The organism is Rhizobium sp. PDO1-076 (genome assembly GCF_000247475.1).
Taxonomy (GTDB): domain Bacteria; phylum Pseudomonadota; class Alphaproteobacteria; order Rhizobiales; family Rhizobiaceae; genus Allorhizobium.
In genome coordinates this window covers 1-54,604 of sequence record NZ_AHZC01000088.1, presented here as the reverse complement: position 1 = coordinate 54,604, position 54,604 = coordinate 1, and the positions used below count along the sequence as shown (strand labels likewise).

Genomic DNA, 54,604 nt, shown 5'->3' with positions numbered 1-54,604 from the left:
CATATCGGCGAACACTAGCAGAAGCGCACTAGGCTTTCCGCCTATCTTGGAGTAATTTACGCATCATTCTGACTTTTCTTTCTGGAGTGGACGGGCAAAATGGCTGTTGATGCTGGTGATGTTAGCGAAATTGATCATTTTGATCGCAACATCCTCGAGGTGCTGTCGAAGGATGGCAGGATTTCCGTCACGGAACTGGCCGAAAGAGTGGGCCTGTCGCGCACACCATGCCAGATTCGCATGAACCGTCTGATCGCCGACGGCTATATCGAGGGCTTCACCGCCATCATCAACCTGTCGATGCTCCAGCTCGAGCATATCGCCTTCGCCGAAGTGAAATTGACGAACACGCAGGAAGATGCGCTCCTCAAGTTCAACGCGGCTGTGCGAAAAATCAAGGAGGTCGAAGAGTGCCACATGATCGCTGGCAGGTTCGATTATCTGCTGAAGATTAGAACGCGGGATATCCGGCGCTACCGCGAGGTCTTGGGCGAACGTATCTCCAATCTTCCTTATGTAGCGAGCACGTCGACGAACGTGGCGATGGAAACGATCAAGGAAAGCGCCAGCACGGGCATCGTCGCCACGCTCGCTCCCGGCTAGGCGTTTTCACAAGGGTTCCGAAAACGGCGTCGCGCATCACCTGACGCGTTAAGCATCTTCCCGGCTTTTGCTGGATATGATTGCGTTAAGGTATAATTAACTGTGCTCGGAGGACGAAGAGCGAGCACTGGCGATGAATTACAGGTCTATTCACTATCTGCGGGCGGTTGCGGCGCTGATGGTGGTTTTCTGCCACATAGAAATTCCGCTGGCGCGTCTCGGCTATCAGGGAAGCTTGCCTGGTTTCCTCGAAGGTGGCGTCGATATCTTCTTTGTCATCAGCGGCTTCGTCATCTTTCTCTCGATCCAGTCGAAATCGGTCGGCGTCTTCGAATTCTACAAGCGCCGCATCCTGAGAATTGTCCCGCTCTACTGGATGATCACCACCTTCCTGGTGCTGGTGGCCGCTTTCGCGCCGCAGTTCCTCAAGAGCGTCCGCTTCGACACCCTACACATAGCCGCCTCCTATGCCTTCCTGCCTTACCCGTCACCGGCGGATGGATTGCTCTATCCCATCCTCGTGCCCGGCTGGACGCTGAACTACGAGATGCTGTTTTATGCCGCATTCGGCCTCAGCCTGTTGCTTGCGCCGCGTTGGCGCATCGCCGCGATCGGCTGTATGCTCATCTCTCTTCCGCTGCTTGGACTGCTGTTTCGACCCGCGTCGCCGGCCTTGGTATTCCTGACCTCGACCATTCTTCTCGAATTTCTGTTCGGCGTCCTGATTGCCTGGGCGCTCTGCAACAGGTCCGGCTCGCGCATCGGTGGAACAGGGCTTCTGCTTTTCGGCATGCTGCTGTTTGTCGCCGCTCCCGTGATCGCGCAACACGTCCCGCTGCAGCGCTTCGTGCTTCTCGGCATTCCGGCCGCCATGATCGTTTCCGGCGCCCTGCTGCTGGAAAAGGTTGTCGCGCTGCCGGCATGGCGATTGCCCAGTCTGCTCGGTGACTCGTCCTATTCCCTCTATCTCACCCATGGCATCGTGCTCTCCGCCATCGGGCAGCTTTGGCTGCGATTGCCTTTTGGCAATGGCGGGTTTTCCCTTGCCGCCTTCAGTATCCTCGCTCTGCTGGCCTGTGTGCTGGGTGGGGTTTTGGTCTACCGTCTCATCGACGAACCGCTGCAAAAGCGCTTGCGTGCAGGCGCCAAAACCAACCGCCCAATCGAGCAGGCAATCGCCGCCCGATAAGGCGCAACACCTTGCCATCCCGGCGAAAAAAACCGTGTCATACACGGCCGGACAGCATCCTCCAGACCGATTTTTGCATGGTACCGGTTGTAGGTGCCGGTTGCGGCAGAGCATGTTGCAGGCCGCCAAAACGGGTCGATTTATGTGTATATCGCGCTAAGCATTTGCGACGGCTGATATTTTCGGGCACTCTTGGATACACATGATGCGTTCCGGGTATTCGACCTTGCAAAGGCGGATGCAATGTCAGGCTGTGGATTGAGCCGGGTGCGAAGCCTATGAGTTTTGGGACAAGAAGACGGCGCCAGCGCCGCGATAAAGTGACCCTGTCCGATGTCGCCCAGGCCGCTGGGGTCAGCGCTATTACCGTGTCGCGGGCCTTGCGCGATCCCGACAAGGTATCGCCGAGCCTGCGCGACATGATCCTGAAGACCGTCGAGGATATGGGTTATGTGCCCGATCTTGCGGCCCGGGCGCTCGCCAGCAAGAACAGCGGTATTATCGGCGTCATGTCGCCCTCGCTGACCAATTATGCCTTCATCGCCGTCATGCGCGGCATTGAGGACCGCGTCCGGTCCACCGATCTGCGCATCCAGTATGCCAATCCCGATTACGACAAGCAGGATGAGGTCCACCAGCTGCGGCTGTTCCTCACCCAGAACCCCGCCGGTATCATCTACACGGGCCTGTCGGAAAACGACGAGCTGAACAGCATGCTGCGCGCCGCGCAGTGTCCCGTCGTCGAGATCATGGATGTCAGTGGCGATCCGCTGGAAATGGCGATCGGTGTCGACCACCGTGCCGCGGCCGAAGTCGCCACCCGCCATCTGGTGCACAAAGGATATCGTCGCATCGCGCTGCTGGGCGGCCGGTGGGACGTCCGCTCACGGCGCAGGCTGGAGGGCTATCGTGCCGTGTTGGAAGAGGCCGGGATCTATGATGCCGCGCTCACCCTGTCGGTCGATGGCCATACAAGCGTTGCCCTCGGCGCGCATCTGCTCGAGCGCCTGATGACCGAACATGCCGATGTCGACGGCGCGCTGTGCCACAATGATGACGTGGCACTCGGCGTCCTGTTCGAATGCCAGCGACGCGGCATCGCCGTTCCGGACGCCTTCGGTCTCTGTGGTTTCAACGATCTGGACTATGCCGGCGTTGCCTGTCCGTCGATCACCTCGGTGCGCATCCCGCGCTACGAGATCGGCTACCGTGCCGTCGACATGCTGCTGAGAGCCACCGGCGAGGGCGCTCCGCCGCCGAGCTTGGTCGATCTCGGCTTCAACCTAATCGAGCGCCAGTCGACGGCCCGGCGATTGCTGGTCGGTTGACCCGTCGTCTCCACTCGCATGGCCAATACGACCTAAAGTGACAAAGGCCGCAAACATGACCCTGTCGGGTGCATGGTTGCGGCCTTTGTATTGTCGAAATGTTTCAGGCTGAACGTGTCAGCCTGTTTGCCTTGTTATCCGTCGATATCGTCGAACAGGTCGCGCGCTTCGGCGGTCGTCAGCCGGCGGGTTTCCACTTCATCGCGGCGATTGGACAGAAGCTCGGTCGCCAGCAGCTGTTCGGCCAGATCCGCCGGCAGCGACAGGATAACCCGACCTTCATGGGCATGCAGCCCGCCGAGTTCGGTGCGCTTGGCGGTAATCATGCCGCCGGCCACCGTGTTGTTGCTGTCCGGATCGATCAGGATGAAGGCGCCGGTGGCGCGGTTCTGGTCATAGGGGTCGAAGATCGCGGCCTCGTCGAAGGACAGGTGAACCTTGCCGATGGCGTTCATCTGCAGCATTTCGGTCGAGATCCATTTGCCGCTCTTCAGGTCGAGTTGCGACACCGGTTCGACCTGCACGCGCTGGCGGCGTGAACCGGCCTTCAGCCAGTAGCGTTTGCCGGGCACGATGCCGTCCGGCTGCAGCGCCACCATTTGCGCGTCAAACGCAAGGCCGGTCTGCGGCTGGGCGTCGAGCGAGACGATCATGTCGCCGCGCGCCACGTCAACCTGCCGGTCGAGCACCAGCGTGATCGCATCGCCGGCAACGGCCGCGTTACGCACCAGGTCGAAGGTGACGATCTGCTTGACATTGGCAAGCTGGCCCGACGGCAGGATCGCCACGCTGTCGCCCGGCTTCACGGCGCCGCCGGCAACTGTGCCCTGATAGCCGCGGAAGCTTTCACCCGGACGCGAGACGCGCTGCACCGGCAGACGGAAACCGGTCGACTGGCCGGTCCGCAATGTTGCCAGTTCCAGCGTTTCGACCAGTGTCGGACCTTCATACCACGGCATCACCGCGTCAGCGGCATAGACGACGTTTTCGCCCTTCAGCGCCGACATCGGGATCGCGGTCACCTGACGCACGCCGAGCGACAGCGCCAGGGCCTTGAAATCATGGTTGATCTGCTCGAACACCGCCTTGTCATAGCCGACCAGGTCGAACTTGTTGACCGCCAGCACGAACTGCTTGATGCCCATCAGCGAGGCGATGGTCGCGTGGCGGCGGGTCTGCTCCAGCAGGCCGGTGCGCGCATCGACCAGCAGTACTGCAAGATCGGCCGTCGAGGCCCCGGTTGCCATGTTGCGGGTATACTGTTCATGGCCGGGCGTGTCGGCGACGATGAACGAGCGGCGGTCGGTGGCGAAATAACGATAGGCGACATCGATGGTGATGCCCTGTTCGCGCTCCGCCTGCAGACCATCCAGCAACAGCGCGAAGTCGGGCAGGCCGAGGTCGTTCTGCTTGCCGCTGTCGCGGTTAAGCGCTGCTGCCTGGTCTTCCTTGACCGCCTTGGTGTCCCAGAGCAGGCGACCGATCAGCGTCGACTTGCCGTCATCGACGGAGCCGCAGGTGATCAGGCGCAGCGGGCGCGTATCGCGGCTGATGACGGCTGGTTCCACCAGAGGCGCGACGGACGACGAAGCGGCGGCGGCGAGGGCTGTATTGGCTTGAGCAGTCATCTCAGAAATATCCTTCGCGTTTCTTCTTTTCCATCGACCCGGCCTGGTCGCGGTCGATGGCCCGGCCCTGACGCTCGGACACGGTGGCAATCTCGAGCTCGGCGATCACTTCGTCGAGCGTGGTGGCGTCGGACTTGATCGCGCCGGTCAGCGGCCAGCAACCGAGCGTGCGGAAGCGGATCATGCCTTCCTGAACCTCTTCGTCCGGCAGCGCTTCGAAGCGCGGATCCTCGGCCCAGAGCAGCATGCCGTCGCGTTCGACGAACTTGCGGTTCTTCGCATAGTAGAGCGGCGGCAACGGGATGTTCTCCGCCTGGATGTAGCGCCAGATGTCGACTTCGGTCCAGTTCGACAGCGGGAAGGCGCGCACGCTTTCGCCGCGCCGAACCATGCCGTTATAGATGTTCCACAGTTCAGGGCGCTGGTTGCGCGGGTCCCATTTGTGGTCCGGCGTGCGGAACGAATAGATCCGTTCCTTGGCGCGGCTCGCTTCCTCGTCACGCCGCGCACCACCGAAGGCGGCATCATATTTGCCGGCGTCCAGCGCCTGACGCAGCGATTCTGTCTTCATGATGTCGGTATGGTAGGACGAGCCATGGGTAAACGGCGAAATGCTCTCCGCCGCCCCGCGCGGGTTGATATGCACGAGCAGGTCCAGATCGAACTTTTCCGCCATTTCGTCGCGAAACGCGATCATTTCCGGAAACTTCCAGCCGGTATCGACATGCAGCAGCGGAAACGGCACGCGGCCGGGGAAGAAGGCCTTGCGCGCCAGATGCAGCAGCACGGACGAATCCTTGCCGATCGAATAGAGCATCACCGGACGCTCGAATTCGGCTGCCACTTCGCGAAAGATATGGATCGCTTCATTTTCCAGCGCCTTCAGATGCGGATCAAGCGGCGGTTTGCTTGCTGCATCCTTGGAATGCGGATCGAATTCGGATGTGTGTACGTGCATCTGTCTATCTGCCTTGATGGCCATCAGCGATGGCATTTCGTGGACCCCCCTCTGCCCTGCCGGGCATCTCCCCCACAAGGAGGGAGATCACGTCCCGCCACTGTCTCGACCTCGAGACTTGGTGAGGCGGTGTCTGTCTGGCTCTTCGATCTCCCCCCTTGAGGGGGAGATGTCGCGAAGCGACAGAGGGGGGTAAATTCTGGCTCTGCTAGGCCGGCGTCGGTATCGCCGAGGCCGTAGCCTCCGGCACATGCAACCCGCATTCGCGCTTTTCGTCGTTTTCCCACCACCAGCGGCCGGCCCGTTCCGGTTCTCCTGGCTTGATGGCGCGTGTGCAGGGTTCGCAGCCGATCGACGGATAGCCGCGGGCATGCAGCGGGTTGATCGGTACGCTTTCCGTCTCGACGTAAGCGTTGATCGCCTCGATCGACCAGTCGGCCAGCGGGTTGATCTTGATCAGATCGCGCTCGGCATCATATTCGGCAAACGGGGTTGCTGCGCGGTTGCCGGATTGCGAGCGGCGCAAGCCCGTCACCCAGAAGCGGGCGCCGTCAAGCGCCTCGGCCAGGGGAACCAGCTTGCGCACATGACAGCAGGCATGGCGCGCTTCGACGCTCTCGTAAAAGCCGTTCAGGCCGAATTTTGCCGCATAGGCGTCGACATCGTCCTGCTTCGGGGTGAAACGCTGGATGGCGATGCCGAAACGGTCTTCGGTCTCGGCGATCAGGTCCACGGTCTCCTTGAACAACCGCCCGGTCTCGAGCGTCGACACATCGATCGGCAACCGCGCCAAGCCGATCGCCGCCGTGATCACCTGATCCTCGATGCCGAGGCTGGTGGTGAACACGGCGCGTCCTTCATGGGCGGCGACAATGCGAAGACGTTCGGTCAGGTCGGCTTTTTCCAGCGTCGCGTTGAGAGCGCTGGCGAGTTCGGCATTGCTTGGAAGGTTCATCTGATTGTTCCTGCTACAGGCGTGCATTATCCTGTAAACGGGTGGCCACGAACAGGAATTGCCTTTCACGCACATGCACAGAAAGAGCAAATATCTCTCCCCAGCGCTGCAAACACGGGATTTCGTCCCGCGCAACCGACGCGGCCGTTCTGGACGGCGCCACGGTTTTCGGGCTCCGGGTCGGCTTCGTCGTGGCAACAGGACCAGGATTGGTCCCTGAAACACGGGAGAGGCGGAAATGGACATTTGAACCCATGGCGGATTTCGGCTATTGCGACATCGTGCGGACGCCGGTCCGCATAAGCCGGTGTTCTGTGATGATTTCCCAACGAGCCAAATATGCGCTACGGGCGCTCAGTGTTCTGGCACGCGCCGCGCCGGGCGAGCCGGTGCAGATTCCGGACATTGCCGAACAGCAGCGCATCCCGAAGAAGTTTCTCGAGCAGATCCTGCTCGAACTGAAGCGTGCCGGCATCGTCGAAAGCAAGCGTGGCAAGCAGGGCGGTTATCTCCTGCTGCGGGCAGCTAGCGACATTACCTATGGCGAGGTCCTACGTCTGGTTGACGGGCCTGTGGCGCCTTTGCCCTGCTTGTCGCTCTCGGCCTATCGGCGTTGTGAGGATTGCGCCGGCGAACAGGATTGCGAAGTCCGCCACGTCTTTTCCCGTGTTGCCGACGAGACGCGCGCCGTGCTCTTTTCGACCAGTCTTGCCGATGCGGTCTCTACGCGTCATCCGGAACTGGCCTGAGCCCAGCACCGGACACCACAGCCTGTCCCGGAATCTGGTTGGCGCTTTTCCATGTCGTTCAGTCCTGCTGACATTTTGTAGCCAGGCATATTTGCGGATTTTTCCACCCCGATCGGCGTCTCCCAGGGCAAGTCCATTCTGCACCAGCCCCTCGGCTGGGGTACGGTTTTGTTATTTCGTGCCTCTCGTTGACTAACCCTACTTGTCCGGTAGTCTTAACATTATCGAAACATCGAGATGAGGAGGACGACGCATGATAAGCATCCTGAAACGGCTGAGTGCTTTGCTGATTGGCCTGGGGCTGACAGCGGGTTCGATCGCTCCGGCATTTGCCGATACCCAGTTGCTCAATGTCTCCTACGATCCGACGCGGGAATTCTACAAGGAATATAACGAGGCCTTCGCCAAGCATTGGCAGGAGACAGCGGGTGAGGCGGTGACGATCCGCCAGTCGCATGGCGGTTCCGGCAAGCAGGCCCGCGCCGTGATCGACGGCCTCGACGCCGATGTGGTGACGCTCGCCCTTCAGGGCGACATCGATGCCATCGTCGAAAACACCGGCAAGATCGCCAAGGACTGGCGCGGCCGCTTCGAAAACAACTCCTCTCCCTATACCTCGACCATTGTCTTTCTGGTTCGCAAGGGCAATCCGAAGGGCATCAAGGACTGGGGCGACCTGATCAAGGGCGACGTGCAGATCGTCACGCCGAACCCGAAGACCTCCGGCGGCGCCCGCTGGAACTATCTGGCCGCCTGGGCCTGGGCGCACAAGGAATTCGGTGGCGACGAAACGAAGATCCGTGACTACATCACCGAGATCTTCCGCCGCGCGCCGGTCCTCGACACCGGTGCCCGCGGATCGCTGACCACCTTTGCCCAGCGCGAGATCGGTGACGTCCTGTTGTCTTGGGAAAACGAGGCGCATCTGGCCGGACAGGAATTTGGCGCCGATGCCTTCGAGATCGTCACCCCGTCGCAGTCGATCCTGGCTGAGCCGCCGGTTGCCGTGGTCGATGGCAATGTCGATGCCAAGGGCACGCGCAAACAGGCCGAAGCCTATCTTGGCTATCTCTACTCCGAAGAGGGCCAGCGCCTCGCTGCCAAGCATTTCTACCGCCCGTCCAAGCCAGAGCTTGTGCCGGCGGATGCTCTGGCAGCCCTTCCGAAGATCGATCTCGTGACGATCGATGATCCGATCTTCGGCGGATGGGCCAAGGCGCAACCGACCCATTTCGGCGATGGCGGCGTCTTCGACCAGATCTACAAGCCGGCACGCTGACAGCAATTCCTCCCCGGACCAGGCCCCGACCTCGAGATTCGAGGCCGGGGCTTGCGAGTGCGGAGAGATCAGGCATCATCACTTCGGGATATGGAATGACGGGACGGCTCATGAAGAACTGGCGACAGCCAAGCATACTGCCAGGATTTGGCCTGACGCTTGGCTATACGATTACCTATCTCACCTTGATCATCCTGATCCCGCTCGCCGCGCTCGTGGTGCGAACGGCATCGCTCGGCTGGGCTGATTTTTTCGCCGTCGTGATGGACGAGCGTACCCAGCTGGCACTGCGCACATCCTTCGGCGCAGCGCTGATTGCCGCTGCCGTCAACGTCGTCTTCGGCGTCGTCGTCGCCTGGGTCCTAGTGCGTTATGATTTCCCCGGTCGCCGCCTGCTCGATGCGATTGTCGATCTGCCGTTTGCCCTGCCGACGGCGGTCGCCGGTATCGCGCTGGCGGCACTTTACGCCAAGAACGGCTGGATCGGCAGCCTGCTCGATCCGCTCGGCATCAAGGTTGCCTTCACCCCACTCGGCATCGTCATTGCGCTGATCTTCATCGGCCTGCCCTTTGTCGTGCGCACGGTGCAGCCGGTGATGGAAGAGCTCGACCGAGAGGTCGAGGAGGCGGCAGCGACGCTTGGTGCCAGTCGTTTCCAGACGATCCGCCGGGTGGTATTGCCCAGCCTGACGCCCGCCATCCTGACCGGCTTTGCGCTCGCCTTTGCCCGCGCCGTTGGCGAATATGGCTCGGTCATCTTCATCGCCGGCAACATCCCCTATGTGTCGGAGATAGCGCCGCTCCTCATCGTCATCCGGCTGGAAGAGTTCAATTATGCCGGCGCGACGGCCATTGCCTCGATCATGCTGATCATCTCGTTTGCCATGCTGCTGTTCATCAACCTGCTGCAGATGTGGAGCCGCCGGAGATATGCCAATGTCCGCTGAAACAAGCACATCCCGCCGCTTCCGCGATGCGGCGACGGAAACGCCGCTGGCACGTTACATTCTGGTTGCGATTGCCGTCGGCTTCATGGCGTTGATCCTGCTGATGCCGCTGCTTCTGGTCTTCATCGAGGCGTTCCGCCAGGGCATTCCGGCCTTTTTCGAGGCGCTTGGCGACGTCGATGCGCTGGCCGCCATCCGGCTGACCCTGTTGGTGGCCGCGATTGCCGTGCCGCTCAATCTGGTCTTCGGCGTCTCGGCCGCCTGGGCGATCGCCAAGTTCGAATTCAAGGGCAAGACCTTCCTGACCACCCTGATCGACCTGCCGTTCTCGATCTCGCCGGTCATCTCCGGCCTGGTCTATGTCCTGCTCTTCGGCGCCAACAGCTATCTCGGCCCGATCCTCAAAGGCTGGGGCATCGAGATCCTGTTTGCCGTGCCCGGCATCGTGCTCGCCACGGTGTTCGTCACCTTTCCCTTTGTCGCCCGCGAACTGATCCCGCTGATGCAGGAACAGGGCACCGGCGACGAGGAAGCGGCCCTGTCGCTCGGTGCCAATGGCTGGCAGACCTTCTGGTATGTCACGCTTCCCAATATCAAATGGGGCCTGCTCTATGGCGTGCTGCTCTGCAATGCCCGCGCCATGGGCGAGTTCGGCGCCGTCTCGGTCGTCTCCGGCCATATCCGCGGCCTGACCGAAACCATGCCGCTGCATGTCGAGGTCCTCTACAACGAATACAATTTCGTCGCGGCCTTCGCGGTCTCGACGCTGCTCGCTCTCCTTGCCCTGGTCACGCTCGCGCTGAAGACGATCCTCGAGATCCGTTACGGCGAACAGCTGTCGGCAAGCCGTAAACATTGAAAGGTCAGTCCCGATGGATGTCACGATCAACAATATCCGCAAGGATTTCGGCCAGTTTCCGGCACTGCACGATGTCTCGCTCTCGGTCGGCACCGGCGAGCTGATCGCGCTGCTCGGGCCCTCCGGCTCCGGAAAGACCACGCTATTGCGCCTGATCGCCGGCCTCGAACAGCCGACCGAAGGGCGGATCTTCTTCGGCGGCGAGGATGCCTCGCACAAGAGCGTGCAGGAACGCCATGTCGGTTTCGTCTTCCAGCACTATGCGCTGTTTCGCCACATGACCGTCGCCGACAACATTGCCTTCGGCCTTAAGGTGCGGCCGAGGGCAACCCGCCCGCCCGCTAACGAGATCAAGACGCGCGTCGCCGATCTCCTCGACATGGTCCAGCTTACAGGGCTCGAAAAGCGCTATCCGGCCCAGCTCTCCGGCGGCCAGCGCCAGCGCGTGGCACTCGCCCGCGCCATGGCGATCGAACCCTCCGTCCTGCTGCTCGACGAACCCTTCGGCGCGCTCGACGCCAAGGTCCGCAAGGACCTGCGCCGCTGGCTGCGCGAATTCCACGACCGCACCGGCCACACCACCTTCTTCGTCACCCACGACCAGGACGAGGCGCTGGAACTGGCCGATCGCGTCGTCGTCATGAGCCAGGGCAAGGTCGAACAAATCGGCACCGCCGACGATGTCTATGACCGTCCGAACTCGCCCTTCGTCTTTTCCTTCATCGGCGAGAGTTCGCATGTGCCGGTCACGTTGAAAGCCGGCGAGATCCTCTTCCAGGGCGAAAGCATCGGCCTGTCCGAACAGGGGGGCGACTGCGACGGTACATTGTTTTTCCGTCCGCAGGACGTTGTCCTGACCGATCATTCCAATGCGCTCTCCGGCAAGGTGACCGCCAGCCGCCGCCTCGCCGGCACCCGCATTGCCGAGATCGATATTTCCGGCAGCGGCGAGGCCCATCACATCGAGATCGAGGTCCCGCTCGAAGCCACTGTCGTCGTCGGCGGCGACCTCAGCTTCCGCCCGACCAGCTGGAAGATCTTTCGCGATGCTGCGTAAGTATCAAATGATCAGATACTGACGAACGTCAGTTCCTTTTCAGCAAATACACGCGGTGGTATAGTTCTCCTGTTCAAAAGGGGGAACACGCACATGCCTATGCTTTCCATCTGGTTTTTCCGGACTGCAATCCTGTTTCTGATCGCCGGGATCTGTCTGGGTCTCTATATGTCGATCACCCATGAATTCGCGGCGACCGGCGCCCATGCGCATATCAACCTGCTCGGCTGGGTGACGATGGCGATCTTCGGGATCTATTACGCACTCAATCCCGTCCAGGCCGCAAGCCGGATCGCGCGGCTGCAATATTTCATCTACACGCTCGGAATTCTGGTGATGGCGCCGTCGCTGTTTCTGATGTTGAGCGGAAATCCAGCCATGGAGCCGCTGGTGGCGATTTCGTCGCTGGTGACCTTCTCCGGCGTGCTGCTTTTCGCCTTCATCCTGTTTACCCGCAAGGCCTGAAACCGGGATCGGCTCTGTCCGTAGAAATCAGCCGGCGCCTCGTCGAGACGCCGGCTGTTCGTGCTCACACGAGGAAGATCGAGATGATCGGAAAGGCCGTCAGAAGAATGATGCGCAGCAGGTCGGCGGTGACGAAGGGCGTGATGCCCTTGTAGGTCTCGCGCATCGGCACATCCTTCGCCATGGCCGATATGATGAACAGGTTGAGCCCGACGGGTGGCGTTATCATGCCGATCTCGGCCACCATCAGCACCAGGATGCCGAACCAGATGGCGAAGTGCTCGGGGCTCAGGCCGAAATCCATCGCAGTCACGATCGGAAAGAAGATCGGGATGGTCAGGATGATCATCGACAGCGAATCCATGATGCAGCCGAAAATGATGTAGAGGATCAGGATGATGATCAGCACGGTCATCGGGGCGAAGCCCTGCGCCGTGACCCATTCCGCGCCGAGCTGCGGCAGCCGCGAGAAGGCGAGGAACGAGTTGAACACCGAGGCGCCGAGCACGATGAAGAAGATCATGCCGGTCGAGACCGCCGTTTCCTTGAAACAGTCAAACAGCGCGCCTTTGCTCAACCCGCCGGCCTGCCAGGCGACCAGACCTGCGCCCGTGGCGCCGATCGCGGCTGCCTGTGTCGGCGTGAACCAGCCGAGATAGATGCCGCCGACGACGAGGAAGAAGATCGCCACGACCGGCCAGACCGCGATCAGCGCCGGCACGCGCTCGGCCCAGGGAATGCGTTTGGCCTGGCCGGCACTTTCCGGCTTGAGACGCACATAGATGGCGATCACCAGCAGGTAGGAGATTGCCGCAATGATGCCCGGAACGAAGGCGGCGAGGAACAGCTTGGCGATGTTCTGCTCGGCGAGGATCGCATAGATCACCAGCACGACCGAAGGCGGGATCAGGATGCCGAGCGTACCGCCGGCGGCAAGCGTCGCCGTCGCCAGCCCGCCGTCATAGCCGTTGCGCTTCAGTTCCGGCAGGGCGACCTGCGCCATCGTGGCAGCTGTTGCCAGCGACGAGCCGCAGATCGAGCCGAAGCCGGCACAGGCGCCGACGGCGGCCATGGCAACGCCGCCCTTGCGATGGCCGAGAAAGGCGGCGGCTGCGTTGAACAGCGCCTGGCTCATGCCGCCCCGCGCCGCAAACTGGCCCATCAGCAGGAATAGCGGAATGATCGACAGCGAATAATTAGCATTGGTCGACCAGGGCAGGGCTTTCAGCTGCGACAGGATCGGCGTCCACTTGCCGAGCACCAGAAAGGTACCGATCACGCCGGTGCCGAGCATGGCGGCGGCAATCGGGACGCGCAGGAAAATCAGAAGAATGAGGACGGGAAAGGACCAGAGCCCGATTTCAACACTGCTCATCAATGGGCTCCAAGCGATGCGACGATGGTCCGGCCGCTTTTGATCTCGCGGATATCGGACAGGATGATGTAGAGGCAGACGAGGAGATTGGCGATCATCAGGACAAGCGCCATGGCAAAGCCCCACCAGACGGGCAGCAGCAGCAGCGCCGTCGTCTCGCCGTTTTCGAATTTGTCGAATGTTCCGACGGCATGACGCCAAGTCAAGAGGCCGATCAGGACCGCGATGATGATGTCGCCAATTAGCTGGGTCCAGTTCATCGCCTTCGAGCCGAAGGCGGAAATCAGGATGTCGACGCCGACATGGCCACGCTTCAGCTGGCAGAACGGCATGAAGGCAAAGACGGCGAGGCCGCACAGCGCCTCGACAAGCTCGATCTCGCCGGGCAGCGGCTTGAACGCTAGACTGCCCAGGATCGACAGGCCGGTCAGGATGCAGGCCGCGACGAGGCAGAAACCGCCGAAGGCAACGAGAACGCTGGCAAGCCGCTCGCAGGCATGTTTCAGGCGTTCAAAGCTGGTTTGGGAGAAGGTGGCCATCAGGCATCCTCGACTTGATGTGAAAATCCGGGCGCCGCAGGCGGCGCCCGGAGACAGGGTTGTGGGATTATTTGCTGTATTGCTCGATCAGCGCAACGGCATCCTTGTGCAGCGTCGTTCCGTCGAGACCTTTGTCGTCCATGTCGGCGATCCAGGCCTTGGTCACGGCTTCTCCGGCCGCTTTCCAGCGGGCGGTTTCCGTTTCGTCGAGCGTGAACGTCGTATTGCCGGCCTTGTCGGCAATGTCCTTGCCGCGCACGTCGCCTTCGTCCATCGCCACGCCGAATTGCTGGGCTAGCGCCTTGCCGGAATTGGCGTCGATGACCTTCTTCAGGTCGTCGGGCAGGGCGTCATAGCTGTCCTTGTTCATCGCAAACAGGAAGGTGCCGGTGTAAAGGCCGTTCTTGCCGGAAAACGCGGTGTGGTTCGGCGCAAGCTCGGCGATCTTGATCGCCGGCGTCACTTCCCAAGGCACCACGGTGCCGTCGATGACGCTCTTCGACAGGCTTTCCGGCACCGCCGTTACCGGCATGCCGACCGGGGCCGCACCCATCGCTTCCAGCATCTGGTTGACCACTTTCGACGTGCCGCGCAGTTTCAGCCCGTTCATGTCTTCCAGCGATTTCACCGGCTTGGCCGCGATCGTGTGGATCAGCCCCGGACCATGGGTATGCACCGCCAGAACGTGGAAGTCCTTCAGCTCATCGGTCAGGTGCTTTTCATAGTAGTCGTAGAACGCCTGCGACGTCGCTGCGCCGGTGGTCATCACGAAGGGCAGTTCGAAGGCTTCCGACTTCGGGAAGCGCCCCGGCGTATAACCGAAAAGCGTCCAGGTGATATCGACGACGCCGTCCTTGACCTGGTCGACCAGATCGGCCGGCTTTCCGCCGAGCTGCATGGCCGGATAAAGCTCGACCTCGATGCGTCCGCCGGAATCGGCCTTGATCTTCTCGGCCCATGGCGCGAGCACCTTGGCGGGGATCGTCGCTTGCGGCGGCAGGAACTGGTGCAGTTTCAGCGTCACCTCGGCCGCGAAGGCCGACGTGGACATTGCCGCCAATGCGGCTCCGGACAATCCGGCAAAAAGGAATTTACGCAACATGATCTCCTCCAGACGTGCGCGTGACGTATATCGGGGAGGTCTGTTGCTCAGCCATGCCGCAACGCCGGATGAAAGGACAGGTGCAATCCCGGTCATTTCGCCTCCGGAGTGACGATCCTCCGTGATCGCAGCTCCTCCCCCAATATGGTTATGTTTGCAGAAGTGCCGGACGCCCGCAAATAATAATCTCGGCATAATCCATAACGATACGGATATGTGTGAGGCAAATGATACGAAGATGACAGGCACCTGCATTGCATTCTTTCGGCCGTGTGGCCTGTGTGCGACTTGGCGAATGACAAGCCGCACAGTATAGGTTCCGCCGGCCCGACCATGATGGTTCGAACAGGGCGGCGAAGGTCAAGGACAGGTCTGGCATGAGTGTTTCCCGCGTGACGAGCCGCAATCTGCGGCCAGGCATGGTTCTTGCCGTCTGTATGGCCATCGGATTGTCGGCCTGCGCCGGTCGACCCGGACCGGAAACACTGGCTCCGATCAGCGATGCGAAGTTCAAGCCGGTCAAGGTCGAAACGCTCTATGCCGTCACCACGCGAGACCGGGCCGAGCCGGGCAAGAATGTCTTCACGGCCGGAAAGGCGCGCACTGTCAATTACGCCAGCTTCGACGTGTCGATCCCGGCCAGTCACAAGCCGTCCAATATCGAATGGCCAAAGGGCTCCAAGGTCGATCCGTCCACGGATTTTGCCGTAATCGATCAGTCCGTCATGCAGCGCGAGCAATTGCTCGATGCGGTGGCGCGGCGAACCGGCAAGAGTTCCATTCCGACCGTCTTCGTGCATGGCTACAACTACAATTTCCAGGAAGCGCTATACCGCCTGGCGCAGTTGAAGACCGACAGCGACATCGACGGTTCGCCGATCGTGTTCTCGTGGCCCTCGCATGCCGCCATCCCCGCCTATGTGGCCGACAAGGAATCGGCCACCTATTCCCGTGATGCGCTGGCCCAGTTGCTTGTCGATCTGACCGCCCGGACCAAGGGAACGGATGTCGAGGTCTTTGCCCATTCCATGGGCGGCTGGCTGACCGTCGAGGCTCTGCGCCAGTTGAAGCTGCAGGGCCGCAGTGACGTCTTGAACCGCCTGCGGGTCATTCTGGCCGCCCCCGATATCGATGCGGATGTGTTTGTCTCCCAGCTGGATGTCATTGGCCCGATGCGCCGTCCGATCACCATTCTCGTCTCGCCGGACGATCGCGCACTCAAGGTGTCGAGCATTCTCGGCGCTGGCTCGCAGCGTGTCGGCGCAGTCGATGTCAACGATCCCAAGGTCGCCGATGCGGCAAAGACGGCCGGCGTCAACGTCATCGATATCTCCTCGCTGGAATCGCTCGATGCCACCAACCACAATCGTTATGTCGAGGCAGTAGCCCTGGCGAAGACATTGAGCAAACCGACCGCCAATGCCGGCCTTGGCGATGCCGGCGCATTCATTTTCGATGCCGCGGCGCAAACCATTTCCAGTCCCTTCTCGCTGGCCGCCACCGTGCTGCGCGGCAATTGAGCCTGGGCAACGCCTCAGCTGGCACGGCCGGTCAGGTGGCATTGCGCCACCGCGCGTCTACGACACATTGGGGATAGGGTGGCGCCTCGTCGGATATGCGGGCGAATGGGGGTTGACCGGCGCCACGATCCGGTGTCTTGCCCGACGATAGGGGCCTGCCCGCTCGCTTGACCGCATGACGCAAGCTCCGCTCCATGCATGGACGCTAATGGGCGTTCTATCTCAATGAATTAATGGTTCCCCGCATGGCGCAATTCGCCGTTGAAGCCGAGATATCAGCGCCCGCCGTCCCGGCCGCTCGCACAACTCCTGTCTATGTCTCGCTGTTGACCGCATCGCTGCGTGCGCTGGCCCGTTCCAGACCCGTCAGCGCAGTGCTTCTGGCGCTCCTGTCTCTCGCCACGGCCGTGCCGCTGTTTTTCGAGGAAAGCCTGCTGGAGATCGCCTGGCGCTTCTGGTTGTCGCGTCACATCGCCGATCCGGCGGAGAGCACCCTGGGCGTCACCATGATGATCGGCGCCATCGCCTCGCGCGGGCTTGTCCGCCTGCCGCGCCGCCGTGTCGAGCAGCCGTCTGCGGAAGACGTCGCCCGTGCGATCGAAATCCTCGCCAGCCAGCCCAATGCCAGCGCCGGCCTCGTCCGCCTCGGCGACAAGAAGCTGCTGTTTTCCGACTGCGGCCAAGCTTTCATCATGTATGCCCGCCGCGGCCGCTCGATGGTGGCGCTGTTCGACCCGGTCGGGCCGAAGGCACTCTGGGCGCCGCTGGCGCTGAAATTCATCGCCGAGGCGAAGAGCCGCCGCTGCCGTCCGGTTTTTTACCAGGTCTCGGCCGACTTCCTGCCGGTCACCGTCGAAGCCCGGCTGAACGCGCTGAAGCTCGGAGAGCAGGCGGTGGTCGATCTGTCGCGTTTCAGTCTGGCCGGCGGCGACTGGCTGAAGCTGCGCCGCTCGATCAACCGCGCCGAACGCGACGGCCTGGAATTCGAGTTGCTGGCGCCGGCCGACGTGCCTGCGGTGTTCGACGAGCTGTCCGCGGTCTCCGATGCCTGGCTTTCCGCACACAAGGCTGGCGAGAAGGGTTTTTCGCTCGGCACGTTCAAGCCGCATTATGTCCTGTCCGAGCCGGTTGCCGTCATCCGCCTCGAAGGCCGCATCGTGGCCTTTGCCAATATCCTGACGACGGCCTCCGGCGGCGACGCCTTCATCGACCTGATGCGCCATCTGCCTGGCGTGCATCGCGGCATGATGGACCTGCTGTTCGTCCGGATCATGGAACACCTGAAGGCCGAGGGTTTCCGCAGCCTCAATCTCGGCATGGCACCGCTTGCCGGCCTGTCGACCCACAAGCGCGCGCCGATCTGGAACCATGTCGGTCGCCAGCTCTATGAAAACGGCGAGCGTTTCTACAATTTCCGCGGCGTGCATGCCTTCAAGTCGAAATTCGATCCCGACTGGCAGCCGCGTTATCTCGCCGTTGCCGGAGCCGGCTTCCCGATCGCCTCGCTGGTCGATGTCACCATGCTGATCGGCGGCGGCCTGAAGGGCGTGCTGCGCCGATGAGCAGGCTGCAGGCGGTGATGATGATGTTGATGGCGCCGGCGCTGGCAAGCCGAGGGCGCAGAGTGCTGGCAGTGACGCTTGCCCTTGCGGCATCGTTTGTAGCTCCGGCCCTGGCGGGCGATTTCGCCACCGTCAGCCTGCCGACCGACCGGATCGTCATGCCCGAAGGCGCGCCTTCCGGTCTCGTCGTCCTTTTGTCTGACGCGAATGGCTGGGCGCAAGACGAGGACCGCATCCAGCGCAGGCTGGTCGACAGCGGCGCCATCGTCGTCGGCGTTGACCTGCCGGCCTATCTGGTCGCTCTCAGCCGCGAGACGCGCGATTGCCTCTATCTGGTCTCCGACATCGAAAAGCTCGGCCGCCAGATCCACCGCGCCCATCAGATCGAGACCTTCCATCCGCCGATCATCGCCGGCTGGGGCGAGGGCGCGACGCTGGCGCTGGCGATCCTCGCGCAGACGCCCAACTCGACCATTGCCGAGACGGTTGCGGTCGACCCCCACGCCGCCCTGCCTTTGGCCAGACCGCTCTGCACGCCGGCCGAAAAGAAACCTGAGGGCAACGGCATCGTCTACGGCCTGAAACCCGCGCCGCTGCCCGATCCGCTCAGCCTCATCCTCTCGCCGGCGGCAAGCGAAACCGGCCGAAGCCATGCGCTGGCGCTGAAAGCCGCAAAACCGGAGATCCGGTTGGAAGACAGCGCAGAAACAGCAGCCGTCCTGTTCGAACGCGAAACCCTGGCGGCACTCGATCGTACCAGGGCAAGCCGCGCGCCGCTCGACCTGCCGATTGTCGAATTGCCGGCCGAGCCGCGCTTCGACACGCTTGCCATCATCTATTCCGGCGATGGCGGCTGGCGCGATATCGACCAGAAGCTCGGTGGCTTCCTGCAGGCCGACGGCGTCCCGGTCATCGGCGTCGATGCATTGCGCTATTTCTGGCAGGAACGCAGCCCGGAGCAGACGGCGAAAGACCTGTCGCAGATCATCGCCACCTATCGAGAGCGCTTCGGCGTCAAGAATGTCGTGCTGATCGGCTATTCTTTCGGCGCCGACATCCTGCCCGCCACCTACAACCGCCTGCCACCGGCCGATAAGGCTGTCGTCACCCAACTCTCGCTGCTGGCGCTGTCGCACAAGGCCGATTTCGAGATCGCCGTCACCGGCTGGCTCGGCATGGCCGGCACCGGCAGGCACGGCGATCCGGTCGAGGCTCTGAAGACGGTCGAACCCGCCAAGATCCAGTGCATCTACGGTCTTGCCGAAACCGCCAGTGCCTGTCCGGCCGTTGCCGCGATCAGAGGTGCCCAGATCATCGCCCGCCCCGGCGGCCATCACTTCGACGGCAATTACAAACTGCTCAGCGATCTGATCCTGAAACGTCTCGGCTCGAGTTGAGCCGAGACGCTGGTGGCGCCGGAAAACCTCATGCCTTATCAGCTCTCGGATTCTGCGCTATATGGACGGGCAGCTCCAACCGGACAATCGCCGATGACCTCGAATGCCAAACCCGAAGCCGAGCCGGCAGCAAAGCCGAGCGTGTTGGACGACGAGGAATTCCAGGCCGCTGCCAAAAGCGTGCTGCGCGAGGGAGAGACCGTCTCCGAGCTGATCGACCGATCCGCCCGCGCCGAGGTCGAGTATCGCAAGGTCCAGGCCGACTTCATCGCAAGGGGACTGGCGTCGCTGGCCGAAGCGGAGCGCACCGGCATTTTTTATGACGCTGATGATGTCCATGCCGAACTGAAGGTCATGCTTGAGGAAAAGCGCGCGGAACGGAGCCGATGACCTATCGGCTTCGGTACACGGCGGAAGCCCGTGCCGACCTGAAGCGCCTATATGCATACCTTCTTGAGCGAGATTTCGACGCGGCGGAGAAGGCCTTGGGCAAGATCACCAAGGCGATCAATTCTCTGCAGGACTTTCCCTTTACGGCCAGAAAGGCACCGGGGGACGATCGCGTTCCTACGCGAGCTGGTCATTCCGTTTGGTTCAGCCGGTTATATCGCGCTTGTTCAGATCAAGCATGCCAACGAGGTCGCCATCAGCGCGAGGACGACTATCGCTGAACGTCCCGCACTACCGGTCGCTCGTCTCCCAGCGCGGATTGATCCACGGCTCCTGGTTGCTGCGGGGCAGGGGCTGCTTGCCGAGAATATGGTCGGCAGCCTTTTCGCCGGTCATGATCGACGGGCCGTTGAGATTGCCATAGGTCAGGCGCGGGAAGATGGAGGAGTCCGCAACGCGCAAGCCGTCGACCCCGATCACCCGGCATTCCGGATCGACGACCGCCATCGGATCATCCTTCGATCCCATCTTGGCCGTGCCGCTCGGGTGATAGGCGCTTTCCAGATGTTCGCGCAGGAAGGCGTCGATCTGATCGTCGCTCTGCACGCCTTCGCCCGGCTGGATTTCCGGGCCGCGAAACGCATCGAACGCCTTCTGGCCAAAAATCTCGCGGGTGAGGCGCACGCAGTGGCGGAACTTCACCCAGTCTTCCTCATGGCTCATATAGTTGAACTTGATCAGCGGATCGGCCATCGGATCGGCCGAGGCGAGCGTGACCGCGCCGCGCGATTTCGAATGGTTGTAGCCGACATGCACCTGAAAACCGTGGCTTTTCGCCGCCGCCTTGCCGTCATAGGAAATGGCGACCGGCAGGAAATGGAACTGGATATCGGGCTGCTTGACGCCGGCCGCCGAGCGCACGAAGGCGCAAGATTCGAACTGATTCGAGCCGCCGAGCCCCGTGCCGGAAAACAGCCACTGCGCGCCTGCCACCCCCTGCCAGAACCAGGGCAGCCACGAATAGAGCGACACAGGCTTGGTGGAGACCTGCTGAAAGTAGAATTCCATATGGTCCATCAGATTTGCGCCAACGCCCGGCCGGTCGACCTTCACCTCGATGCCCATGTCCTTCAGATGCGCGGCCGGCCCGATGCCGGACAGCATCAGCAGCTTCGGCGTGTTGAAGGTCGAGGCTGAGACGATCACCTCGCGATTGGCCTTCACAACTTCGATTTTGCCATTGCGCTCGATCTCGACGCCGACGGCCCGGCCGTTCTCGATCACGATCTTCCGGGCAAAGCAGCGCACCAATTCGACATTCGGTCGCTTCATGGCCGGCTTCAGATAGGCATTGGCGGCAGACCAGCGGCGCGAGCGCCAGATGGTCTGCTCCATCAGGCCAAAGCCTTCCTGCTTCTCACCATTATAGTCTTCGGTCGTCTCGAAACCGGCTTCCCGGCCGGCCTCGACAAAGGCCCGCACCAGCGGGTTCTTCGCCGGACCGCGCTGCACATGCAGCGGCCCGTCGGTGCCGCGCCAGCCATCCTGGCCGCCATGCGAATTCTCCATGCGCTTGAAGTAAGGCAGCACGTCGGCATAGGCCCAGCCGCTGGCGCCGAGAGCTTCCCAGCTATCGAAGTCATCCGCCGAGCCGCGCACATAGACCATGCCGTTGATCGAGGATGACCCGCCGATCACCTTGCCGCGCGGCGCCGTGATCCGCCGGTTGTTGAGATTCGGCTCCGGCTCGGAGAGATAACCCCAATTGTAACGCTTCATGCTCATCGGCCAAGCCAGCGCTGCCGGCATCTGGATGAACGGCCCGATATCCGAGCCGCCATATTCCAGCACCATGACGGTATTCTTGCCGTCTTCCGACAGCCGGTAAGCCAGCGCCGAGCCGGCCGAGCCGGAACCGATGATGATGAAGTCTGCCTGGTTCATTGCGGTAAAAATCCCAGCCTCGGAAGTGTGATGATGGTGCCCGAGCTCTCCCAGTGAGAGCTCGGGTGGGTCAAATCAATACGGCGCCTCGCATTTGCCCATGCCGACATAAACCGTCTTCAGCTCGGAATAATGCTCCAGCGCCACGGCCGAATTCTCGCGGCCGAAACCGGACTGCTTCGAGCCGCCGAAGGGGATTTCCACCGGGCAGAGATTGTAGGTGTTGATCCACAGCGTGCCGGCCTCGAGCTGGTCGACAACCCGGTGCGCGCGGGAAAAATCCGCCGTGAACACGCCGGCCGCCAGGCCGAATTCGGTGGCGTTGGCGCGGCCGATCACCTCTGCCTCGTCGTCGAAATCGAGCACGCACATCACCGGTCCGAAGATCTCCTCGCGGGCGATCGTCATGTCGTCGGTGACATCGGCAAACACCGTCGGCTGGATGTAATAGCCTTCGCCGGCCCCCTTGCTCGGCGCGACATCGTTGGGAATGCCGCCGCCGGTGACAAGCGTGGCACCCTCGGCCTTGCCCTTTTCGATATAGCCGAGCACCTTTTCGCGCTGCGCCCAGGAGACCATCGGCCCCATCTGGGTCGCTTCGTCCTGCGGGTCGCCGATGATGATCGCCTCGGTGCGCTCTTTCAGCCGGGCGAGGAACCTGTCCTTCATCGCCCGGTGCACGAAGACACGTGTGCCGTTCGAGCAGACCTGGCCGGTCGAATAGAAATTGCCGAGCATGGCGCCGGAAATGGCACTTTCGATATCCGCATCGTCAAACACGATCAGCGGCGACTTGCCGCCGAGTTCCATGGTCACATGTTTGAGTTGGGCAGCCGCTGCCCCCGCCACCTTGCGGCCGGTCGGCACCGAGCCGGTCAGCGATACCTTGGCGACGTCAGGATGATTGACCAGCAGCGGACCGGTGTCGCGGTCGCCCTGGATGACATTGTAGACGCCCTTCGGAACGCCCGCCTCGATCAGGATCTCGGCGATCCTCAATGCACCGAGCGGCGTCACTTCCGACGGCTTGAACACCATCGCATTGCCGGCGGCGAGTGCCGGCGCCCCCTTCCAGCAGGCGATCTGCTGCGGATAGTTCCAGGCGCCGATGCCGACGACCACGCCGAGCGGCACGCGTTTGGTATAGGCCCAGTCGCCGCCGAGCGGTATCTGGCTGCCGTTCATCGCTGACGCGATGATGCCGCCGAAGAATTCGAAGCTGTCGGCGCCCGAGGTCGCATCGGCAACGATCGTTTCCTGGATCGGCTTGCCGGTATCGAGCGTCTCGAGTTCCGACAATTCGCGATTGCGCAGCCGGATCATCTCTGCTGCCTTTCTCAGGATACGGCCGCGCGCCGTCGGGCTCATCGCGCCCCATTCCTTCTGCGCCCTCTTGGCCGATGCAATCGCCTGTTCGACGATCGCCGGCGTTGCCGCATGTAGCTTCGCGATCACTTCGCCGGTCGCCGGATAGATACTCTCGATGACGGTGCCGGCTTCGTCCTCGACATACTCGCCGTCGATGAAATGGGAGGCTTTCGGTTGGGCTTTCATGATGTCTCTCCGGACGGGTGGTTTCTCTCCGCCTCCCCCTTGAGGGGGGAGGTCGCCGCGAAGCGGCGGGTGGGGGTGAGCTCTATTCTTCGCTTCGCTCGGCATGCGCGGCTCATGCTTCACCCCACCCCGGACCTTTGGTCCGCGCCTCCCCCTCACGGGGAGGGTGGGAGGCAAGCTGCCCCGCCACATAATCCTCGACCAAGGCGACCGAGGCATCGATCGACAGTGGGGCTGCCTTCAGAGACTGCCGGATATAGAGCCCGTCGATCATCGCAGCCGCGCCATCGGCAATCCGGCCCGCGTCTTCAAGCCCGCAAAGCGGTTTCAGGCCGGACATCAGGTTGGAATGCAGCCGCCGCGCATAGAGGGCAAGCAGCCGGCGCACCGCTTCCGAACGCTGGGCCTGCGAATAGAAGGCAAGCCAGGCGGCCACCACGTCAGGCGCGAACTGGTCGGCCTGGAAGGAAATCCGGATGACCGCCGAAATCCGTGCGCGCGGCGTCTCCGCCTGGGCCAACGCCATGACCGCGTCCGCCCTGAGCTGCCTGAGAAGAGAGCGGATCGTCTCGATCAGCAACTGGTCCTTGGAGCCGAAATAGTGATGCGCCAGCGCTGGCGACACACCCGCCTCGCGCGCGATCTCCGACATCGTCACCGACAGCGAGCCGTGATGTCCGATCGCCTTCAGCGCGGCATCGACAAGCGCCTTGCGGCGGACCGGTTCCATTCCGACTTTCGGCATCGAGGCATCCTTTCAATCGTCAATATATTTTTGATTGACTGATCAATCAATAAAAATTTTATCCGCCCAAGCTGATCGCAACAGACTTCGCCAGCCCGTCGACGGATTGTTTACGGTAAATCCAGACACCGGCGCGGGGCGGGGCGCAACCGGTGGTTCGCCATGGGCAAGGGTCGGCAATGCCGGCAAAATGGCAAAAGTGCTTCTGCGCCGGGCCATCACGACGGCAAGCACGTTGCGGCGCAGGGACCGCAGCGCTTGCCCGTCTCGCGTGCAGGTAGGGCCGTCATCAAATGTTCATATGGCTGTCACATCCCGGAAAGGTTTTCTTGACGAATTGCAGGTCAAGTTTCGTCCCATAAAAACAAATGCATACTGGAGAAAGTCATGGTTCTGGGCGTTGTTGAGGATGGCGGCGTCTTGCGTCGCTTCGCCAATGACCAACTGCTCACCCTGGCCAAGCTGGTGGTCGAAAACGCGCTGCAGCCGATTGTCGAAGTCGGAACCGGCGCGGTCTTCGGTTATGAAAGCCTGATGCGCGGCCATGATCGCATCGGTTTCCAGTCGCCGCTCGATCTGCTCGACCAGGCCTATGAGAGTGGCGAGTTGCTGGCGCTGGAGCAGATGGTGTCGAGCCGCGCGCTCGCCAAGTTCGCCACCCTTCCGGATTGTTCGGCCGCCACCCTGTTCCTCAATCTCGATGTCCGGCTGATCCGCGACGGCAATGCCCTGGTCGATACGCTGCTCGACCAGTTGCGCAAGGCAAATATCCCGCCGTCCTCCGTCTGTTTCGAACTGTCCGAGCGTTTCGACAATACCCAGGTGCCGGAATTTTCGGGCCTGATTGCGCGCCTGCGTCGATCAGGCTTCAAGCTCGCCATCGACGATTTCGGCGTCGGTCATGGTGAAATGAAGCTGCTCTGCGATTTCCCCGTCGATTACGTGAAGATTGACCGCCATTTCATCGCCGGCCTCGACAGCAATCCGCGCAAACGCCACCTGGTCAAGAACATCGTCAATTTCTGCCACGTTCTCGGCGTGCGCGTCATTGCCGAGGGCATCGAGACGGAAGCGGAATTCATCGCCTGCCGTGAATTCGGCGTTGATCTCGTCCAGGGCTGGTTCATTGCCCGGCCGACCACCATGATCACGGAGCTGAAAAGCGCCTTTCCGCATCTGCAGGAGATCGGCAAGGTTCGCCGCAGCACCCAGTCGCTGGATGAAGTGCTGATCCGCAAGCAGATCGAACTGATGCCGACGGTCTACGAGCACGAAAACATCGAGCATGTCTTCGATCTCTTCCGCCGCAATCCCGGCCAGAGCTTCTTTCCCGTTCTCAACGCCAATGGCGAGCCGCGCGGCATCATCAACGAGATCCACCTGAAGGAATATATCTATCAGCCCTTCGGCCGCGACCTGCTGAAGAACAAGGTCTATGAACGCTCGATCTCGCATTTCGTCGATCGCGCCCCGATCGTCGGGCTGGATGCCGATGCCGAGCGGCTGATGACCATCTTCGCCAATATGGAAGGCTCCGACTGCGTCATCCTGACCGAAAACATGCGTTATGCCGGCGTCGTCTCGGCCGCATCGCTGATCCGCGTGATGAACGAGAAGCGCCTGAAGACGGCCCAGGACCAGAACCCGCTGACCGGCCTGCCAGGCAACCGCGCCATCCGCGACTACATGCGCGACATCGCGCTCGACGGCGATGAGACGCGCTATTTCTGCTACTGCGATTTCGACAATTTCAAGCCGTTCAACGATCACTACGGCTTCCATCTCGGTGACCACGCGATCAGCCTGTTTGCCGCCCTCCTGCGCCGCTATTTCTTCTCCGACGGCGATTTCCTCGGCCATGTCGGCGGCGATGATTTCTTCATCGGCGTCAGCGACTGGAGCCGCGAGGAGCTGACCGAGATCCTCGACCGGCTGCTGTCGGACTTCCATGACGATGTCATCGAACTCTACTCCGAAAACGATCGCCATGCGGGCCGCATCAAAGGCGTGGACCGGCACGGCCAGGAACGCGATTTCGCGCTGATGCGTTGCTCGATCGGCGTGCTGGAATTGCCAAGGGGGCGGGTGATCGACGACGTCAGCCGCATCAGCGCCGAAATCGCCGACCTGAAGAAATCCGCCAAGGACAGCGATACCGGTCTGGCCCTGGGCACGTTCGGCGCTGCGTGATCGACGCGCGGATCCGCGTCGATCTATTACCGCCAATCACTGTCTGAACAGCTGCAGTATGGTTTCGGCGCTGCTGTTGGCGATCTGCAGGGACTGGATGCCCAGTTGTTCCCGCGTCTGAAGTGCCTTCAGGCGGGTGGATACCTCGTTCAGGTCAGCATCCACCAGGCGCCCCACACCCGTATCGATCGAATCGGAGAGTTTTTCGGCGAAATCGGCCTGCATGTCGATGCGTGTCTGGAATGAACCGAGCTTGCTCGCGCTGGAGATGGCAAGCTTCTCCATGTGGTCGACGCCCTTGATATATTGGTCGATGGTGCGCAGGTTCTGGGTAATATCCACCTCTGCGAGGTCGAAATCCGGTGCATAGGGCGGGTTGGACTGGACATTGCCGACATAGACCCGGGCTGCGCGATTGCCGGCCTCGGGATAGACTGTCTGATCGGCCGCGAAGGTAATGCTGTTGCCGCTCGCCGTCGCGCTCAGGGCGCTGCCGGCAGACGCCTGCGTGATCACCGCGGCAAGATCGGCGGCGGAGCCGATATAGCCGTCGCTGGTGCCGAGCGCCGTATCGACCACGCCGCGGTCGATCGTATAGGTCTGGCGTCCCCCTGAGCCGACCTCGACGTCGAAATAGACCTCCGCCAGCGCCGAGACGGTAAATGGCGTCGTGAAGGAGATCGATGCCTTGGGATACATGTTGTCATGCTTGTCGCTCGGCGCATTCTCAAGCCCCATGGCGAAATTCGCCGGATAGACGCCGCCGAAATCCGATGTGACGGCCGAAATCGAGATACTCGAGCCGTCATGGCCGGATGTCTCCAGCGAGCCGATCTCGAATTCGCTCGTGGAAGACACGCTGGTAAACATACTCTCATAGGCCGTGGCCGGCACGCCATTGTCCTGGAACAGGCGTTCCAGCACGGCACGCAATTGCACCGCCGTATTGATCTTGCCGTCGGTCGTGCCCAGTGCCGCATCGACCACCGCTTTGTCGATCGTCAGCGCATAGTCGTTGCCGGCCGAATAGGCGCCTGCATCGACGGTCAGGGTGAAGTTGATGTAGTCGGTAGCGGCAAATGTGCTGCTGCCGGTAAAGGCATAACTTTCATGCCCCTCATGGGCGACGGAATTGACGCCGGTGTCGCGGAAGCCGCCGATGTCGCCGACGCTGTGCAACTGCTTCTGCAGGATGCCGCCGCCGCCGGTGTTCAGCATGCTGGTCTGTTTCAGGTCGACATTGATCGTCTTCACCTGCACATTGTTGTTGGCATCGCGGACGAAGGACGAAACGAGCGACGTGTTGAGCTGAGCGGTTTCGTTGAGATGCGTCGCGGCATTCGTCTTCAGCCAGTTCTCGCCGCTGAAGCTGGACGAGGCGACCACGCTTTCCGCCTGGTCATTTAACTGGTCGAGTTCCTCCTGGATCTTGGCCCTGTCGACGCCCTGTTCCTTCGCGGCGACGAGCTTGGCCTTGTATTCGCCAAGCACGTCGACAATGGCCTCCGTGCCGGTATAGGCGGTATCCACCGTTGCCGCCCCGAGGCCCAGCGCGTCGCTGACCGCCGAGATCGCCATGGTGTCGGAGCGCATGGTCGTGGCAATCGACCAATAGGCTGCATTGTCGGCGGCAACGGACACGCGCAGGCCCGAAGAGGCCTGGCCCTGTGTCGTTTCCAGATCGGAGGCAATGGAACGCAATGTCTGGAGCGCACTGATGGCGCCCAGATTCGTCAGAATACTGGCCATGAAAATCTCAAGTGTTTTGATTTTTTGCAGCCCGTCATGGGCGAAGTCTTGTTACTCGATACAACCGTTTTATGGTTAGCAATCGGTTAATGACGCATCCCAAGAAACGGCACTGGTGTCATGTTCACGACACCGTGATCATTCTTCATGTCTTTGATTTAATGCAGTGATATCGGCATAATCAGATATGTCTGACTGTCAGGCGCTACGCTTGCAGGCCATGCACATCGCCGCGGGGATCGGGTACTCGGGGTTGCATGTCGGTATTCTACCGAAGCGCGCCCGACGCGTCGAACGGCATGGCGCCCCAGGGTTCACCAAGGCCATTTGTCGCGGGTGGCAAAGAGCCTCCTTTTCATCGCAATTGCGCTGCTCTATGCCGGTCTGCAATCAACGCGAGGGAGCCCGCCTATGTCTCTTCCAGACACCATGCGCTATGTCGATCTGCCCACCCATGGTCCAGCCGAGGTCATGCGGCTGGCGACCGGGCCGGTGCCCAGGCCACGCCCCGGCGAAATCCTCATCCGTGTCGAAGCGGCCGGGGTCAACAGGCCCGATGTCGCTCAGCGCCAGGGAACCTATCCGGCCCCGAAGGATGCAAGCCCGATCCTCGGCCTCGAAGTTGCCGGCGAGGTGGTCGAGCTTGGCGAGGGCGTCTCCGGTTTTGCCATTGGCGACAAGGTCTGCGCATTGGCCAATGGTGGAGGCTACGCCGAATTCTGCGCGGTCCCCGCGACGCAGGCCCTGTTCTGGCCGCGTGGCTATGATGCGGTCAAGGCGGCGGCCCTGCCGGAAACCTTCTTCACCGTCTGGGCCAATCTTTTCCAGATGGCTGGCCTGACCGAAGGCGAAACGGTGCTGATCCACGGTGGGTCCTCGGGCATCGGCACCACCGCCATCCAGCTCGCGCGCGCCTTTGGCGCAACTGTCTACACGACGGCGGGATCGGCGGAAAAATGCGCCGCCTGCATGGATCTCGGTGCTGCCCGCGCGATCAACTACAAGCTCGAGGATTTCGTCGAACTGGTCAGGGAAGAGACCGCCGGCAAGGGTGTCGATGTCGTGCTCGACATGATCGGGGCGTCCTATTTCGACCGCAACCTGCAGGTTCTCGCCAAGGATGGATGTCTCTCGATCATCGCCTTCCTCGGCGGTGCCGTGGCCGACAAGGTCAATCTGTCTCCGATCATGGTCAAGCGGCTGACGGTCACCGGATCGACCATGCGGCCGCGCACGGCGGAAGAAAAGCGCGCCATCCGCGATGAATTGCAGGCTGAGGTCTGGCCGTTGATCGAAGCGGGCGACGTCGCGCCCGTCATCCATCGCGTGCTGCCGATCGAGGAGATGGTTGAAGCGCACCGCCTAATGGAAAGCTCCAGCCATATCGGCAAGATCGTGCTGACGCTGGGCTGATTTTGTGGGGGTATTTGACCGGGTTTGCTGTGTCTTCTCACTCAGCGAACATCTCCGGCGCGCGAATGATCGTGCTTTCCCGGTCAAAAGTCCAATAAAGAATCTTCGGCGCCTGTCATATAACGTGGCTTGCAGAAGTGCTGCAATGCACCTACCTTTTAGTCATCGACAACGTAACGAAAGGAAGGTGATCCAATGTCTAATGAGATTTCGGTCTGCGTTTGGGGCTTTGGCAAGGTGATGGTTTTGACGGGGCAGCCCTCGGCCTGACGCCACCTTCCTTTGGCCGCTGCCTGGCAGCGTCCGGGCCCAGCTTAGGGACCAAAACTCATGGAGAGCCGCCTAGTGCGGCTCTTTTTGATTCCGGACTTTTGTTTGAATTAGCTCACCAGCCGACATAACCGAAGCCGGGAACCTTGAGGGCAGGGCGATTGAAGTCCACGCCCGCCACCAGCCCGAGGAAATTGACCTCGATGCCGCTGCGCGCACCCAGCGAAACGCCGGCAAGTCCGGCAAGGCTCAGATGCAGGTCGCGACCGTCCCCGTCCATCGCAACAAAACCGCCATTGTCCAGATAGTCGCGTCCCACCGCATCCGGCGGCAGCACGGCGCCGAGTTCCGGGACGCTGCGCAGCACATGGGCGACGAAAGTGTTCGAATTCGGTCCCGGATAGATCCTGTACCCACCCGGCTCGCCATGCGGATAGCTCTCGATCGCCGCCTCGATCTTGGGGATCAGTCGCTCGGCCTCCGCCCCCTTGATCTCGACAACCAGCCTTGGCGGATTGGAATACCAGAAACCGTCCGGCGCCCGGTGGTTGCGGCGGATCGGCGTACCCCAGCCGACCTTGTCATAGCGCTGATAGGCGCCGCCCTTTTCCTTGGTCACGATCCAGGCATGGCTGGCGACGGCACCCTTCAATCCGCCGGTCATCGCCGAGAAGACATGGATCGAGGCTTCGGATGTGGCGTCAGCATCGGGCAGGATGCCGGCCGAACCCCAGTTTGCCTCGCTCCACCGCCCGAGCCTGTCCGCCGTCGCCCACAATCCGGCCGAAACCAGTGTCGGCAGGACGAAGACCAGCACAAGCACAGCCATAAGGCGGATGATGATTTTCAAATCTTGACCTCGTGCATCGCTCGGTGTTTTGCGCTATCAGCCAGAAACATTTCGGGAATTTTGAGGCAAGACATGAACAATCCGATCACGGTCGAAGTCACGCGCGGTCAACTCGTCGAGAGCCGCCATCGCGGCATGGCCGTGGTCGTCGATGGTGACGGGCGCATGGTCTTTTCCGCCGGCGATGTCGATGCCGCCGTCTTTCCCCGTTCGGCCTGCAAGGCAATGCAGGCGCTGCCGCTGATCGAGACCGGTGCGGCCGATGCCTATGGCTTCGGCAACCGCGAACTGGCGCTCGCCTGTTCGTCGCATTCCGGCGAAGCGGAACATGTCGCGACCGCTTCCGCCATGCTGAAGGCCGCCGGCCGCGACCTGCAGACGCTCGAATGCGGCGCCCATTGGTCGTTCGACCAGGCAACCCTGATCAACCAGGCCCGCAGCCTCGACAGGCCGACCGCTCTACACAACAATTGCTCGGGCAAACATGCCGGTTTCGTCTGCGCCTGCTGCCACGCAGGCGACGACCCGGCCGGCTATTCCGGCTATGATCACCCGCTGCAGCAGCAGATCCGTGCTACTATGGAAAGCCTGACCGGGGCAACGCTTGGACCCGACAATTGCGGCACAGACGGCTGCTCGATCCCCACCTATGCCGTCTCGCTGAAAGGCCTTGCTTTTGGCTTTGCCAAGATGGCCACCGGCCGGGGGCTTGAGTCGATCCGTGCCCGTGCCGCACGGCGCCTGATCGACGCCTGCATGGCCGAGCCCTTCTATGTCGCCGGTACACGGCGTTTCTGCACCCGCCTCATGCAGGTGGCACCCGGCCGGATCTTTGCCAAGACCGGCGCCGAAGGTGTGTTTTGCGCCGTCCTGCCGGAAAAGGGCCTGTCCTTTGCGGTCAAATGCGAGGACGGCACCACCCGCGCCGCCGAAACCATGATCGCCGCCCTTCTCGCCCGCCATTTCGACAGGGACAGCGCCGAGCAGCAGGCGCTGAAGGCGATGGCAAATCACACGATGAAAAATTGGAACGGCATCGAGGTCGGCACGGTGCGCGTCACCGATGCGATGTTTGGCTGAGTGGGAACACAGGAACAATATCCCCCTCACCAAGAAAATCTACGATTTAGCATTCGCTAAGATCGTGATTTTCTATCCTCTCCCTCCCGGGGAGAGTTAGGGCCTCGCGCCTGTTGCTGGTGTAGGCGGCCTTTGTAGGCGGCCTTTCTTCTCCCCGTGAGGGAGAAGAAGCGAAATCGAGGGCTTAGCCGCAGGCTAAACCTTAGATTTCGCAGATGAGGGGGCATTTCTATGAACCTAAGCCACCACAATCTCGACACCCGCCTCCTGGTAGCCGCTGAGCCCGCCCGGTTCATCCTCTGTTGCAACGATCAGCCCGGTGATCTCGTCCACCTTCGCCACCAGGCACGGCGACACCGTATCCAGCTTTGCCGCCGTCAGCGGCACATAGGTGGCGGTGCTGCGCTCGAGGATCCGCCGCTTGATCGCCGCTTCCTCGAAGTCGCCGGTCGTCAGCCCCTCGACCGGATGGGCGGCGGTGACGCCGAGAAAGAAGACGTCCGGCCGCAAGCGGTCGATCGCGGCAATTGCCGTGGCCCCCACCGCGACCATCGAATGTTTGTAAAGTCGGCCACCGATCAGGATCACCTCGACCGCCGGGTGATGCTCGAATTCGGCAGCTAACGTCGGCGCATGGGTAACGACGGTCAGCGCCATCTCGCGCGGAATCTGCCGGGCGATTTCCGCCGTCGTCGTGCCGCCATCGAGAAAGACCATCTGCCCGGGTGACAAAAGCCGGATCGCTGCCGCCGCCAGTCGTTGTTTCTCTTCGGTTGCCACACCCTGCCGGGCGCTGAAATCCGGCAGCACCGGCGCGATCGGCAGCGCCCCGCCATGCACGCGCTTCAACAGCCCGTCCGCCGCCATGTCCCGCATGTCGCGCCGGATCGTGTCTTCCGAGACATTCCAGTCGCGCGCCAACTGGCCTGCCAGCGCGCGCCCCTCGCGCTTCAGGATATCGAGGATCATCTGGCGTCTCTGCTCGGTCAGCATGGTCTCTCCTGTTTGTTCGCGAATATGCACGATAATAACAAAAATGAGTCGACAATCCAGTAGAGTCATGCGGAAATGTGCAAATTCCTGCATGAGGCGGGAGACAAAGGAGATGACGATGTTGATTTTGATTGCCGGGCCGTATCGCTCGGGCACCGGTGACGACCCGGTGAAGATGGCGGCCAATCTGCAGGTGCTCGAGGCACCATCGCATGCTCTGTTCAAGGCTGGCCATGTGCCGATGATCGGTGAATGGGTCGCCCTGCCGGTCTGGCATTCAGCCGGCGGCAAGACAATCGGCGACGATCTCTACGAGGAAATCTTCCACCCCGTCGCCCACCGTCTTCTCCAGCTATGCGACGGCGTCCTGCGCCTTCCCGGCGCATCGAAGGGGGCCGACAACGACGTGCGCATCGCCACCGAACGCGGCATTCCTGTCTGGTACAGGCTGGAAGACGTGCCGGGCGTCGCATAACTTGACGTCGACCCTCCCCTTGAAGGGGAGGGTCGGATCACAAGTTCGGGGCAGAGGTCCGGGGTGGGGTGATGATCGCAATCTCGATAGCGGATGATATTGCCGCCAGCCGCGCCAATGGTACCAAGGTTGGACAGCCGAATAAGTCGGCCGATCCGGCTTGACGTGATACTGCCCGTTGAGGGGCGGCAGCTCACTGCGCAGCTTTGTCGTCAACAGGCAGGGCGCGCCCTCGTTACTTCTCGTCGTCTCGCTTCTGCCACATCGCCTTGAAGCCGGGGCGGTCTTGGATGCGCTTCAGCCATGCGCCGGTCTTCGGATGCGCGTCGAACAGAGGCTGGTAGGCCTGTGCATAGCGCACGATCTCGCCCAGATTGATGTCGGCCACGGTGAAACGGTCGCCGACGGCATAATCATGCGCGGCAAAATGCTTTTCCAGCACACCGAACGGCCGCGCCAGGATGCGCGCCACCACCTTGGCCTCGGACTGGCCGGCCTCGGTTGAAAGCCGTCCTTCATTGTTGCACTGGGAAATCTTCAGCGCTTCGGTTTCGATCGAGGTCGCGCCAAACAGCGTCCATTGCTGCATCAGCGCCTCTTCGGCGATGTCCTTCGGCGCCAGCGGCCCGCCATGCTTCTTGGCCAGATAAAGCGTCTGTGCCAGCGATTCGTTCAGCACGAGCCCGTCGTCGTCGATCGTCGGAATGCTGCCCATCGGATTGACCTTCAGGAATTCCGGCGAGCGGGTGTTGAGCCGCGCATCGGGCGCCATCGGGTCGGCAAGTTTGTAGGCTTGCAGCACTGGCACGAGTTCGAACGAGAGCCTGAGCTCCTCGGCCAGCCAGAGAATGCGCGTCGCGCGCGATTTGTAGACGCCGTAGATCTTCAGCATGGATATCTCCTGGTTGCGGATGGCGACGCTAGCCGCTGGCCGCGGCGGAGAAAAGCCATGTCGCATTGATCCGGCCATGAAATTCGCTGATGGCACAGAAGATTGAACAGCCTCCCGTTGAGGGGGAGGGCCGGACCCGAAGGTCCGGGGTGGGGTGATCCGGTGCTTGTGCAGGCCAGCACCGGCCTCCACATTCGCATGCCAGAGGACAATCGCCGGCCTGAGCCCTCGCTCCCTCAGCAAGCGATGGCGGCCTCGGCCAGCAGTGCGTGGTCGGCGGTGATGTAGCCCCGGCCGTCGCGCAGCAATCTCAACGTGGCGTCGGGGTCGAGCGCCTTGGCGTAGAGATATCCCTGGCCGCACCTGCAGCCCATGGCGGTCAGCCTGGCGGCCTGTTCCGCGTCCTCGATGCCTTCGGCGACGACGAGGATGTCCAGCCCGTGGGCGATGTCGAGGAGGCCCTTGATGATCACGCCGCCGGCCCGATCCAGGACCATCCTCTGGACGAAACATTTGTCGATCTTGATGATATCGACCGGCACGGTCAGCAGATGCGTCAGCGAGGCAAAGCCTGTGCCGAAGTCATCGAGCGCCACCATCAGCCCTGCTGCGCGCATGGCGCGGATCTCGTCGGCGACGATCTGGTCGCGCTGTCCAAGATAGACCGATTCCGTCACTTCGGCGACGATCTTGAGCAGCGGCACATCGACCCGTTCGAAGGCCTTGACGATCCGTGCGGTGAGGCCACCGCGATAGAAGTCTGCGGCTGTCAGATTGATGCCGATGCGGCCGAAACTCAGCCCGGCATCCATCCAGCGACGGCAATCGACGGCAATTTTCTCCAGCATCCGGTCGGTCAGTTCGATGGCGACATGCGCATCCTTCATCGCTTCCTGGAAATGGCCGGCGGCGATCACCTCGCCATTGCTCATGCGCATCCGGCACAGCGCCTCAAGCCCCGTCAGCCGGCCTGTCGAGAGCTCGACCAGCGGCTGGTAATAGGCATCGATGCGGTCGTCGCGCAGTGCTTCGCCGACGTCGTGAATGGCACGGAAACGCTTGACGATGGCAGTGCCCAGGCCCGGCACATATTCGATATAGCGGCCGCGGTTGCGTTCCTTGGCATGATAGAGCGCATAGTCGGCGTTCTGACGCACGGGGGCGGGGTTCTCGCCGGCTTCCGCCCGCGCGCCACCGATGGTGATCGACGGATAGAGCAGATGCCCGCCGCATTCGCAGGGGGCCTTGGCCGCGGCCAGCAGTTCGGCTGCGAGCGTGCCCGGATCCTGGTCCTCAAGGCAGGAAATGATGACGGCAAATTCGTCGCCGCCAAGCCGAAAGGTCATGCCCGGTTCGGCACGGTTCGCCAGCCGCTCAGCCACGGTGCTGATCAGGTCGTCGCCGGCCTGATGGCCGAATGTATCGTTGACCATCTTGAGGTTGTCGACATCGGTGAGCAGCAGCCCCCAAGGCCGTCCGCTGTCTGCCTGGATCCGGATCACATCGTTGAACCGCGCCCGGTTCGGCAATTGCGTCAGGGTGTCTGTCTCGGCCAGCCTCCGCCGTTCGGCAATGCGCCGGTCGCGCTCAATGGCGATGGCGCACAGATGCACGCAGGCATCGACCAGTTCCCGCTCGAGCGGTGATGGCTCGCGCCGGGTCGTGTAATAGAAGGCGAAGGTGCCGACCACCTGGCCCGATACCAGCATCGGCGTCGACCAGCAGGCCAGCATGCCATGCACGAGGGCAAGCTGCTTGAAGTCCTGCCAGTAGGGATGGGTCTCGATGTCTTCGACCAGCACCGGCTTGCCCGTATAGGCCGCGGTGCCGCATGATCCGATGCCGGGTCCGATCTGGACGCCGTCGATCGCGGCGGCATAGGCCTTCGGCAGGGATGGCCCGGCGAGATGGTGCACCCGGTCGTCGTCATCCAGCAGCAGCACCGAGCAGATGATGTCGGGCGCCGTCTTTTCCGCTTCCCGACAGAGAAAATCCACGGTCTCCGACACCGGCAGGCCCGTGGCAATCATCTCGAGAATGGTGTTCTGTAGCTGTAGCGGCAGCATCTTCGACTTCACTGGAACGAGGTGTCTGAAGACTAAAGCAGCGCAAGACTTAAACAGGGGTTACGATTTTGCACGGCCTCTAATATTAGTGATTGGAATTTTAAGTCTATCGCTAACACTTGATGAAATTGCCCGGAGTGGAACCGTGCCGTGCTATGCCGTGCCGTCAGCGCCCGGCTTGCCTTGACCATGTTCTCCAGTGATCCTGATGGCCACAGGTTTCAGCCGCGCCGGTTGCCTTCAACGACAAGCGTGTCAAACGCCTGTGAACCGTCGACCAGCTCCTGCGTGGCCTTGTTGGCCCATCGATAGCCGAGGACAGCACCCGTCGGCGTTTCGGCCACCAGGTTGTGGCTGACCACGACGCTGCCGGTTCCCTCGACGACGCTGATCATGATGCCGACCGGTGCCTTGCGGATGATGTTGTCGGAAACGACGACATTGCGCAGGTAAGGCCCCCAGCCAAGCATCAGCCCGGCCTTGGCGGCAGTCTCGACGACGTTGCCGGTCACCGTTGTCTCCGCTTCCACCGCGATGCCATAACCGAAGCCCGCGCCGTCATGCACATACGGCCCCTTGGCGGTGATGTTGCGGACGATATTGCCACTAACCGTTGCCAGCCGGCCGCCCTGGTCGAAATTGACCACCGAAATACCATTGGCGGCGCCATCGATCAGATTGCCGGCAATCAGCGCGCCCTCGAAGGAAAACTCGGCATAGATCGCCGTTTCGCCCGAACGCAAAGCCTGGTTGCCGCTGATGATGACATTGGAGGCCGAGTTCGCCCGGATGGCGGAAAAGGCGCAGTCCGAAACATGGTTGCCCTCGATCATCACGCCATCGGCGCGAAACAGGTTGATGCCATTGCCATGCTGGCCGGTGCCGCCATCGGTGGCGGCGATCCTGCTGATCCGGTTGCCGGTGATCATGCTGTTGTCGGCGCCCTTGGTCCAGCGATGCACCAGGATGCCGCCATTGCCGCAGTCGCTGATCTCGTTGTCGCGGATGCTCATCGCGCGGCCTTCGACCGACCAGATCGCTGCCTTCGCCGCCCCGGTGATCCGGCTTGCCGCAATGCGCCCACCGCAGCGCTCCATCTGCACGCCGTATTTGCGGCTGCCGGCGATGGCGCAATTGTCGATCAGCACCTCTTCGACGCCGCGAAAGGCGAGGAGCCCTTCCGTATAATCGGCAAGCCAGCGATTGGCGCCGTCGAAGGTGATGCCGGACAGGCTGATATGGCGCACGTCGCGGACCGCGATCAGATGGCCGTCGCCGCGATAGGAAAGTCGCGTCGCGCCGGGCACGCCGGACAGGCGCGTCCCCTCCGGCAGATCGAGATTGGACACCTCGTAGGTGCCGGCCGGCAGGAAGACCGGTTGCCCGGCCTTTGCAGCAGCATTGAGCAGCGCCTGCAGCTTGCGGCTTTGGTCGTCGTCGGCGCCCGGCATGATCCCGGCATCGGCCGCATCCAACCCGCCCCGCAGCTCGACATGGCTGAGCGACTGCGCCGCTGCCAAGCCGCCGCACGCCGCGGAAAAGCCCCCGGTCGCCCCGGTTACAACAAGGCCGCCGAGGCCGGAGAGGATGCTGCGTCTGGTCGGCATGTTCGTTTCCGGGGCAGTAGACCCGTTCGGAGCAGGATGGATCGGCTTCCGGCCACCTTTGCCGGATGGGTCCAAATCTGGCCGAAGCATCGGCCGACAGCAAGCCATGCACCCGGTTCCCCCCGATTCATGGTGAATCCCGCCCGTCAATTGCGCCACGCCGCGGTCTGCCGGTTCGAGGCGGGCGGGACTACGACTTTGGTCTGGTCGAATGGGGACAACGATTTGCGCCAGATCAAGGCCATCGCGTGCCCGGACCCTATTGTCTGCATCAAGCAAACAACGCCTGGGGGTCGAACATGCTGGGTCTGACTGCAGTCCTTTACATCCTCGTCGCAAGCGCGCTCGGCGGCGCTGCGGTGATCACCGTGCTCTCGCTGGACATGGTCCAGGGTTGGCACATCGCCGGCGCCTTCTTGGGCGGCTGTCTTGTCGCGCTGCCGGTCTCGATCTTGCTCGGGCGCAAGATCTACAGAGCGCTTCAGGGTCCGAAAGCCATCTGATTTTGCCTTCGGCGCGCGGATCGCACAAAACGTCGTCAGCTTTGGGCGAGGCAACGGCGAGCATCGTGGAGTGTCCCGCGTCGGCCGGCCGGCATTCTCTCGGGGGAGGGGATGCCGGCCGGATTGTTTCCAGCGTCCGCACCACTGTCGGCGGTCGCCTTATTCGCCCTGCTCGAACTGGTCGAGCTGCGCTTCCAGTCCGACCGTGAACCGGTCGTAGAGCGCCGCAAACTTGACGATATCCTCCTGCGGCCATCCGGCCGTGGCCTCGACGATCAGCTCCTGCTTGATCTCCTCGATCTGCTCCAGCACCTGTTTGCCGGCCGCCGTCATGCGCACGATGCTGCGCCGTCCGTCCTCCTGCGAGGCGGCCCGTTCCAGCAGGCCCTGCCGGACCAGGTCGGCCACGATCCGGCTGCCCCGCGACGGATCGATCCGCATCTGCTCGGCAATCGCGCCAACCGTCACTTCCTGATGCGGCGCCACGCGCTTGATCACGCCGATCGCATCGATATCGGACAGCTCCAGCCCGGTGCCGATCCGCTTCAGCGCCATGCGGCCGACAAAGCGCCGGCCGATCAAAAGCCGCATGCGCGTCATTGCCCGGCCGATCCCGGCAAGGGCCGGATCGGCATCATCATGTGTTGCGCTGCCGCTGGCCTTGGGCCGCGTGTTTGCCGGATCGTGCCTGTCTGTCATGACCATCTGAATAGCAGGTTCTTTGTCGCTGTAAAATCAAAATGCATGATCTTCGCATTTATATGCTGTTGACATATAATTTCCCGTGGCTCATCCTGACGTCAACAGGAGCCCCCGATCCATGGACAATTCCGTATCCACTGCCGCGGCTGAACGCGTTTCCGTTACCTCCCCATCGTCCTCCCCGTCGCCCGAGTTGTCCGCACCAGCAAGCCTTCCGCCACTGGTAACCGACCCCAAGCTGCGCCTCATTGTCTATCTGCTGCTGCTCGCCGCCATGTTCATGGCCACGCTCGACAACCAGATCGTCTCGACGGCGCTGCCGACCATCGTTGGCGAGTTTGGCGAACTGGAGCGTTTCGGCTGGGTCGGCTCCGCCTATCTGCTGACCACCAGCGCTGTCATGCCGCTTTATGGCAAGCTCGGTGACCTCTTCGGCCGCAAATACGTCATCATCGCCGCCGTGACGATTTTCACCCTTGGCTCGCTCGTCTGTGGTCTGGCCGTCTCGATGAACACGCTGATCGCCGCCCGCGTGCTGCAGGCGCTTGGCGGCGGCGGCATCATGGTGTCGATCTTCGCCATCAATGCCGATCTGTTCGAGCCGCGCGAACGCGCCCGCTACCAGAGCTATTCCAGCCTGGTGCTGATGGCGTCGGGCGCGCTTGGCCCGGTCCTCGGCGGCACGCTGTCGGACTTGTTCGGCTGGCGCTCGATCTTCCTGGTCAACCTGCCGATCGGCATCCTGGTGCTCGCCGGCCTGGTATGGTTGCTGCCGTATCGCAAGCCGCATCGTCGCCCGAAAATCGACTATGCCGGTGCGCTGCTGCTCGCCGGCGCGGTCGCCAGCGTCGTGCTCTGGGCCGATAGCGGCCAGATCTTCGGCTCGCTGATCGCCTGGGAAAGCCTCGGTGTCGTCGCCTTCGGCGTGCTGTGCCTGATCGGCTGGGTCTTCGTCGAGCGCCGGGTGCCCGAACCGGTCGTGCCGCTGTCACTGTTTTCCAGCCGCACGGTCAACCTGCTGCTCTGTATCTCGCTGGTCTCCGGCGCCATCGGCATCGGCTCGGTCAACTATATCGCGCTCTTCCTGCAGACCACCACCGGCCTGTCGCCGTCGATGGCCGGCCTGCTGTTCATCGCCACCACCGGCGGCATCGCGCTCGGCTCGCTGTCGGCCGGCCGCATCATCTCGAAGACCGGCCGCTACAAGCCCTTTGCCATCGCCTCGACCGCGACCGGCATCGTCAGCCTCGCGATCTTCAGCCAGATGCATGCCGGAACTCCGATCATACTGCTCGGCCTTGTCATGCTGCTGCAGGGCATCGGCGTCGGCATCGGCCAACAGGTGCCGGTGATCGGCGTGCAGAATGCCGCCGCGGGCGCCGATGTCGGCGCAGCGACCGGCACGGTAACACTGACCCGCATGGGCGGCGCCGCGATCGCCATCTCGATCTACGGCGCGATCATCAGCGCCGGGCTTGCCCATGTCCAGATCGCCCTACCGGACGGCGGCGATTTCCGCAACCTGACGCCGCAGATGCTGTCAACCCTGCCGCATACGGTCCAGACCACCGTCGCCAACGCCTATTCCGATGCCTTCCTGCCGCTGTTTCTCACCGCATCCGGCATGATGGCGCTCGGCCTGATCGCCGCCCTGATGCTGCCCAATGTCCGCCTGCCGGTGGCAAGGGGCAGGGACGCCTAGCGCGATCTGGGCAATCCCCACGTTGCCGGCGAAAGTGCTTTCGCCCGCATCCGCATCCGCTGCCGTCTAGCCGTAAAACAGCGGCAGCGCGACCCTGACCTCGGCGCCCCCCGAGGGTGCCGTATCGATGTCGATCCGCCCGGCATGGGCCTCGACCAGCGTGCGCACGATGGCCAGGCCGAGCCCCGCGCCGCCGGTCTGGCGCGCCCGCGACGGCTCGCCGCGAATGAACGGTTCCAGCAATGTGTGGCGCAGTTCGGCCGCGATGCCGGGACCTTCGTCGCGAACTGTGATCACCGCATCCCGACCCGAGACCTCAAGCCCGACATGCGCGACCCTGCCATATTTGATCGCATTGTCGATCAGGTTCGACAGGATGCGGCGGAGCGCCAGCCGGTCGCCGAGCACCAGCACTTCGCCGGCCGGCGATCCGGGGTCGAGGTCGACGGCCATGCCGTTGCGGCCCCCGTCGCGGCCTCCGTTGCGGCTCATGTCGGCAATATCTGCCCGTAGCATGGCGCCAAGGTCGATCAGTTCCTCGTCGAGCGCGCCGCTGCCCGCCCGCGCGCTGAGAAGCGCGTCGTCGAGCAGCCGGATCATGTCGTCGATATCCTTGATCGCCCGGTCGCGCTCGTGCGCCTCAGGAATTGCCTCGACCCTCAGCCTCAGTCGCGTCGCAAACGAGCGCACGTCGTGCTGCACGCCGGAAATCAGCGCCAGCCGGGTCCGCATCAGGATCTGCAACCGATCCTGCAGTCGACCGAAGGCGCGGATCAGCACGGCGACATCCGGGGTGCGGCCGGTTGTGCGGGGCAGGGGGATCGGCGGCCCGGACGGATCGAACCGGTCGGCTGCCTGGGCGAGCTTCAGCAGCGGCCGGATTTCGAGCTGCACCAGGATCAGCGTCAGCAGCGCAATCAGCGTGCCGACCAGTCCGGCGCCCATGCCGACCGGCAGTCCGATCACGGTCGTGGCGAAAGGCGGTCGGCTTTCGACGACCAGCACGCTGGCATCGGCAAGCTGGATGCGGAATTCGAGCGGCAGGCCCTGGCCACTGCTGCGCCGGAAGGCCGGCACGATGCGCGCGCCGGCCTCGGGGCTTGCGATCGACAGAAGCCGGGCTCCCAGCGCCGTCCTGTAGTCTGCGAATTCGGCCAACCCCGTCAACGCTGGCGGTTGGCCGGGATCGGAACGCACCACCGGTTTCGCCGTCTCCGCGCTTTGCAAGGTCAGATCAAGCGTCGGCGATTGTGCCGCCGCAAGCACCTGCGGCCGATCGACAGACGGCGTGCGCGACAGCAGGTCGGCCAGGGCTGCGAGTTGGCCGGGGCTCGGATGCGGCGAGGTGGCGGTGCCGTTTGCCCGGTAGTAGCCGGCCAGGATGATGATCCACATCGCGATCAGACAGGTCGCGCCGATCGCCAGCATGCGGGCCGTGAGGCCAAGCCGTGCCATCAATTGACCTGCCTGACGTCGGCGGTCAGCAGATAGCCGCCGTTGCGCACCGTGCTGATCAGGCCGCTGCCGGGGCTGAGGTTGTCGAGCTTCTTCCTCAGTCGCGACACCAGAATGTCGACGGTGCGGTCCAGCGGGTCGCAATTGCGCCCATGCGTCCAGTCGAGAATCTGGTCACGCGATAGAACCCGCCTCGGCCGCAGCACGAAACAGGTCAGGAGGTCGAATTCGGCGCTGGTCAGCGCCGCCGGTTCGTCCTCGAAAATCATCACCCGCGCGTCTATGTCGATGACGAAGCGGTCGAAGGCATAGCGGCGCAGGGCCGGTTGCTGTGTCGCCTGGTTCATGCCGCTGCGTCGCAGCAGCGCCCGCACCCGTGCCAGAAGCTCGCGCGGCCCGAACGGCTTGGACAGATAGTCGTCGGCGCCCAGTTCCAGCCCGACCACCCGGTCGGTCTCATCGCTCTTGGCCGTCAGCATCAGGATCGGCACGGCCGAGCCGGCGCGCAGCCTGCGGCAGATCGAAAGCCCGTCTTCGCCCGGCATCATCAGGTCGAGGATGATCAGGTCGGGGCTGCCCTTCTGCAGTTCGGCATCCATCGCACTGCCGCTTTCGGCCAGCCGCATGCGGTAGCCCTCGCGTTCGAGAAGCCGGCCGACGAGGTCGCGGATATCGGGGTCGTCATCGACCATCAGGATGGAAATGTCTGGTGTCGTCATGCCGCGAGGATGATCGGCAAGCCCAGCGAAATCAAGCGTGCGCGGGCCTTTGATACAAAACGCTACATTCGGTTTATCGGCCGGACAAATGCAGGGTCCAGTCTGTGCTCGTCGACAGCCGATGCGCCGCTGTCGCAACAGATACGCCACGAGGAATCCGAGATGAAAAAGACCGCTCTCCTGATCGCCGCCATCGCCTCCCTTGCCATGGTTTCCGAAGCCTCTGCCTGGAGCCGCAACCGCAGCGTCTCCACCGCTCAGCGCATCGGGCTCCTGCGCCGGCGGCAGTTGCAGCCGCAGTGCCACGCGCACCGGCCCCCGAGGCAACAGCCTCTCCGCCACGTCGTCGGCCACCTGCAATTCTGCCAGCCAGAGCTGCAGCCGCAGCAAGACCTATACCGGTTCGAACGGCGGTTCCGCCACGGTCCAAGGCAGCGTTTCCCGATAGCGCCGGATCCGGGCGGCGGGAGCCGCGTCCGATCCATTGCCCCTGACTGACGACACAGAGAAGGAATAGACCATGATGAAACGAATGATCGCTGCGCTTGTCTGCCTGGCCGCGTTGACCGGCAGTGTCGCGGCACAGGAGGGCGTGAAGGTTTCGCCGGAAACACGCGCCCGGATCATTGCGGCCGGCAAGGCCTGCCGGCCTGATATCGGCAGGTTCTGCGCCTCGGTCCAGCGCGGCGAGGGGCGCGTTCTCCAGTGCCTCGTCACCCATGAGAAAGACCTTGAGCCCGATTGCCTCAACGCCATGAAAGCCATGCGCAATTCCTGACCCGATCTGGCCAATCATCTGGCGCGCGGTGGTGCAAAGCACCAGCCTCGCGCCAGCCGCGACTGCCATGGTGCCGCCGTCGAGCTCAGTCTGAATCGGTGGAAAATGGTATCTAAGGTCTTCTTCTCCGGCATGTCCCAGCGCCAGCCCATGCTCACCCGTGTCGTCGGTCTTGCCGCGACCGGCCTGACGCTGTCGCTGCTGTCGAGCTGCATCCTGGTCACCGATACCAGCCGTATGAACATCGACGTCTTCCAGGATGAGGTTGCGCCCGTCTGGCATGATCCGGCCCGCACCCCGCCGGCCGCCACCCAGCCGGTGCCGCAGCGCCGCGAGCTGTATCAGACCCAGTTCCACCAGACCTATGGCCTGCCGGTCACCAATCCGCTGCACCGCACGATGTATGGCGTGATCCGCGACAATGATCACACGCTGCCGGCCATTCCGCTCGACCGGGTCAACCGCGACATGCTGCGCCAGGAGGTCGACTACCAGACCGCCGAGGTTCCCGGTACCATCGTCGTCGATACCAAGGCGCATTATCTCTACTTCGTCCAGGAAAACGGCAAGGCCGTGCGCTACGGTGTCGGCCTCGGTCGCGATGGTTTTGCATGGTCGGGCAGGGGCGTGATCGAGCGCAAGGCCAAGTGGCCGCACTGGACGCCATCCGACGAGATGGTCGCCCGCCAGCCCAACCTGAAGCCTGTTTCGGCCTCCGAAGGCGGCATGGTCGCCGGCCTGAAGAACCCACTCGGCGCCCGCGCCCTCTATATTTATCAGGACGGCAAGGACACCCTGTACCGCGTCCACGGCACGCCCGACTGGCAGTCCGTCGGCAAGGCGACCTCGTCCGGCTGCGTGCGCATGTTCAACCAGGACGTGATCGATCTCTTCGACCGCATGCCCAACAAGACGCCGATTGTTGTCATTTAGAGACAGGCGCGGACCGCGAATGCCCCTCTCGCAAAGTTGAAAGGGCTGCGCGGTTGCCTTTGTGGCTGCTTTCCTGTTTGCATCGCCCTGGGGCGGAACAAAGCGCTGGCTGAGACGTCTAACGGTGTCTCGCTGCATTTCTACAGGAAATCATTATCTCAATGTCATCTTCGAATAACCTGACCCGACGCTCTCTTCTGTCGCTGACAGGTCTTGGCGCCGCGAGCCTGCTCGCCAGTTGCGCCTCTTCCCGCCCGATCTCGCCGAGCCTGCGCCTTGACGGTCCCGTCGAGCGCCCGATGATCCCGGCAGCGCCCACCGGCCGCTCGCCGGAACTCGATGCCATGTATGGCGAAATCTTCGATGGCGGCTATGTCATCCCGGCTGTGCCGTACTGGAATATCCCCGAGCGCTTCTATCGCCAGCAGGTCATCGACCCGACCGGCCAGCCCGCCGGATCGATCGTCGTCGATACGCCCAACCGCTTCCTCTATCTGGTCGAGCCCGGCGGCACCGCCATGCGCTACGGCGTCGGCATCGGCCGCGAGGGTTTTGCCTGGCAGGGCACCGGCGTCATCCAGTGGCGGCAGAAATGGCCGAAATGGACCCCGCCCGACGAAATGGTCGCGCGCCAGCCCGAACTGGTCAAATATTCCATCGCCAATGGCGGCATGCCGCCCGGCCTGAAAAACCCCCTCGGCGCCCGCGCCCTCTACATCTTCCAGAATGGCGAAGACACGCTCTACCGCCTGCACGGCTCGCCGGAATGGAACTCGATCGGCAAGGCCGTCTCGTCGGGCTGCGTGCGCCTGATGAACCAGGACATCATCGACCTCTACGAACGCGTGCCCAACAAGGCCAAGGTCCAGGTCTGGCAGTAAGATGTTCAGGGGGAGGGGCTGTTTCCAACCCGGTCCAACCCTTACCCTTCATCCCCCAATTGCGCCTGCAGCCGCTTGAGGCTGTCGCGCAGGGTGACGACCTCATCAAGCGAACAGCCGGTCTGCTCGCCGATCGCACGGAACACGCCGACGGCCTGTTTCTTCAGCGCCCGGCCGGTGTCGGTGAGCGTGATATACACCTGCCGCTCGTCGGTGGCATCGCGGCGGCGCGCGACATGGCCGGCCTGTTCCAGGCGCTTCAGCAGGGGTGACAGCGTGCCGGAATCGAGGCCGACCTTTTCGCCGAGCGCCTTCACCGGCACGTCGTCATTTTCCCATAGCGCCATCATCACCAGATACTGCGGATAGGTCAGGCCCAGCGGCGCCAGCAGAGGCTTGTAGGCGCGGGTGAACGCATGCGCTGCGCCGTACAGCGCAAAGCAAAGTTGCTTGTCGAGCGTCAGCTCTTTTTCCAGTGTTTCGTCGTCCATGGCTTGATCGAACCTCCTAGGATGCGGATCTGTTTCCGACTCTGTCGGAAAGATTATTTTTATGCAATGCGCAAAAAAGAATTGCGCACAAATAAATTGTGCAATATATAGAGATCATCGCAATACAAGATAAGGACCTACATCATGGCTATTCTCTACACCGCACATGCTTCCGCCACCGGTGGCCGTACCGGCCACGCCGTCAGCGACAATGGCGTCCTTGACGTCGCGCTGACCACCCCGAAGGAACTGGGCGGCGACGGCGCCACCGGCACCAATCCCGAACAGCTGTTTGCCGCCGGCTATTCCGCCTGCTTCCTCGGCGCATTGAAATTCGTCGCCTCCAAGGAAAAGCTGAAGCTTTCGGAAGAGACCAAGGTCTATACCGATGTCGGCATCGGCCCGCGCGCCGATGGCGGCGGCTTCGAAATCGATGTGAAGATCTCGGTCGAGATCCCCGGCGTCGAGCGCGAGCTGGCGGAAAAGCTGGTCGCTGCCGCCCACATCGTCTGCCCCTACAGCCATGCCATGCGCACCTCGACCGAAGTGCCGGTCTCCGTCCGCTGACACGGGCCTTTGCCGCCTCTGCCGCCAGGGGCGTGCAGGCTGGCCGATGAACCGGCTACCTCCGGCCGGTTCATCGCCGTCGATCCACCGCCTGTTACCAACGTCTGTCATCAATGCCAGAAGGCCGGCCCCCGCCGGCCTTTTTTGCATTTTGGGCAGCCCTCTTGCCGCCAGAAAGAAAGCGCCTATACCCTTTCCCGAGGAAAGGATGCCCCATGCTGTTCGAGACAAGTGACGCGCCGGAAGACGGCATGTTGGAAGCCGTGACGGTGACCAGGGCGGTCATTGCCGCCGCCGAGCGACTTGGCCTGTCCGCCCGCCAGCTTTCCGTCATCCTTGGTCTTTCCGAAGCCTCGCTGTCACGGATGAAACGGCTCGAATTCCGCCTCGAACGCGGCACCAAGCCCTTCGAGCTCGGACTTCTGCTGATCCGACTGTTCCGCGCGCTCGATGCCGTCACCGGCGGCGATGAGCTGGTCGCCCGCGCCTGGCTGAAGAATGGCAACAGCGTGTTGGGCGGCATTCCGGCTGAACGCATGTCCACGGTCGCAGGCCTTGTCGATGTGCTTGCCTATCTCGATGCCCGTCGTGCCCTCGTTTGAACCGCAGCCGTTCAGCGGCACCATCTGGCGCATGGCCGAGATCCAGCATCAGGCATCGGTGATGAAACTGGTCGACACGATTGAGGAGCAGGCTTTGCTCGAACGCCTGCTGGAAGAGACGAAACCGGCCCTGCCGCGCGAATGTGCCGGGCTCGACCCGCTGCTGTCGGCGCCATTCCGCTACGGCGCCCCCGATCCCGGCGGTTCACGGTTCCGCAGGGCAGGGCGCACGCTTGGCATTTTCTACGGTGCCGAAACCGTCGAGGCGGCGCTCGCCGACATGGTGATCCAGCGTCTCAAGCTCTTCGCCGAGGCTCCGGCAACGGCATCGTCCACGATGCCCGGCGATTTCATCGCTTTCGCCGTTCCGGTCTCGACCATGCGAGCGATAGATCTTGGCGCCGAGAGGTTCGAAGAGGGCGAGGTTGCAGGTGACGCTGCCTGCCAGTCCTTAGCTGATGACGCTCGCGAGGCTGGTGTCGAAGCGATCGTCTATCCGTCGCCGCTCTTTCGCCTACCATCAGTAAAGGCCACTGGTCGCAGTCTCGCCCTTCTGTCACCCAAGGTCTTTGCCTCGAGCGAACCGGTCGAGCGCCAGCGGTGGCGGATTCGCATCTCTGCAACCACGGTTTCCGCGCTTTGCGACATGCCGGCCCGCAGGTTCGGGTTTTCACTGTCAGATCTGATCGACGACCGAGATGGAAATTGGGGGTAAGATCCACCGCCCGCTAAGGATCTGATCTACATAAGCACTGCTAGTAGATCCGGCAGCTGCACCTCAGTCGGCTTTTTGGCAGGTTCGCAAGCGAACAATCTGTGGGTTCTCTGTGCTAACCACGTAGTCAAAATCCTGAAGGGAAAAATCGTCGCTGGTTTCGTAGTCGAGATTTGCCAAGACCGATGCTCGACTATTCCAGCCGGTCGGGCAAGAAGTGGAGCGTGAAACGAGTAGCAGAGTACCTACCGGCATCCAGCTGCTGGAGACCTTGTTTTCGCGCCTCGTTTGGGCCGCTTCAAATGCAAGCACTGTGACTATGCTGGAGAGTGCGGCGATAAATACGGTCCCCAATACGTTCATCAATATTTCTCACGACAATGATCCGGCCGATATACATCGGCGTGATTCTCCTGTCGATCTTCCTGCTTCTGAATCGAGGGAGGTTGCGGGCTGCTACCATTTAGGCTGCGTGAACAGCGCCGCCTAGACGCTGACCTCCAGCATGCCCTGGCGCAGCACATCTGAATCCACGGTCAGTTCCGCCTCGATATCGGCATGCACCGCACGCCAGATCGGCACGGCGGCGGAAAGCACGGCGGTGCCGTCCGGCGTCAGTCTCAGCCGCCGCCCGCGTTTGTCCTTCGGGTCGGGTTCCACCGTGATCCAGCCGCGTCGCTCCAGTGGTTTGAGCGCCGCCGTCAGCGTCGTGCGGTCCATGGCCAGCAGTCTGGCGACAGGCCCCATCGGCGGCGGTTCCGGCCGGTTCAGCGCCATCATCAGGGAAAATTGCTGGTTGGTCAGGCCAAGGGCCTTCAGCGCCGTGTCGAAGCGGCGGGCCAGCGCGCGCGCAGCGCGTTGCGCATGCAGGCACAGGCACGAGTCACGGATATGGATGGTGGTCGAATAGGGAATCGGCGTGGGATTTGACATATGCTATTTATGTTGATATCAACGTAAAAGTCAAGAGGAGGACGAGGAAATGGAACATTCTGTCGTATCGCGTGAGGAGTGGCTGGACGCCCGCAAGGCGCTGCTGGCGAGTGAAAAGCAGATGACCCGCCTGCGTGACAAGGTGAATGCCGAGCGTCTCGCTCTGCCCTGGGTCAGGGTCGACAAGGACTATGTCTTCGACACGCCGGCCGGCCCAAGAAGCCTTGCCGACCTGTTCGACGGACGCAGCCAGCTTGAGATCTATCATTTCATGTTCGGTCCGGACTGGGATGCCGGCTGCCCCGGCTGCTCGTTCTTTGCCGATCACATCGATGGCATGTTGCCGCATCTCAACAATCACGACGTCACATTCGTCTGCGTCTCGCGTGCGCCGCTCGACAAGATCGAGGCCTACAAGCGCCGGATGAACTGGCAGTTTCCCTGGGTCTCGTCCTTCGGCAGCGATTTCAATTTCGACTTCCACGTCTCGTTCACGCCCGAACAGCTGGAATCCGGCAGCGTCTTCTACAATTTCCGCGAAACACCGCACGAAGATGCCCATGATGAGCTGCCCGGTCTGTCGAGCTTCTATCGCAACGAAAAAGGCGAGATCTTCCACACCTATTCGCAATATGCCCGGGGTGGCGAAGAAGGGCTCGGCGCGCTGATGATGCTCGACGCTGCTCCGCTCGGCCGCAACGAGACCTCGACGCTGAGTTTCGTCAAGCGCAAGGACGAATACGAACAGAAGCCGGTGGCCGCCGCCAGTTGCCACTGACGCTTGCTGGCAAGGCTGCAAGCCTGGATCTGCATCTCGAACGGCATCAACCGCAAACGCAAAGTGCATTGCCGATGAACGCATTTCATCGGTGATGCATTTTCCGCAATGGGAGGAATTCATCATGGAATTTGCAAAGCCGCGTGAAGAACATCGCTTTCTCGACAGGCTCCTTGGCGACTGGATCTATACCAGTTCCACCGGTCACAAGGACTATGACGCCAATGATCCGGACAAGGTCTGGACGGAGACCGTTCGTTCGATCGGCGGCCTTTGGGTGATCTCGGAAGGCGAGGGTGGCATGGGAGATGGCAGCCGATCTTCGATGATCATGACACTTGGCTATGATCCCCGTCTCGGGCACTATGTTGGAACCTGGATCGGGTCTATGATGGACAAGCTCTGGGTCTACAAGGGCTGGGTCGAGGACGAAGGTCAAACGCTCGTGCTGGAGGCGGAGGGGCCGTCGTTCGAAGACCCGTCAAGGACGGAGGTCTACCGCGATGTCATACATTTCCATGATGACGATCACCGGTCGTTCTCCGGCAGCGTCCGCAAGCCGGATGGCAGTTTCCACGTTTTCATGACCAGCGAAAGCAAGCGCCGCGCCTGAAGCGGCCCACAGGGAGAACACCATGCACAGCATGCACGGCAAGTTTATCTGGTATGAACTGATGACCAGCGACACCGCTGGGGCGGCAAAATTTTATGGCGAGGTTGCCGGCTGGACCGCCAAGGACAGCGGCATGCCGGACATGAACTACACGATCCTGTCGATTGCCGGTTCCGAAATGGGTGTGGCCGGCATGCTGCCGCTGACCGATGAGGTAAAGGCCCGCGGCATTCCCTCGAACTGGACCGGATATGTTGCCGTCGACAATGTCGACCGGGTTGCGGATCACTTCGTCAGCGATGGCGGCAAGGTGGTCCATGGCCCGATCGACATCCATGGTGTCGGCCGCTTCGCCGTGCTTGCCGATCCGCAGGGTGCAGTCCTTGCCGTGATGACGCCGATCATTCCGGCCGGTGGTGTGCCGCCCGAGCCGGCCCCCGATACGCCCGGCACCTTCGGCTGGCGCGAACTGATGGCGCGCAACGGCACGGAAGCCTTCGATTTCTATTCGGGAATCTTCGGCTGGCAAAAGGATACCGCCGTCGACATGGGGCCAATGGGCGTATACCAGCTGTTCCGCAAGGACGACCAAGTGATTGGCGGCATGATGACCAAACCTGCCGAGGTGCCGCTCCCCTGCTGGGGCTACTACGTCAATGTCGACGCGATCGACACGGCTGTCGCGCGGGTGACGAAAGCCGGTGGCACGGTGATCCAGGAACCGATGGAAGTCCCCGGTCCCGCCTGGATCATCCAGGCCATCGACCCCCAGGGTGCCTATTTCGCCTTGGTCGCGCCCAAGCGCTAACGGCTTTTGCCGGGCCTGGCCGTCTGCGCACAGCCTGGCTGCTGGCGCCGGCCCTTGCCGTTTGCTGCTTGCCTTGCCGCTTGCCGCTCTCCTCGGGCCAGCCCCTCACCCTGACCCTCTCCCCGCAGGCGGGGAGAGAGGACGGAGACGTTTGTGAAGCGCCGGCCAAACCCGTCCTTCTCCCCGCCTGCGGGGAGAAGGTGGCGGCAGCCGGATGAGGGGCAGCCGCGCAGGCAGCCTCATGAGAGGCAAGGCGCAACATTCGGACGAGGGGGACACCGGCAAGGAGCAAACACTTGCTTGCCCGACAGGCGAGACGCAACTGTCGGCGGGATCGAACACGGTCGGATATCTGGAAAAACGCGCCCGATGCGAAAGGCGCAGCCCGACGGCAGGACCGCAAATGGGCCGGTCGGCATTATGCTTTGGTGACGGCAACCTTGCGCGGCGCGCGGGTTTTTTTCGGTGCCGGCGGTGCGACGGCCTGCTCGGCTTCACGCTGCATGCGAAGCGCCCGAAGCGCTTCGGTCTTGCGGTCGCGTTGCTTGACTTCCTGCTCGATGATCGCGCGCGCGGCGCTGTCGGTGGTCGTCGCCTTGTCCTGGGCGGCGATTTTCTCGGGCTTGAAGAATTTGTCCTTGGTCGCTGTCATATCCGTCCTTCCTCCACGGTATGGGCCGTCATGTTTTCGGCCTCCACGGTATAGGTCGTCATTCGGGATGGGTTGCTTCTTGAGTGGATGCCGACCTGGGAGACAGGCAGCGGCGGGCGCGCCAGAGGTGCGCGCCCGAACCCATGGCCCTTTAGCGGGCGGGACGCAGAACCTTCTTCGGCGCCGGCAGCAGGCCTTCGCGCTGCAGCTTCTTGCGCTGTAGCTTGCGCTGGCGACGAATGGCTTCAGCCTTTTCGCGCGTGCGCTTTTCCGAAGGCTTCTCATAAGCGCTGCGGGTCTTCATTTCACGGAACAGGCCTTCGCGCTGCATCTTCTTCTTGAGAACGCGCAGGGCTTGGTCGACATTGTTATCTCGGACGAGGACTTGCAAATTCGCTTCCTTTCCGGGCCTGAGAGCCCGCGAGTTTGAATGGACGGAATATGGGGATGAACGGCAGATGCGCCATTCCCCTCGAAAGATCCCGGAAAAGTGCCGAAATCGCTGAAAATGGCCTTTCGGCCGAAAACAATAAAAAGGCCGGGAAAACCCGACCTCTTCCTGTCACTCAGCCGACCGTTTCGGAAATTCCGTGGTCGACAGGGCGAGCGACAAAATCAAGCGGCGCGAAGGTTGTCGGCAGAGCTCTTGCCCGTGCGCTTGTCCTTGACGATTTCGTACTCGACCTTCTGGCCTTCGGTCAGCTCGCGCATGCCCGAACGTTCGACGGCAGAGATATGAACGAAAACGTCGGCAGAACCTTCGTCAGGCTGGATGAAGCCGAAGCCCTTGGTGCTGTTGAACCACTTAACGGTACCTGTGCTCATAACGATTTCCTTTCAATCGTTGGACTAACCGGAGAGATATTCGACCGGCCTATCGATCTTGAGAGGAAATCTGGCGTGCGCCGCTGGCGCGTAGACAAAGGTCACTAGCAATCTTCGATGGGCGCAATATAGACTGCCAGCTGTCAAACACAAGAAAAAAGGCCCAACGGCCCTGCGCCAGCATGCATCATACAGGGATAAATCCCGGCGAACGGCCTGTTTTCATAGGAAATACCGTTTGAGCGCCGCCGGATTCTTTCTGCCCTGCGGCCCGGCGAGGTGATGCATCTGCCACCGATCCCTGGTTGTTTGGCCTGTCACCACAATTGCGCATCCGCACGCCGTCTTCCGCAGAAACAGTACAACGATTCTGACAGCCACCTGCTACAGGAAGCTGCGCGCAACGCCGAGATCGCCCGGTCGATCCGGGTGTGCACATCCATAAAACGCTATCAACAGGCCATATCCGATGCAGAAATTTCTTGCCGCGACAGCCATGCTGCTGATCTCCGCCGCCACGTCCCTCGCGGGCGAGTTTTCCTTCCCCTCCGACGCGCCGGTGGCGACCGTCAGTATTCCCGACAGCTGGCAGCCGTCGGAAACCGAATACGGCGTCGAAGCCACATCCGATGATGGTGGCACCTACATCTCCTTCGATATCGCCGGCGACAGCGACATGGATAAAGTGATGACGCAGGTCTTCGACTTTCTGTCCGAAAACGGTGTCGAGCCGGATCCGGCAACCCAGAAGGACAGCAAGGATACCTTGAACGGCATGCCGTTCGAGGCCATCGACTGGTCGGGCAAGGACAAGGACGGTCCGGTCTCGATTGGCGTCGGCATCATCGGCCTGTCGGCGGAAAAGATCGCCATCGTCACCTATTGGGCCTCGGTGGAGACCGAAGACCGGAACATGCCGGAAGTCGGCAAGATCCTCGCGACCGTCAAGCCGGTCAACTGAGTTGGTCAACTGAGGCGATCAAGGCGGGTGGCGCGGCGGCGCGCCACCGGTTTCTGACCGTGGTTCATCGGTTGGCCGCAGCCCGCACCGCCTCCGATTTCCCCGGCTGCGTCTAATTGCGCAAGCGGAATTGGTTTCTTTTACCGTCAAAAAAGGCTAGGGGAGCTTATCCCCGCGCTGGTGACCGTCCGGGGGCACTTGTTTCGGGACGATCTGAAAGCACTATGACGATGTATTCTGCCGATAATTCGCGTGTCGACTTTGCGCCTCCTGCAGCCAAGCCGGCGCCTGCCGCCGCCTGTGCGCCTGTTGCGAGCCACGAGATCGGAGGCCGCTCATGAGTGCGGCTCTGGAATTCTCCGTCGAAACGCCAGATGTTGACGACAGCCGCGACGCCAAGGCGTGGCTGAAGATCATCAACGCATACCGCCAGCCGAATCTCAAGCGCAGCACGTTCGAGCTGGCCGTCACCTGCCTTGCCTTCGTCCTGCTCTGGGTCGCCAGCTGGGCGCTTCTGCACTACGGCTACTGGGCGGGCCTGCTCCTGACCATCCCGGCCGCAGCCTTCCTGCTGCGCCTGTTCATCATCCAGCACGATTGCGGCCACGGCGCGTTTTTCGCCCGCCGCCGGTTTGATGACTGGACCGGCCGCATTCTCGGCGTCTTCACGCTGACGCCTTACGACTACTGGCGCCGCGCCCATGCCGAGCACCATGCTTCGGCCGGCAATCTCGATGAACGCGGTATCGGTGACATCACCACGCTGACCGTTGCCGAATACAAGGCGCTGCCGGCCCGCGGCCGTCTTCTCTATCGCCTCTATCGTCATCCGCTGGTTCTGTTCGGCATCGGCCCGGCCTGGGTCTTCCTGCTCAAGCAGCGTCTGCCATTCGGCATGATGCGCTCGGGCGCGCTGCCCTGGATTTCGACCATGGCCACCAATGTCGGCATGGTGGTGCTTGCCGCGATCCTCATCTGGGCCGTCGGTCTGGGTCCCTTCCTCGCCGTGCATCTGCCGATCGTGCTGATGGCGGGAGCCGCGGGTATCTGGCTGTTCTACGTCCAGCACCAGTTCGAAGACACCCATTGGTCGAACCCTCCGGCTTGGCAGTTCCAGCATGCGGCCCTGCATGGCGCCTCGCATTATGATCTGCCCTGGGGCCTGCGCTGGCTGACGGGCTATATCGGCGTGCATCATGTGCATCACCTGTCGAGCAACGGTTCCCTACTACCGCCTGCCGGAAGTCCTGCGCGAT

55 protein-coding genes and 1 pseudogene are annotated in these 54,604 nt (G+C 62.2%); 32 read left to right on the top strand and 24 right to left on the bottom strand.

Annotated features, from left to right (window positions below; all coding sequences use genetic code 11):
• Nucleotides 1–99 precede the first annotated feature (99 nt).
• From PDO_RS06990 to PDO_RS06980, 3 genes are all read left to right on the top strand, one after another.
• Nucleotides 100–603, top strand: coding sequence for an Lrp/AsnC ligand binding domain-containing protein (locus PDO_RS06990; RefSeq protein ID WP_007599690.1), 504 nt, complete (start codon nucleotides 100–102; stop codon nucleotides 601–603).
• A 133-nt stretch (nucleotides 604–736) separates the two neighbouring features.
• Nucleotides 737–1,792, top strand: a complete 1,056-nt coding sequence (locus PDO_RS06985; protein ID WP_007599688.1) for an acyltransferase family protein — start codon at nucleotides 737–739, stop codon at nucleotides 1,790–1,792.
• Between the two features lie 278 nt (nucleotides 1,793–2,070).
• Complete coding sequence (locus PDO_RS06980; RefSeq protein ID WP_007599686.1) at nucleotides 2,071–3,120, top strand: LacI family DNA-binding transcriptional regulator; 1,050 nt, start codon at nucleotides 2,071–2,073, stop codon at nucleotides 3,118–3,120.
• 134 nt (nucleotides 3,121–3,254) lie between these two features.
• On the opposite strand, the gene cysN is transcribed toward PDO_RS06980, so the two are convergent.
• The 3 genes from cysN to PDO_RS06965 all read right to left on the bottom strand — a co-directional run bounded on the left by cysN (nucleotide 3,255) and on the right by PDO_RS06965 (nucleotide 6,661).
• Nucleotides 3,255–4,748, bottom strand: a complete 1,494-nt coding sequence (cysN, locus tag PDO_RS06975; protein ID WP_007599685.1) for a sulfate adenylyltransferase subunit CysN — start codon at nucleotides 4,746–4,748, stop codon at nucleotides 3,255–3,257.
• 1 nt (nucleotide 4,749) lies between these two features.
• The gene (gene cysD, locus PDO_RS06970; protein ID WP_052023404.1) at nucleotides 4,750–5,706 is read right to left on the bottom strand and encodes a sulfate adenylyltransferase subunit CysD; all 957 of its coding nucleotides are present in this window, start codon (nucleotides 5,704–5,706) and stop codon (nucleotides 4,750–4,752) included.
• A gap of 208 nt (nucleotides 5,707–5,914) precedes the next feature.
• Nucleotides 5,915–6,661, bottom strand: coding sequence for a phosphoadenylyl-sulfate reductase (locus PDO_RS06965; protein ID WP_007599683.1), 747 nt, complete (start codon nucleotides 6,659–6,661; stop codon nucleotides 5,915–5,917).
• Between the two features lie 317 nt (nucleotides 6,662–6,978).
• Here PDO_RS06965 and PDO_RS06960 point away from each other — a divergent pair, with 317 nt between their 5' ends.
• From PDO_RS06960 to PDO_RS06935, 6 genes are all read left to right on the top strand, one after another.
• Complete coding sequence (locus tag PDO_RS06960) at nucleotides 6,979–7,410, top strand: RrF2 family transcriptional regulator (RefSeq protein ID WP_037072866.1); 432 nt, start codon at nucleotides 6,979–6,981, stop codon at nucleotides 7,408–7,410.
• A gap of 253 nt (nucleotides 7,411–7,663) precedes the next feature.
• Nucleotides 7,664–8,689: a sulfate ABC transporter substrate-binding protein gene (locus PDO_RS06955; protein ID WP_007599681.1), complete on the top strand. Its 1,026-nt coding sequence runs from the start codon at nucleotides 7,664–7,666 to the stop codon at nucleotides 8,687–8,689.
• A gap of 95 nt (nucleotides 8,690–8,784) precedes the next feature.
• Nucleotides 8,785–9,636 (top strand): sulfate ABC transporter permease subunit CysT, encoded by an 852-nt coding sequence (cysT, locus tag PDO_RS06950; RefSeq protein ID WP_037072859.1) that lies wholly within the window; start codon nucleotides 8,785–8,787, stop codon nucleotides 9,634–9,636.
• Nucleotides 9,626–10,495, top strand: a complete 870-nt coding sequence (gene cysW, locus PDO_RS06945) for a sulfate ABC transporter permease subunit CysW (protein ID WP_007599678.1) — start codon at nucleotides 9,626–9,628, stop codon at nucleotides 10,493–10,495. Before cysT ends, cysW begins: the two co-directional genes overlap by 11 nt.
• Before the next feature lie 13 nt (nucleotides 10,496–10,508).
• Entirely contained in the window at nucleotides 10,509–11,552 is a 1,044-nt protein-coding gene (locus PDO_RS06940; protein WP_007599676.1) for a sulfate/molybdate ABC transporter ATP-binding protein, read from the top strand.
• 93 nt (nucleotides 11,553–11,645) lie between these two features.
• Nucleotides 11,646–12,017 (top strand): hypothetical protein, encoded by a 372-nt coding sequence (locus PDO_RS06935; RefSeq protein ID WP_007599674.1) that lies wholly within the window; start codon nucleotides 11,646–11,648, stop codon nucleotides 12,015–12,017.
• 64 nt (nucleotides 12,018–12,081) lie between these two features.
• Here PDO_RS06935 and PDO_RS06930 read toward each other — a convergent pair whose 3' ends face one another.
• The 3 genes from PDO_RS06930 to PDO_RS06920 all read right to left on the bottom strand — a co-directional run bounded on the left by PDO_RS06930 (nucleotide 12,082) and on the right by PDO_RS06920 (nucleotide 15,033).
• Nucleotides 12,082–13,392, bottom strand: a complete 1,311-nt coding sequence (locus PDO_RS06930) for a TRAP transporter large permease (RefSeq protein ID WP_007599672.1) — start codon at nucleotides 13,390–13,392, stop codon at nucleotides 12,082–12,084.
• Nucleotides 13,392–13,931 carry a TRAP transporter small permease gene (locus PDO_RS06925; protein WP_007599670.1) on the bottom strand — a complete coding sequence of 180 codons (540 nt, stop codon included), beginning with the start codon at nucleotides 13,929–13,931 and terminating at the stop codon, nucleotides 13,392–13,394. Before PDO_RS06925 ends, PDO_RS06930 begins: the two co-directional genes overlap by 1 nt.
• 67 nt (nucleotides 13,932–13,998) lie before the next feature.
• A complete protein-coding gene (locus PDO_RS06920; RefSeq protein WP_007599669.1) occupies nucleotides 13,999–15,033 on the bottom strand; it encodes a TRAP transporter substrate-binding protein in 1,035 nt (344 codons plus the stop codon).
• 377 nt (nucleotides 15,034–15,410) lie between these two features.
• Here PDO_RS06920 and PDO_RS06915 point away from each other — a divergent pair, with 377 nt between their 5' ends.
• The 5 genes from PDO_RS06915 (at nucleotide 15,411) to PDO_RS06895 (ending at nucleotide 20,183) form a co-directional block, all read left to right on the top strand.
• Nucleotides 15,411–16,553, top strand: coding sequence for an alpha/beta hydrolase (locus PDO_RS06915; RefSeq protein ID WP_007599668.1), 1,143 nt, complete (start codon nucleotides 15,411–15,413; stop codon nucleotides 16,551–16,553).
• 245 nt (nucleotides 16,554–16,798) lie between these two features.
• On the top strand, nucleotides 16,799–18,115 hold the full coding sequence (locus PDO_RS06910) for a phosphatidylglycerol lysyltransferase domain-containing protein (protein ID WP_007599667.1): 1,317 nt from the start codon (nucleotides 16,799–16,801) through the stop codon (nucleotides 18,113–18,115).
• A complete protein-coding gene (locus tag PDO_RS06905; protein WP_007599666.1) occupies nucleotides 18,112–19,512 on the top strand; it encodes a virulence factor family protein in 1,401 nt (466 codons plus the stop codon). Before PDO_RS06910 ends, PDO_RS06905 begins: the two co-directional genes overlap by 4 nt.
• A gap of 93 nt (nucleotides 19,513–19,605) precedes the next feature.
• On the top strand, nucleotides 19,606–19,902 hold the full coding sequence (locus PDO_RS06900) for a hypothetical protein (RefSeq protein ID WP_007599664.1): 297 nt from the start codon (nucleotides 19,606–19,608) through the stop codon (nucleotides 19,900–19,902).
• Nucleotides 19,899–20,183 carry a type II toxin-antitoxin system RelE/ParE family toxin gene (locus tag PDO_RS06895; protein ID WP_244426372.1) on the top strand — a complete coding sequence of 95 codons (285 nt, stop codon included), beginning with the start codon at nucleotides 19,899–19,901 and terminating at the stop codon, nucleotides 20,181–20,183. Before PDO_RS06900 ends, PDO_RS06895 begins: the two co-directional genes overlap by 4 nt.
• A gap of 10 nt (nucleotides 20,184–20,193) precedes the next feature.
• Here PDO_RS06895 and betA read toward each other — a convergent pair whose 3' ends face one another.
• From betA to betI, 3 genes are all read right to left on the bottom strand, one after another.
• The gene (betA, locus tag PDO_RS06890) at nucleotides 20,194–21,846 is read right to left on the bottom strand and encodes a choline dehydrogenase (protein WP_007599662.1); all 1,653 of its coding nucleotides are present in this window, start codon (nucleotides 21,844–21,846) and stop codon (nucleotides 20,194–20,196) included.
• A 75-nt stretch (nucleotides 21,847–21,921) separates the two neighbouring features.
• Complete coding sequence (betB, locus tag PDO_RS06885) at nucleotides 21,922–23,400, bottom strand: betaine-aldehyde dehydrogenase (protein ID WP_007599660.1); 1,479 nt, start codon at nucleotides 23,398–23,400, stop codon at nucleotides 21,922–21,924.
• 112 nt (nucleotides 23,401–23,512) lie between these two features.
• Nucleotides 23,513–24,145: a transcriptional regulator BetI gene (gene betI, locus PDO_RS06880; RefSeq protein WP_007599658.1), complete on the bottom strand. Its 633-nt coding sequence runs from the start codon at nucleotides 24,143–24,145 to the stop codon at nucleotides 23,513–23,515.
• Between the two features lie 387 nt (nucleotides 24,146–24,532).
• Between betI and PDO_RS06875 the strand changes: the two genes are divergently transcribed.
• Nucleotides 24,533–26,335, top strand: a complete 1,803-nt coding sequence (locus tag PDO_RS06875; protein ID WP_007599656.1) for a bifunctional diguanylate cyclase/phosphodiesterase — start codon at nucleotides 24,533–24,535, stop codon at nucleotides 26,333–26,335.
• A 36-nt stretch (nucleotides 26,336–26,371) separates the two neighbouring features.
• Here PDO_RS06875 and PDO_RS29245 read toward each other — a convergent pair whose 3' ends face one another.
• On the bottom strand, nucleotides 26,372–28,084 hold the full coding sequence (locus PDO_RS29245; protein WP_007599650.1) for a flagellin N-terminal helical domain-containing protein: 1,713 nt from the start codon (nucleotides 28,082–28,084) through the stop codon (nucleotides 26,372–26,374).
• A gap of 411 nt (nucleotides 28,085–28,495) precedes the next feature.
• Here PDO_RS29245 and PDO_RS06865 point away from each other — a divergent pair, with 411 nt between their 5' ends.
• Nucleotides 28,496–29,497, top strand: coding sequence for an NAD(P)H-quinone oxidoreductase (locus PDO_RS06865; protein ID WP_007599648.1), 1,002 nt, complete (start codon nucleotides 28,496–28,498; stop codon nucleotides 29,495–29,497).
• A 385-nt stretch (nucleotides 29,498–29,882) separates the two neighbouring features.
• Here PDO_RS06865 and PDO_RS06860 read toward each other — a convergent pair whose 3' ends face one another.
• Nucleotides 29,883–30,617 carry a DUF3750 domain-containing protein gene (locus tag PDO_RS06860; RefSeq protein WP_007599646.1) on the bottom strand — a complete coding sequence of 245 codons (735 nt, stop codon included), beginning with the start codon at nucleotides 30,615–30,617 and terminating at the stop codon, nucleotides 29,883–29,885.
• Nucleotides 30,618–30,689: 72 nt separating this feature from the next.
• Between PDO_RS06860 and PDO_RS06855 the strand changes: the two genes are divergently transcribed.
• On the top strand, nucleotides 30,690–31,697 hold the full coding sequence (locus tag PDO_RS06855) for an asparaginase (protein ID WP_007599644.1): 1,008 nt from the start codon (nucleotides 30,690–30,692) through the stop codon (nucleotides 31,695–31,697).
• Nucleotides 31,698–31,934: 237 nt separating this feature from the next.
• Here the strand turns inward: PDO_RS06855 and PDO_RS06850 are convergent, their stop codons facing one another.
• On the bottom strand, nucleotides 31,935–32,690 hold the full coding sequence (locus PDO_RS06850; protein WP_007599643.1) for a DeoR/GlpR family DNA-binding transcription regulator: 756 nt from the start codon (nucleotides 32,688–32,690) through the stop codon (nucleotides 31,935–31,937).
• Nucleotides 32,691–32,808: 118 nt separating this feature from the next.
• Here PDO_RS06850 and PDO_RS06845 point away from each other — a divergent pair, with 118 nt between their 5' ends.
• The gene (locus PDO_RS06845; RefSeq protein ID WP_007599641.1) at nucleotides 32,809–33,165 is read left to right on the top strand and encodes a hypothetical protein; all 357 of its coding nucleotides are present in this window, start codon (nucleotides 32,809–32,811) and stop codon (nucleotides 33,163–33,165) included.
• A 235-nt stretch (nucleotides 33,166–33,400) separates the two neighbouring features.
• Here PDO_RS06845 and PDO_RS06840 read toward each other — a convergent pair whose 3' ends face one another.
• The 3 genes from PDO_RS06840 to PDO_RS06830 all read right to left on the bottom strand — a co-directional run bounded on the left by PDO_RS06840 (nucleotide 33,401) and on the right by PDO_RS06830 (nucleotide 37,730).
• Nucleotides 33,401–34,057: a glutathione S-transferase family protein gene (locus PDO_RS06840; RefSeq protein WP_007599639.1), complete on the bottom strand. Its 657-nt coding sequence runs from the start codon at nucleotides 34,055–34,057 to the stop codon at nucleotides 33,401–33,403.
• A 236-nt stretch (nucleotides 34,058–34,293) separates the two neighbouring features.
• Nucleotides 34,294–36,120, bottom strand: a complete 1,827-nt coding sequence (locus tag PDO_RS06835) for an EAL domain-containing protein (RefSeq protein ID WP_037072863.1) — start codon at nucleotides 36,118–36,120, stop codon at nucleotides 34,294–34,296.
• Between the two features lie 224 nt (nucleotides 36,121–36,344).
• Nucleotides 36,345–37,730, bottom strand: a complete 1,386-nt coding sequence (locus tag PDO_RS06830; protein WP_007599636.1) for a TIGR03808 family TAT-translocated repetitive protein — start codon at nucleotides 37,728–37,730, stop codon at nucleotides 36,345–36,347.
• 299 nt (nucleotides 37,731–38,029) lie between these two features.
• Here PDO_RS06830 and PDO_RS06825 point away from each other — a divergent pair, with 299 nt between their 5' ends.
• Nucleotides 38,030–38,233: a hypothetical protein gene (locus PDO_RS06825; RefSeq protein WP_007599635.1), complete on the top strand. Its 204-nt coding sequence runs from the start codon at nucleotides 38,030–38,032 to the stop codon at nucleotides 38,231–38,233.
• 159 nt (nucleotides 38,234–38,392) lie between these two features.
• Here the strand turns inward: PDO_RS06825 and PDO_RS06820 are convergent, their stop codons facing one another.
• Complete coding sequence (locus PDO_RS06820; RefSeq protein WP_052023403.1) at nucleotides 38,393–38,932, bottom strand: MarR family winged helix-turn-helix transcriptional regulator; 540 nt, start codon at nucleotides 38,930–38,932, stop codon at nucleotides 38,393–38,395.
• Nucleotides 38,933–39,053: 121 nt separating this feature from the next.
• On the opposite strand from PDO_RS06820, the gene PDO_RS06815 reads away from it, so the two are divergent.
• A complete protein-coding gene (locus PDO_RS06815; RefSeq protein ID WP_007599628.1) occupies nucleotides 39,054–40,637 on the top strand; it encodes an MDR family MFS transporter in 1,584 nt (527 codons plus the stop codon).
• 66 nt (nucleotides 40,638–40,703) lie between these two features.
• Here PDO_RS06815 and PDO_RS06810 read toward each other — a convergent pair whose 3' ends face one another.
• The gene (locus tag PDO_RS06810) at nucleotides 40,704–42,092 is read right to left on the bottom strand and encodes a sensor histidine kinase (RefSeq protein WP_007599626.1); all 1,389 of its coding nucleotides are present in this window, start codon (nucleotides 42,090–42,092) and stop codon (nucleotides 40,704–40,706) included.
• Nucleotides 42,092–42,811: a response regulator gene (locus tag PDO_RS06805; RefSeq protein ID WP_037072858.1), complete on the bottom strand. Its 720-nt coding sequence runs from the start codon at nucleotides 42,809–42,811 to the stop codon at nucleotides 42,092–42,094. The genes PDO_RS06810 and PDO_RS06805 overlap by 1 nt, the downstream gene beginning before the upstream one ends.
• 162 nt (nucleotides 42,812–42,973) lie before the next feature.
• Here PDO_RS06805 and PDO_RS06800 point away from each other — a divergent pair, with 162 nt between their 5' ends.
• The 4 genes from PDO_RS06800 to PDO_RS06785 all read left to right on the top strand — a co-directional run bounded on the left by PDO_RS06800 (nucleotide 42,974) and on the right by PDO_RS06785 (nucleotide 45,403).
• Nucleotides 42,974–43,309, top strand: a complete 336-nt coding sequence (locus PDO_RS06800) for a hypothetical protein (protein ID WP_141649834.1) — start codon at nucleotides 42,974–42,976, stop codon at nucleotides 43,307–43,309.
• A gap of 22 nt (nucleotides 43,310–43,331) precedes the next feature.
• Nucleotides 43,332–43,589: a cysteine rich repeat-containing protein gene (locus tag PDO_RS06795; RefSeq protein WP_007599622.1), complete on the top strand. Its 258-nt coding sequence runs from the start codon at nucleotides 43,332–43,334 to the stop codon at nucleotides 43,587–43,589.
• Between the two features lie 105 nt (nucleotides 43,590–43,694).
• The gene (locus PDO_RS06790; protein WP_007599620.1) at nucleotides 43,695–44,522 is read left to right on the top strand and encodes a L,D-transpeptidase; all 828 of its coding nucleotides are present in this window, start codon (nucleotides 43,695–43,697) and stop codon (nucleotides 44,520–44,522) included.
• 161 nt (nucleotides 44,523–44,683) lie between these two features.
• Complete coding sequence (locus PDO_RS06785; protein WP_007599618.1) at nucleotides 44,684–45,403, top strand: L,D-transpeptidase; 720 nt, start codon at nucleotides 44,684–44,686, stop codon at nucleotides 45,401–45,403.
• 41 nt (nucleotides 45,404–45,444) lie between these two features.
• On the opposite strand, the gene PDO_RS06780 is transcribed toward PDO_RS06785, so the two are convergent.
• A complete protein-coding gene (locus tag PDO_RS06780) occupies nucleotides 45,445–45,894 on the bottom strand; it encodes a MarR family winged helix-turn-helix transcriptional regulator (RefSeq protein ID WP_007599615.1) in 450 nt (149 codons plus the stop codon).
• Nucleotides 45,895–46,038: 144 nt separating this feature from the next.
• On the opposite strand from PDO_RS06780, the gene PDO_RS06775 reads away from it, so the two are divergent.
• The 3 genes from PDO_RS06775 to PDO_RS06765 all read left to right on the top strand — a co-directional run bounded on the left by PDO_RS06775 (nucleotide 46,039) and on the right by PDO_RS06765 (nucleotide 47,778).
• A complete protein-coding gene (locus tag PDO_RS06775; protein WP_007599613.1) occupies nucleotides 46,039–46,461 on the top strand; it encodes an organic hydroperoxide resistance protein in 423 nt (140 codons plus the stop codon).
• Between the two features lie 215 nt (nucleotides 46,462–46,676).
• Entirely contained in the window at nucleotides 46,677–47,063 is a 387-nt protein-coding gene (locus tag PDO_RS06770) for an MbcA/ParS/Xre antitoxin family protein (RefSeq protein WP_007599611.1), read from the top strand.
• On the top strand, nucleotides 47,041–47,778 hold the full coding sequence (locus PDO_RS06765; RefSeq protein WP_244426374.1) for an RES family NAD+ phosphorylase: 738 nt from the start codon (nucleotides 47,041–47,043) through the stop codon (nucleotides 47,776–47,778). Before PDO_RS06770 ends, PDO_RS06765 begins: the two co-directional genes overlap by 23 nt.
• A 63-nt stretch (nucleotides 47,779–47,841) precedes the next feature.
• Here PDO_RS06765 and PDO_RS06760 read toward each other — a convergent pair whose 3' ends face one another.
• Entirely contained in the window at nucleotides 47,842–48,141 is a 300-nt protein-coding gene (locus tag PDO_RS06760) for a hypothetical protein (protein ID WP_007599608.1), read from the bottom strand.
• 123 nt (nucleotides 48,142–48,264) lie between these two features.
• Complete coding sequence (locus PDO_RS06755; RefSeq protein ID WP_007599607.1) at nucleotides 48,265–48,711, bottom strand: MarR family winged helix-turn-helix transcriptional regulator; 447 nt, start codon at nucleotides 48,709–48,711, stop codon at nucleotides 48,265–48,267.
• Nucleotides 48,712–48,760: 49 nt separating this feature from the next.
• On the opposite strand from PDO_RS06755, the gene PDO_RS06750 reads away from it, so the two are divergent.
• The 3 genes from PDO_RS06750 (at nucleotide 48,761) to PDO_RS06740 (ending at nucleotide 50,910) form a co-directional block, all read left to right on the top strand.
• The gene (locus tag PDO_RS06750; RefSeq protein ID WP_007599605.1) at nucleotides 48,761–49,489 is read left to right on the top strand and encodes a DUF899 domain-containing protein; all 729 of its coding nucleotides are present in this window, start codon (nucleotides 48,761–48,763) and stop codon (nucleotides 49,487–49,489) included.
• Between the two features lie 124 nt (nucleotides 49,490–49,613).
• The gene (locus PDO_RS06745) at nucleotides 49,614–50,102 is read left to right on the top strand and encodes a DUF1579 domain-containing protein (protein WP_007599603.1); all 489 of its coding nucleotides are present in this window, start codon (nucleotides 49,614–49,616) and stop codon (nucleotides 50,100–50,102) included.
• 22 nt (nucleotides 50,103–50,124) lie between these two features.
• Nucleotides 50,125–50,910, top strand: a complete 786-nt coding sequence (locus PDO_RS06740) for a VOC family protein (protein ID WP_007599600.1) — start codon at nucleotides 50,125–50,127, stop codon at nucleotides 50,908–50,910.
• A gap of 418 nt (nucleotides 50,911–51,328) precedes the next feature.
• Here PDO_RS06740 and PDO_RS06735 read toward each other — a convergent pair whose 3' ends face one another.
• From PDO_RS06735 to PDO_RS06725, 3 genes are all read right to left on the bottom strand, one after another.
• Complete coding sequence (locus tag PDO_RS06735) at nucleotides 51,329–51,562, bottom strand: hypothetical protein (RefSeq protein WP_007599598.1); 234 nt, start codon at nucleotides 51,560–51,562, stop codon at nucleotides 51,329–51,331.
• Nucleotides 51,563–51,713: 151 nt separating this feature from the next.
• Nucleotides 51,714–51,953 (bottom strand): 30S ribosomal protein S21, encoded by a 240-nt coding sequence (rpsU, locus tag PDO_RS06730; RefSeq protein ID WP_007599597.1) that lies wholly within the window; start codon nucleotides 51,951–51,953, stop codon nucleotides 51,714–51,716.
• 224 nt (nucleotides 51,954–52,177) lie between these two features.
• Nucleotides 52,178–52,387: a cold-shock protein gene (locus PDO_RS06725; RefSeq protein WP_007599595.1), complete on the bottom strand. Its 210-nt coding sequence runs from the start codon at nucleotides 52,385–52,387 to the stop codon at nucleotides 52,178–52,180.
• A gap of 469 nt (nucleotides 52,388–52,856) precedes the next feature.
• On the opposite strand from PDO_RS06725, the gene PDO_RS06720 reads away from it, so the two are divergent.
• Together PDO_RS06720 and PDO_RS06715 are read left to right on the top strand one after the other, a co-directional pair.
• Nucleotides 52,857–53,348 (top strand): hypothetical protein, encoded by a 492-nt coding sequence (locus tag PDO_RS06720; RefSeq protein WP_007599592.1) that lies wholly within the window; start codon nucleotides 52,857–52,859, stop codon nucleotides 53,346–53,348.
• Between the two features lie 337 nt (nucleotides 53,349–53,685).
• A pseudogene (locus PDO_RS06715) lies at nucleotides 53,686–54,604 on the top strand (fatty acid desaturase); the annotation flags it as partial.

Excerpts from the sequence above, each read along its gene's own strand:
- PDO_RS06965 (WP_007599683.1), bottom strand. The coding sequence starts at position 6,661 with ATGAACCTTCCAAGCAATGCCGAACTCGCCAGCGCTCTCAACGCGACG.
- PDO_RS06850 (WP_007599643.1), bottom strand. The coding sequence starts at position 32,690 with ATGCTGACCGAGCAGAGACGCCAGATGATCCTCGATATCCTGAAGCGC.
- PDO_RS06900 (WP_007599664.1), top strand. The coding sequence starts at position 19,606 with ATGACCTCGAATGCCAAACCCGAAGCCGAGCCGGCAGCAAAGCCGAGC.
- PDO_RS06895 (WP_244426372.1), top strand. The coding sequence starts at position 19,899 with ATGACCTATCGGCTTCGGTACACGGCGGAAGCCCGTGCCGACCTGAAG.
- PDO_RS06725 (WP_007599595.1), bottom strand. The coding sequence starts at position 52,387 with ATGAGCACAGGTACCGTTAAGTGGTTCAACAGCACCAAGGGCTTCGGC.
- PDO_RS06810 (WP_007599626.1), bottom strand. The coding sequence starts at position 42,092 with ATGGCACGGCTTGGCCTCACGGCCCGCATGCTGGCGATCGGCGCGACC.
- PDO_RS06720 (WP_007599592.1), top strand. The coding sequence starts at position 52,857 with ATGCAGAAATTTCTTGCCGCGACAGCCATGCTGCTGATCTCCGCCGCC.
- cysT (WP_037072859.1), top strand. The coding sequence starts at position 8,785 with ATGACGGGACGGCTCATGAAGAACTGGCGACAGCCAAGCATACTGCCA.
- PDO_RS06920 (WP_007599669.1), bottom strand. The coding sequence starts at position 15,033 with ATGTTGCGTAAATTCCTTTTTGCCGGATTGTCCGGAGCCGCATTGGCG.
- PDO_RS06765 (WP_244426374.1), top strand. The coding sequence starts at position 47,041 with ATGCCCGTCGTGCCCTCGTTTGAACCGCAGCCGTTCAGCGGCACCATC.
- PDO_RS06915 (WP_007599668.1), top strand. The coding sequence starts at position 15,411 with ATGAGTGTTTCCCGCGTGACGAGCCGCAATCTGCGGCCAGGCATGGTT.
- PDO_RS06990 (WP_007599690.1), top strand. The coding sequence starts at position 100 with ATGGCTGTTGATGCTGGTGATGTTAGCGAAATTGATCATTTTGATCGC.
- PDO_RS06910 (WP_007599667.1), top strand. The coding sequence starts at position 16,799 with ATGGCGCAATTCGCCGTTGAAGCCGAGATATCAGCGCCCGCCGTCCCG.
- PDO_RS06745 (WP_007599603.1), top strand. The coding sequence starts at position 49,614 with ATGGAATTTGCAAAGCCGCGTGAAGAACATCGCTTTCTCGACAGGCTC.
- PDO_RS06775 (WP_007599613.1), top strand. The coding sequence starts at position 46,039 with ATGGCTATTCTCTACACCGCACATGCTTCCGCCACCGGTGGCCGTACC.
- PDO_RS06930 (WP_007599672.1), bottom strand. The coding sequence starts at position 13,392 with ATGAGCAGTGTTGAAATCGGGCTCTGGTCCTTTCCCGTCCTCATTCTT.
- betA (WP_007599662.1), bottom strand. The coding sequence starts at position 21,846 with ATGAACCAGGCAGACTTCATCATCATCGGTTCCGGCTCGGCCGGCTCG.
- PDO_RS29245 (WP_007599650.1), bottom strand. The coding sequence starts at position 28,084 with ATGGCCAGTATTCTGACGAATCTGGGCGCCATCAGTGCGCTCCAGACA.
- PDO_RS06985 (WP_007599688.1), top strand. The coding sequence starts at position 737 with ATGAATTACAGGTCTATTCACTATCTGCGGGCGGTTGCGGCGCTGATG.
- cysN (WP_007599685.1), bottom strand. The coding sequence starts at position 4,748 with ATGACTGCTCAAGCCAATACAGCCCTCGCCGCCGCCGCTTCGTCGTCC.
- PDO_RS06815 (WP_007599628.1), top strand. The coding sequence starts at position 39,054 with ATGGACAATTCCGTATCCACTGCCGCGGCTGAACGCGTTTCCGTTACC.
- PDO_RS06820 (WP_052023403.1), bottom strand. The coding sequence starts at position 38,932 with ATGACAGACAGGCACGATCCGGCAAACACGCGGCCCAAGGCCAGCGGC.
- PDO_RS06940 (WP_007599676.1), top strand. The coding sequence starts at position 10,509 with ATGGATGTCACGATCAACAATATCCGCAAGGATTTCGGCCAGTTTCCG.
- PDO_RS06770 (WP_007599611.1), top strand. The coding sequence starts at position 46,677 with ATGCTGTTCGAGACAAGTGACGCGCCGGAAGACGGCATGTTGGAAGCC.
- PDO_RS06830 (WP_007599636.1), bottom strand. The coding sequence starts at position 37,730 with ATGCCGACCAGACGCAGCATCCTCTCCGGCCTCGGCGGCCTTGTTGTA.
- PDO_RS06955 (WP_007599681.1), top strand. The coding sequence starts at position 7,664 with ATGATAAGCATCCTGAAACGGCTGAGTGCTTTGCTGATTGGCCTGGGG.
- PDO_RS06855 (WP_007599644.1), top strand. The coding sequence starts at position 30,690 with ATGAACAATCCGATCACGGTCGAAGTCACGCGCGGTCAACTCGTCGAG.
- PDO_RS06905 (WP_007599666.1), top strand. The coding sequence starts at position 18,112 with ATGAGCAGGCTGCAGGCGGTGATGATGATGTTGATGGCGCCGGCGCTG.
- PDO_RS06925 (WP_007599670.1), bottom strand. The coding sequence starts at position 13,931 with ATGGCCACCTTCTCCCAAACCAGCTTTGAACGCCTGAAACATGCCTGC.
- PDO_RS06740 (WP_007599600.1), top strand. The coding sequence starts at position 50,125 with ATGCACAGCATGCACGGCAAGTTTATCTGGTATGAACTGATGACCAGC.
- PDO_RS06845 (WP_007599641.1), top strand. The coding sequence starts at position 32,809 with ATGTTGATTTTGATTGCCGGGCCGTATCGCTCGGGCACCGGTGACGAC.
- PDO_RS06755 (WP_007599607.1), bottom strand. The coding sequence starts at position 48,711 with ATGTCAAATCCCACGCCGATTCCCTATTCGACCACCATCCATATCCGT.
- PDO_RS06805 (WP_037072858.1), bottom strand. The coding sequence starts at position 42,811 with ATGACGACACCAGACATTTCCATCCTGATGGTCGATGACGACCCCGAT.
- betI (WP_007599658.1), bottom strand. The coding sequence starts at position 24,145 with ATGCCGAAAGTCGGAATGGAACCGGTCCGCCGCAAGGCGCTTGTCGAT.
- PDO_RS06935 (WP_007599674.1), top strand. The coding sequence starts at position 11,646 with ATGCCTATGCTTTCCATCTGGTTTTTCCGGACTGCAATCCTGTTTCTG.
- PDO_RS06865 (WP_007599648.1), top strand. The coding sequence starts at position 28,496 with ATGTCTCTTCCAGACACCATGCGCTATGTCGATCTGCCCACCCATGGT.
- PDO_RS06785 (WP_007599618.1), top strand. The coding sequence starts at position 44,684 with ATGTCATCTTCGAATAACCTGACCCGACGCTCTCTTCTGTCGCTGACA.
- cysD (WP_052023404.1), bottom strand. The coding sequence starts at position 5,706 with ATGCACGTACACACATCCGAATTCGATCCGCATTCCAAGGATGCAGCA.
- PDO_RS06795 (WP_007599622.1), top strand. The coding sequence starts at position 43,332 with ATGATGAAACGAATGATCGCTGCGCTTGTCTGCCTGGCCGCGTTGACC.
- PDO_RS06760 (WP_007599608.1), bottom strand. The coding sequence starts at position 48,141 with ATGAACGTATTGGGGACCGTATTTATCGCCGCACTCTCCAGCATAGTC.
- PDO_RS06800 (WP_141649834.1), top strand. The coding sequence starts at position 42,974 with ATGAAAAAGACCGCTCTCCTGATCGCCGCCATCGCCTCCCTTGCCATG.
- betB (WP_007599660.1), bottom strand. The coding sequence starts at position 23,400 with ATGAAAGCCCAACCGAAAGCCTCCCATTTCATCGACGGCGAGTATGTC.
- PDO_RS06790 (WP_007599620.1), top strand. The coding sequence starts at position 43,695 with ATGGTATCTAAGGTCTTCTTCTCCGGCATGTCCCAGCGCCAGCCCATG.
- PDO_RS06750 (WP_007599605.1), top strand. The coding sequence starts at position 48,761 with ATGGAACATTCTGTCGTATCGCGTGAGGAGTGGCTGGACGCCCGCAAG.
- PDO_RS06875 (WP_007599656.1), top strand. The coding sequence starts at position 24,533 with ATGGTTCTGGGCGTTGTTGAGGATGGCGGCGTCTTGCGTCGCTTCGCC.
- PDO_RS06735 (WP_007599598.1), bottom strand. The coding sequence starts at position 51,562 with ATGACAGCGACCAAGGACAAATTCTTCAAGCCCGAGAAAATCGCCGCC.
- PDO_RS06960 (WP_037072866.1), top strand. The coding sequence starts at position 6,979 with ATGATTTCCCAACGAGCCAAATATGCGCTACGGGCGCTCAGTGTTCTG.
- PDO_RS06840 (WP_007599639.1), bottom strand. The coding sequence starts at position 34,057 with ATGCTGAAGATCTACGGCGTCTACAAATCGCGCGCGACGCGCATTCTC.
- PDO_RS06780 (WP_007599615.1), bottom strand. The coding sequence starts at position 45,894 with ATGGACGACGAAACACTGGAAAAAGAGCTGACGCTCGACAAGCAACTT.
- PDO_RS06825 (WP_007599635.1), top strand. The coding sequence starts at position 38,030 with ATGCTGGGTCTGACTGCAGTCCTTTACATCCTCGTCGCAAGCGCGCTC.
- PDO_RS06980 (WP_007599686.1), top strand. The coding sequence starts at position 2,071 with ATGAGTTTTGGGACAAGAAGACGGCGCCAGCGCCGCGATAAAGTGACC.
- cysW (WP_007599678.1), top strand. The coding sequence starts at position 9,626 with ATGTCCGCTGAAACAAGCACATCCCGCCGCTTCCGCGATGCGGCGACG.